Here is a 54,970-nt window from a genome sequence, read left to right on the forward strand (position 1 = left end):
GCATCGGATTCAGGTTGGCGCGCGCGGCGTAGACGGCGGCGCTATAGCCGGCGGGGCCGGAACCGAGGATCAGGACTTTGGCGTGTTTGCGAGTGGTCATTGCAGGAATTCGTCTTATTGGTGAGGAGGGAAACTGGGGCTGGAAAGCCGCTTTATCAAGTGCATGTGTGGCGGACATTATAGTCGATCATGTAACCAAGCATGAATCATGGGGCCTGTCAGCAATATATCGCTTAGAATGGTCGATCTTTGAGGAAACTACCTCGCAGCATCCGTTTCAATCAGCATGAGCAAGAATAGTCAATCGACAACTTCGACCTATACCCGCAAGCCTGCGCCGCCCCGGCAGCCGATGCCGAACCGGCTGGTGCGCCTGCTGTCGGAAGCGCGCTGGCTGGCCACGGCCGCGGCCCTGCTGTACTTCGTCCTGATCCTGCTCAGCTATAACAAGGCCGATCCGGGCTGGTCGCACGAGGCCGCCGTGCCCCACGTGGTCAACCTGGGCGGCCGCGCCGGCGCCTGGCTGGCCGACCTGCTGCTCTTCATCTTCGGCTTTTCCGCCTGGTGGCTGTGCGTCTGCTTCGCGCGCGCCGTGTGGAAGGGCTACCGGCGCCTGCACAACCGCTTCGTGATCGAGGCCGCCGAGCCCGAGCCGGAGCACCAGGGCGAGGCGGTGATCCGCTGGGTCGGCTTTGCCCTCATGTTCGCGGGCAGCGTCAGCCTTGAATACTTGCGCATTCGCTGGCTGAAGGTCGAGCTGCCGCGCGATCCCGGCGGCGTGCTGGGCCAGGTGATCGGTCACCCGGCGTACACCGCCTTTGGCATGACCGGTGCGACCCTGCTCCTGCTTCTGGTCTTCGGCCTCGGCTTTTCCTGGTATTTCCAGGTGTCGTGGCTGGCCGTCGCTGAGCGCATCGGCGAAGCGATCGAATCCTGTGTGGACTGGTTCCGCCTGCGCATCGAGGACCGCGAAGACCGCCGCCACGGCGAGGTTGCGGCCAGCCGCCGCGACGAAGTCGTGGTGAACGAGCGCGCCAAGTACGTCGAGAAGCACGCCGCGCCGGCCCTGGCCGCGAAGGCCGAGCCGCAGCTGGAGGAGGGCGACGAGGCCGCGGCGCCGGGCTTCCTGGCCAAGGTGATGTCCAGGGTTTCCTCGAAAGGCGAGAAGGCCGCGAAGGAGCCGAAGCCGGACGCCAAGATCGAGCCGCGCGCCGAGCCGATGCTGGACGATGATATCGACGAGGACGGCGTGGTGACCCCGCGCGCGCGCGCAGCGCGCGAACCTGCGTTCACGCCGCCGCCTGCTGCACCGGCCGCCGCCGTGGCATCCGCCGCCGCCGTGGCGCCGATCAAGATCGAACCCCAGGTGGTCAGCGTGCCGCGTTCCGAGCGCGCCGAGAAGGAAAGGCAGAACGTCCTGTTCCAGGGCATGCCGGGCGATTCGCCGCTGCCGCCGATCGGCCTGCTGGACGAAGCGCCGCCGGCCCAGGAAACCGTGGCCGTCGAGACCCTGGAATTCACCAGCCGCCTGATCGAGAAGAAGCTGTCCGACTTCGGCGTCGAAGCCAAGGTGGTCGCCGCTTATCCGGGCCCGGTCGTGACCCGCTACGAGATCGAACCGGCCACGGGCGTGAAGGGCAGCCAGATCGTCAACCTGGCGCGCGACCTGGCGCGTTCGCTGTCGCTGACCTCGATCCGCGTGGTCGAGACCATCCCCGGCAAGAACTACATGGCGCTCGAGCTGCCGAACCCGAAACGCCAGATCGTGCGCCTGTCGGAGATCGTCGGCTCCAAGGTCTATGGCGACAGTGCCTCGGCGCTGACGGTCGCGCTGGGCAAGGACATCGCCGGCAAGCCTGTCATCGCCGACCTGGCCAAGATGCCGCACCTGCTGGTGGCGGGTACCACGGGTTCCGGCAAGTCGGTCGGCATCAACGCCACCATCCTGTCGCTGCTGTACAAGTCCGATCCGGACGACGTGCGCCTGATCCTGATCGACCCGAAGATGCTGGAGATGTCGGTCTACGAAGGCATCCCGCACCTGCTGGCGCCGGTCGTCACCGACATGCGCCAGGCCGGCCACGCGCTGAACTGGGCGGTGAACGAGATGGAGCGCCGCTACAAGCTGATGTCCAAGCTGGGCGTGCGTAACCTGGCCGGCTACAACAGCAAGATCCTGGAAGCGGCCAAGCGCGAAGAGCACATCCCGAATCCGTTCTCGATCGTGCCGGACAATCCCGAGCCGCTCGAGAAGCTGCCGACCATCGTCATCATCATCGACGAGCTGGCCGACCTGATGATGGTGGTCGGCAAGAAGGTCGAGGAACTGATCGCCCGTATCGCGCAGAAGGCGCGCGCCGCCGGCATCCACTTGATTCTTGCGACCCAGCGGCCGTCGGTGGACGTGATCACGGGCCTGATCAAGGCGAACATCCCGACCCGTATCGCCTTCCAGGTCTCGTCCAAGATCGACTCGCGCACGATTCTCGACCAGATGGGCGCCGAGACCCTGCTGGGCATGGGCGACATGCTCTACATGCCGCCGGGGACCGGCCTGCCGGTCCGCGTGCACGGCGCCTTCGTCTCGGACGACGAAGTGCATCGAGTTGTAAAACATCTGCAATCGACTGGCGAACCGAATTACATTGAGGGCATCCTCGAAGGCGGCACGCTCGAAGAGGGCGGTGGCGGTGCCGACGGCGCGGCGGCGGGCGAGGGCGGCGGCGAATCCGACGCCCTGTACGACCAGGCCGTGCAGGTGGTGCTGAAGAACCGCAAGGCCTCGATCTCGCTGGTGCAGCGCCACCTGCGCATCGGCTACAACCGCGCGGCCCGTCTGATCGAACAGATGGAGCAGAGCGGGCTGGTATCGCCGATGCAGTCGAACGGCAACCGCGACATTCTGGTGCCGGCAACCAGCGCCGAATAACGCGGCGCGAATGTAACGCGTGGGCACCCCGTGCCCACGCGCTCAACCGCTGCCCGCATCGGCATGCCGCCTTCATGACCATATAAAAAGGAAAAGCGCATGAACATGAAGCTGAAACTCACCCTGAACACCCTGCTGGCCGCCGGCGCCCTGGCCTTGGCCGCCTCCGCCTCCGCCGGCGCCCTCGACCAGTTCAAATCCTTCGTCGCCGGCACCAAGGCCGCCCGCGGCGATTTCACCCAGATCCAGGTCCGCAGCAAGCCGGGCGCAAAGGCCCCGCCGCCGTCGACCGGGACTTTCGTGTTCGCCCGTCCAGGCAAGTTCATCTGGACCTACCAGAAGCCCTACGAGCAGGTGCTGCAGGCCGACGGCGACACCCTCTACGTCTACGACAAGGACCTGAACCAGGTCACCACCCGCAAGCTCGGCAACGCCTTGGGCAGTTCACCGGCCGCGATCCTGTTCGGCAGTAACGACCTGGAAAACAACTTCACCCTGGCCGAAGCAGGCTCGCGCGACGGCCTCGAATGGCTGACCGCCACGCCGAAGGCCAAGGACACCAGCTTCGAAAGCATCGGCATCGGCCTGAAGGACGGCGTGCCGCAGGCGATGGAGCTGAAGGATTCCTTCGGCCAGACCTCGGTCCTGAAGTTCACCAGCTTCCAGCGCAACCCGCCGCTCGGCGCCCAGCAGTTCAGGTTCGAGGTTCCGAAAGGGGCCGAAGTGGTCAGCCAGTGAAGCGTGGCGCTGCCGCGCTGACGCTGGCCGCGGCGGCCATATGCGCGGCCGCCGTGCAGGCGGCGTCCGCCGCGGTCCAGGCGCCGCCGGCGCCCACCACCGTCAGGCCGCCCAGGTCCTGTCCGGGCCCGCAATACCCGCGCGAAGCGATCCGCTACGAACTCGAAGGCATCACCACGCTCCGCTTCAAGCTGGCGCCCGGCGGCGGCGTGGGCGAGGTGCAAGTCGCCAAATCGAGCGGCTGGGCGCTGCTCGACGGTGCCGCGATCCGCACTCTCCAGGCCTGCAACTTCCCGCCCGGGCAGGCGGCGAGGGCCGGCGGTGCTTCGCTGCCAGTGCAGTACGTCTGGAGCCTCGACGGCGAACACAGCATCCGTCCGCACCTGGTGCCGGGCAGCTGTCCGGCCAGCGGCCGCTTTGCCGGCTTCCAGGCTTATGACAACAAGCCGAGCGGATCGGACGGCGTCAAGGTGCGCCTGCTGGTCGACGCGCTGGGCCAGCCGCGCGGTGTCAAGACCGAGGGCATCAATCTGCCGGCGCAGACCTTCGACGCGCTCATCAAGTATGTGGAAAGCTGCCGCTTCGGCTTCGACCCGGAAATCAAGGGACAGCGCACCGACACGGTCTACGGCCGCGTGCTGCTGCGCTAGACCCGCTCAGTAGATCTGCGTGCGCAGGTCGATGTGCTTGCGCGGGCTGAGCGCGAGCAGGGCTTTGTCCGTCGGACTGTCCAGCAACGCCACCCACACCGTGTGCTCTTCGAAGAAATAAGAGCGGTTCGAGCCGCCGATCGACGAGCGGAAGCGCCCGTTCCAGTCGATCCGCAGCGCGTCGCCGACGGCGCCGGTGAACAGGGGCGCGGGCAGGTGCCCGGGCCAGGCCGTCGTCAGCATGCTCTCGAAGGGGCGGCCGAGGCGGACCTCGAAACCGTCGCCGCGCCGGCGCACGGCCACGTTGTCGGGCCGGATCGGCAGGTCCTGGGCCCAGGCCGGGTCCATGATGGCGCGGACCCGCTGCAGCGGTTCGAAGCCGTTTTCCTCGAAGGCCGCCACCTCGTGCCGCAGCGTACCCTCGTTGGCCAGCTGGGGCAGCAGGTGCACGCGCGGCACCGCCAGCCGGGCCGGCGCGTCGGCGGCGGCCCGCGTGGCCTTGGTCCAGCGCAGCCATGTGTCCTGCATGATGAGTACGGGTTTTCGCTCTGCCATGGCGAACATTATATAAGTGACGCCCTTCGGCTACACTGGCGGCATGGACAACCGCGACCTTTTCAAAAACGAACCCGCAGCACCGCTGGCCGAAGCCCTGCGCCCCAAGACCATCGCCGAAGTCATCGGCCAGAGCCACCTGCTGGGGCCGGGCAAGCCGCTCAACCTGGTGTTCCAGTCGGGCCGCCCGCACTCGATGATCCTGTGGGGGCCGCCGGGCGTTGGCAAGACGACCCTGGCGCGCCTGACCGCGAACGCCTTCGACTGCGAATTCATTGCGCTGTCGGCGGTGCTGTCGGGTGTGAAGGACATCCGCGCCTCCATCGAACAGGCCGAGCACTTCCTGGCCGGCGGCAAGCACACCATCCTCTTCATCGACGAGATCCACCGCTTCAACAAGTCGCAGCAGGACGCCTTGCTGCCCTTCGTGGAATCCGGCCTGGTGACCCTGATCGGCGCCACCACGGAGAATCCTTCGTTCGAGGTGAATTCGGCGCTGCTGTCGCGCTCCCAGGTGTATGTGCTGAAGGCGCTCAACGACGAGGAGATGCGCCAGCTGCTCGAGCGCGCGCGGGAACGGGTGCTGCAGGACCTGCAGTTCGACGAGGTCGCGGTCGATACCCTGGTCGGCTACGCGGACGGCGACGCCCGCCGCTTTCTCAACCTGCTCGAGCAGACCAAGACCTCGGCCGACACCGCCGGCGTCACCCGGATCACGCGCGAGTTCGTCGAGAACGCGCTGACCCTGAACGCGCGCCGCTTCGACAAGGGCGGCGACAATTTCTACGACCAGATATCGGCCCTGCATAAATCGGTGCGCGGCTCGCATCCGGACGCGGCCCTGTACTGGCTGTGCCGCATGCTGGACGGCGGCGCCGACGCCAAGTACCTGTCGCGCCGCATCGTGCGCATGGCCTGGGAAGATATCGGCATTGCCGACCCGCGCGCGATCCAGCTTGCCAACGATGCCGCCGCGACCTACGAGCGCCTCGGCTCGCCCGAAGGCGAGCTGGCGCTGGGCCAGGCCGTAATCTATCTCGCCATCGCCGCCAAGAGCAATGCCGGCTACAACGCCTTCAATGCCGCCATGGCCTTCGTCAGGAAGGACAAGTCGCGCGAGGTGCCGGTCCACCTGCGCAATGCGCCGACCAAGCTGATGAAGGAACTCGGCTACGGTCACGCCTACCGCTATGCTCACGACGAGCCGAACGCCTATGCGGCCGGCGAGACCTATCTGCCGGACGGGATGCCCGAGCCCGGCTGGTACCAGCCGGTGCCGCGCGGGATCGAGGCCAAGATCGCGGACAAGCTGGCCTGGCTGCGCAGCCTGGACGACGAGGCGCGAGGGGAAGGCAAGGACGAATAAGAGCCTGGACCCGCTTTTTCGCAGTTCATGCCGTGTTTTGGGCAATCCATCGCAAGCAGGTGGAGGTCGGGGATTCGAATCGGTAAAGTTCAACCATACCGAAGCATCCAACGAATCAACCGAACCCAAAGGAGCACATCATGAAACTGCGTAAAAACCTCGAAGCCGTCTTCCTCGTCGCCGCCGTCGTCACCAACTTCGCCAGCTACGCGGTGGCCTCGGCACAGGCCCCGGAAGTCGTCCGCGCCGCCCCGGCCGCCGCCGTCATCGATACCAAGGTGCCGGTGGTCATGGTCAAGGCCCATCGCCTGAGCGCCGCCGAGAAAGCCGCACTGAACTAAGCGCTGGACCGGTCGAGGATTCGATCGAAGAAACTCGCGGACCTGGAGCCTGTCGGCTTGGTACAATTGCGCATTCGATAAAACCAATCGCAACGCAAACCCCGACATGATTGACATCCAACTTCTCCGCAAAGACATAGCCACCGTCGCCGCCCGACTGGCGACCCGCAAGTTCCAGCTCGACGTCGCCGGCTTCAACGCCCTCGAGGCAGAGCGCAAGGCGATCCAGACGCGCACCGAGGAACTGCAGGGCAAGCGCAACAGCCTGTCCAAGCAGATCGGCATGCTGAAGGGCAAAGGCGAAGACACCAGCGCCGTGATGGCGGAAGTGGCCGGCATCGGCGACGAGCTGAAGGCCAACGAAGTGTCGCTCGCCCAGGTGCAGGAGAAAGTGGCGCGCTTCATGGAAGCGATCCCGAACCTGCCGCACGAGTCCGTGCCCGTCGGCCAGGACGAAAGCGGCAATGTCGAAGTGCGCAAGGTCGGCACCCCGCGCCAGTTCGACTTCGAAGTGAAAGACCACGTCGACATCGGCGCCCCGCTGGGCCTGGACTTCGACACCGCGACCAAGCTGACCGGCTCGCGCTTCTCGGTCATGAAGGGCGGCATCGCGAGATTGCACCGCGCGCTGGCCCAGTTCATGCTGGACACCCATACCGGCCAGCACGGCTATACCGAGTGCTACACCCCCTACATGGTCAACGAAGCCTCGCTGCGCGGCACCGGCCAGCTGCCGAAGTTCGGCGAAGACCTGTTCGCCGTGAAGAAGGGCGGCGTCGAAGGCGAGGGCGAGAACTTCTACCTGATTCCGACCTCGGAAGTCTCGCTGACCAACATGGTGCGCGACGAGATCGTGCCGCTGGACCAGCTGCCGCTCAAGGTCACCGCCCACACCCCGTGCTTCCGCTCGGAAGCCGGCAGCTACGGCCGCGACACCCGCGGCATGATCCGCCAGCACCAGTTCGACAAGGTCGAGCTCGTGCAGATCGCGCATCCGGAAAAATCGTACGAAGCCCTCGAAGAGATGGTCGGCCAGGCCGAGTTCATCCTGAAGAGCCTGGGCCTGCCGTACCGCGTGATGTCCCTGTGCACCGGCGACATGGGCTTCGGCGCCGCCAAGACCTACGACCTCGAAGTCTGGCTGCCCGCGCAGAACACCTACCGCGAGATCTCCTCGCTGTCGAACACCGAAGCCTTCCAGGCCCGCCGCATGCAGGCCCGCTTCCGCAACGCCAACAACAAGCCGGAACTCGTGCACACCCTGAACGGCTCCGGCCTGGCGGTCGGCCGTACGCTGGTGGCAGTGCTGGAGAACTACCAGCAGGCGGATGGCAGCGTGGTCGTTCCGGAAGTGCTGCGTCCGTACATGGGCGGCCTGGAGCGTCTGGCGCCTGCTGCTTAAATAGCTCTTCCGTTTTCGCTTGAGGCTGCTATAATGTGGCCTCTCGCGAATACAGCGACCGGTTACCAGGAGAGGTGGCAGAGTGGTCGAATGTACCTGACTCGAAATCAGGCGTACGGGTGACCGTACCGTGGGTTCGAATCCCACCCTCTCCGCCAAAAAAAGAAAAGGGCTCCCGAATGGGGGCCCTTTTTGTTTTGGCGGTGAGGAGGGAAGCGCCTGCGCGCTTCCCGTGTGGGATTCGAAGGGCTTGGGCTTGCAAGCCCAACCCGCCCGAATCGCCAGATTGCTGCCCGCGAGGCGGGCAGCGCCGCGCGCCGAGGGCGTGCGCACGTACAATCTGACTTTCCAGTGCTAAAACAGCCGCCTCCGTTCAACCCTTGCGAGAAACCTAACCACCCCCTATAATGCGTGCTCTCGCGAATACAGCGACCGGTTACCAGGAGAGGTGGCAGAGTGGTCGAATGTACCTGACTCGAAATCAGGCGTACGGGTGACCGTACCGTGGGTTCGAATCCCACCCTCTCCGCCAGCATCAAGCAAAAAGGGCTCCTTCGGGAGCCCTTTTCGTTTTCCTGTGGTTCCAGAAGGCATCACCCCCGCTTCACCGCATGCAGCCAGACCGCCGCAATCCGCTCCACCTTTTCATACCCCTCGCACTCCAGCTGCCCGCCAAAAATATCCGGGTCCAGCTCTTCATAGCGCCATTCCCCGCAGGCTTCGTCCAGCAACGGCCGGATCGCCGTCAGGAAAGGGTCTTCGCCGGCGACGATCGCAACGCCGGTATACAGCAACAGGCTGCCGCCAGGATGCAGCCGGGAAAGCCCGGCCTTGACGATCTGGATCGACAGTTCGGCCCCATGCTCGCCGCCGCCGTGGCGGTAGGGGAGCTCGTCCGGGTCGAGGATGTAGGGCGGATTCGACATCACCAGGTCGAAGTGGCCGTCGACGCCGTCCAGCAGGTTGCTGCGGCAGGGGATAAGCCTGGTCGCGCCGTTCAGCTCGGCATTGATTTCAGTGAGCGTGAGCGCGTCCTCGTTGATGTCGGCGCCATAGACGGCGGCGTCTGGACAGCAAAGTGCCAGCTCGATGGCGGCCGGCCCGGCGCCGCAGCCGATGTCGCCCGCGCGGCGGACCGGGCGGCTCAGCAGGGGCGAGGCCAGCGCGCGCTTCAGGGCAGCGACGTAGCGATAGGTGTCGGGGCCGAAGAACACGGCGTCGTCGTCGTCGGTCGGGAATGCGGAGTGAAAATACAGCTGCCCGGCTATGGTCGAGGCGCGGATGCGGGGGCGGTGGCCGGCTTCGCTTTCCTGTCCGATGTCCTCGCGCAGCCCGCTTTCCACCAGCAGGGCGTCGATCTCGGCCGGCAGTACGCCGTCGCGGTAAGGTCGGCTCCAGCCGAACACGTCGCGCAGGCCGTGGGCCCAGGCGTTCTCCGCGCGCCGGTTGACGCGCCGGTGGGTGGCCGGGGTGACGGTCGTGAAACGGTAATCCTGGTCGCGCAGGCGGCGGCCGAGGGCGGCGAGGGCGGCTGGGGAGCGGAGATCGAGGGTCATTGCGCCAGCATGAAGTGCCGCGCGCGGGCGCTCCGTGCGCGAGCGAACATAGCGGCCCTTCCATTAAAATTGCCGATATGTGAAAGCTCGAACATACCCGGTGTGCCCGCTTGCGCATACTGGCGCCAGGGAGGAACACCATGAGCACGAGAATGCCTGACACGGCGCCGAAGACGCGCCTGGACCGTGAAGTCGAACGCGAACGCCACGAGCGCGAGCTGCATGACGAGCAGCGCGCGGGCCTGGCCGTGGACGAGGAGTTCCGCCTCAAGGATGCGCGGGAACAAAGAGGGGCCGTGAGCCTCAGGCGCCCGCTTGGGCGATAAGGAGAAGATGATGCGTTGGCAAGGCGACGAACAGAGCAACAATGTGGAGGACCGGCGCGGCGGTGGCGGTGGCGGCTTCGGTATCGGCGGCGGCACGGTGGGGATCGGGTCGATCGTCATCGCGCTGCTCGGTTCCTGGTTCTTCGGCGTCTCGCCGAGCACCATCCTGAGCCTGCTGTCCGGCGGCTCGCCGGCCCAGGTGCAGCAGGCGCCGTCGCATCCGCCCGCGAACGACCAGGAAACCCAGTTCGTGCGCACGGTGCTGCGCTATACCGAAACCACCTGGACCCAGATCTTCAAGGCCAACGGCGCGAGCTACCAGCCACCGGTGCTGGTGCTGTACGACGACCACACCAAAACCGAGGGCTGCGGCATGGGAGAAGCCGCCGTCGGACCCTTCTACTGCCCGGCCGACCGCAAGGTTTACATCGACCTGACCTTCTTCCGCATGATGCAGCAGCGCTTCAAGGTCGGCGGCGAGTTCACCCAGGCCTACGTGATTGCCCACGAGGTCGGCCACCACGTGCAGAACCTGCTGGGCATCTCCGGCAAGGTCGACGGCATGCGCAACCGCCTGTCCGAGACCGAAGCCAACGCGCTCTCGGTGCGGGTCGAACTGCAGGCCGACTGCTTCGCCGGCGTCTGGGCCTACCACACCAACGAGGCCAAGCAGATCATCGAACAGGGCGACGTCGAGTCGGCCCTGGCGGCGGCCAGCGCCATCGGCGACGATGCGCTGCAGCGCCAGTCGCGCGGCGAGGTCGTGCCGGATTCGTTTACGCACGGAACCTCGGCGCAGCGGGTTCGCTGGTTCACCAAGGGGCTGCAGACCGGCTCTGTCGAGCAGTGCAATACCTTCGAAGCACGTCAGCTCTGACGCTAGTCTTTCCCCACCGAACGGCCGCCGCGTGCGGCCGTTTTTCTTTCCAAATCTTAAGAAATTTCCCTTTAAAAACAATTACATAGTTAATTGTTCGAAAACCCGCGCACGTTTCCATGCGCATATCGCCTTTCTTGGCGTTTTGTCATAAGGTTCAGTCAAAGGCCTGATCTCGACAGGCGGGCCGCTAACCATCGAGGAGGACATATGCTGGCAATGAATTACCGGGGACCCTACCGCGTCCGCGCCGACCACAAGCCCGATCCGGTCATCGAACACCCGGGCGACGCCATCGTGCGCGTCACGCGGACCTGCATCTGCGGTTCCGACCTGCACCTGTATCACGGCATGGTGCCGGATACCCGTGTCGGCCATACCTTCGGCCACGAGTTCATCGGCGTGGTCGAGGACGTCGGCTCCGACGTGCAGACCCTGAAGGTGGGCGACCGGGTGATGGTGCCGTTCAACCTGTTCTGCGGCTCCTGCTTCTTCTGCCAGCACGAACTGTACGGCAATTGCCACAACACGAATCCGGAATCGACCGCCGTCGGCGCCATCTACGGCTATTCGCACACGGCCGGCGGCTACGACGGCGGCCAGGCCGAATACGTGCGCGTGCCGATGGCCGACGTCGGCCCGATGGTGATCCCCGACGACATCCACGACGACGACGCCGTGCTGCTGACCGACGTCACGCCGACCGGCTACCAGGCGGCCGAGATGGGGGACATCAGCGAAGGCGACACCGTCGTGATCTTCGGCGCCGGCCCGATCGGCATCATTGCCGCCAAGTCGGCCTGGCTGATGGGGGCGGGGCGCGTGATCGTGGTCGACGAGGTCGAATACCGCCTTGAATTCGTCAAGCGCTGGGCCCAGTGCGAGGTGGTCAACTTCCGCGAGGTCAACGACATGGCCGAGCACATCAAGAAGATGACGGACTGGATGGGCGCCGACGTTTGCATCGACTGCGTGGGCGGGGACGCCGCCGGCTCGATCGCCCAGACCCTGACCGGGCGCCTGATGAAGGCCCAGGCCGGTTCGTCCACCGTGCTGCACTGGTGCATCAACTCGGTGCGCAAGGGCGGCAATGTGTCGATCGTCGGCGTGTACGGCCCGACCTTCAACATGGTCCCGATGGGCAACGTGCTGAACAAGGGCCTGACGATCCGCGCCAACCAGGCCAGCGTCAAGCGCCACCTGCCGCGCCTGATCGAGCACATCCGCGAGGGCCGCCTGAACCCGAAGGAAATCATCACCCACCGCGTGCCGCTGGAAGAAATCTCCGATGCCTATCACATCTTCTCCAGCAAACTCGACGGCTGCATCAAGACCGTCCTCATCCCGCCGCGCGCCCACGAGGTCCGCGCCGTCCAGGCCAGCGCACTGCATTAAGGAGATTCCATGCAAACCCACGAACAAGTCGACGAACATTCGCACCAGCACCACCACACCGGCCACGCCGACGAGCACCAGCAGGATTACCCGATGGTGCCGCAGCGGCCCTCGCGCGAACAGCTGGCCCACATCAAGGGCTGGGGCGCGGACCTGGACCGCAAGAACCGTCCGGCCGTGCCGATGGAGCGCACCCCGCCGCGCTTCATCCACGCGCATGAAGGCAAGCTGCCGCAGCAGCCGGAAACCGTCGAGATCCTGACCTCGACCGAGCGCCCCGGCATCACGCCGATCTTCGGCACCGTGCAGCCGCCGAAGGGCCTGTCCGGCATGCTGCGCCGACTGGCCTTCCGCTGGTCCGAGAACGACATGCGCCACTGGCTGATCCTGCTGGCCGCCGACCGCGTCAACGTGGTCGAGGGCATCGGCGAAGACCTGGCCAAGGGCAAGGTGCCGAACGTGCTGGCCGAGATGGGCATCAAGTCCGAATGGGAGCACAACAAGGCCGGGCTGGTGAAGAAGGCGGCGATTGGCGCGGCGGTGGTTGGCACCGCCGTTTACCTGATGCGCCGCAGGGACCGCTGACCCAAGCACGTCGTCCCCGCGAAGGCGGGATGGTGCCCCCGGCACCATCCCCCCAAGTTCTGCGAGCGTAGTCGAAACGCCAACAAACTTGGGCCCCCGCCTGCGCGGGGGCGACGATACCAGGAGTACCGTCTCCTAATACGCCCCACACCGGCCCGCCGCCGCTGTGGGGCTTTTTGCGCTTGAGCAAATCTTTTAACGGAACCTCGTCCACACTCTGATGGTGCCCAAAGCAGAGCTTGCTTACGGCTGCCCAACCGATTGGAGACGAGAGATGAACCAGCGTTCCCTCACACTTCTTGCAATTTTCCTCAGCCCAGCCCTTGCCGCGGCGCCGCTGCCGAACACCATGATGAGCGCGCCGGTGGCCGTCTCGCCGCAGGCGAAGGCCGGCATCGTCGCCCAACTCGAAGCGCGCCGGGCCCAGCGCGGCCTGGATGCGCGCCACGGCTTCGCGGTCCTGGTCACGCATCCTGGCATGCAGGGCACCCAGGTGGCGCGCGTCGCGCATACCTGGAAGGGCGTGCCCATCTTCGGTTCCGAATCGGTGGTGGTGCTGGATGCGAACGGCCGCATCCAGTCCGAATCCTGCTCGGAACGCCGTATCGGGCTCGGCAAGAACGCGGGAACGGCCGCCGCTGCCAACGGTCCGGCCGCCGATTTCAGCGTGGTCCCGGCCCTCACGGCCAAACAGGCAATCGACAAGGCGCTGGCTTCGCTCGGCGCGACCGCGAGCCATGTGGCCCCGCCCACCGCCGAGCTGATCGTGTATCCGGTGATGCGCACCGAGCGCACCGCGGCCGCGCGCGACAAGCAGGAATACGAACTGAACGCGCTCGACGTCGAGGACGTGGTCGACCATTACGAGCTGGCTTACCTGGTCCACACCCGCATGCAGGTGGGCGACAAGCCGGTCTACCACGACACCGTGGTGAGCGCGCGCGACGGCAGCATCCTCGACCAGTGGAACATGCTGCAGACCGTGATCGGCGTCGGCAAGAGCCAGTACAACGGCGAGGTGCCGATCAACACCACCCTGGTCGACGGCAAGTACAAGATGATCGACGATACCCGCGGCACCGGCGGCAAGTTCGGCGCGATGGCGATCACCAACGCCAACCACGGCACCAGCGCCGGCAACGTCTACGTCAACGACACGAATACCTGGGGCGACGGCAAGAACTACATCCCGAAAGGCTCGACTACCGACGCCAACGGCCAGACCGCGGCGGTGAACGCGATGTGGGGGCTGATGAACACCTACGACGCGCTGAAGAACATCTTCGGCTGGCAGTCGCTGGACGGCCACAACACCGCCACCTACATCGCCGCCCACGTCAACACGGCCTACGACAACGCCTACTACAGCGACACTTGCCGCTGCATGTTCATCGGCGACGGCTCCAGCTTCTACAGCCTCGGCTCGATCGACGTGATCGGCCACGAAATGGGCCATGGCGTCACGGCGGCCACCTCGAACCTGACCTACTCAGGCGAATCGGGCGGACTGAACGAATCGGCTTCCGACATCAACGGTGAAGTCGTCGAAGCCTATGCGCGTGCCGGCGGCAAGGGCGAGACGATTCCGGCCGAGGGCAACGACTGGGTGCTGGGCAAGGAGATCAGCAAGAGCGGCACGCCGCTGCGCTGGATGTACAAGCCGAGCAAGGACGGCAGCAGCCCGGACGCCTGGAGCACGTCGATCAAGCGCATCGACGTGCACTACAGCAGCGGCCCGAACAACCGCATGTTCTACTTCCTCTCTCAGGGCTCGAACGCGGACAAGGCCAGCGACTACTACAGCAAGTACCTGGTCAAGGCGCCGGCCAGCATGAGCGGCATCGGCCTCGACAAGGCCTACCGGATCTGGTTCAAGGCCAACACGACCAAGTTCACCTCGAGCACCAACTACGCCGACGCGCGCGCCAAGATGATCGAGGCAGCGGAAGAGTTGTACGGCAAGGGTGGCAGGGAGGCGATCGCCGTGCAGCGGGCCTACGCGGCGATCAACGTCGGGGCGGACGTCGACGAGTAAACAGGCAAGCTGCGGCCACCTCTCCAAACTGCTAGGTGGCCGCTTAATTTGTTGCAATAAATACATGAACATCGGTAGCATGGCCTTCTTTAAACGCACCTGGAAGAGATCGCCATGCCACGCCTGTCCCTGCTTTCCGCTCTGCTTGCACTTTCCATCGCGCCGCTGGCCGCCCAGGCTGCGCCCTTGTACACCGTTGCTACCGTCGGCAATTTCGGCGGCCTGACCAGCCAGGCAAATGGCCTTAACAACGCCGGTACGGTGGTGGGCTACAACTACACCTCGGGCGGGCACATCAATGCCTATGTCAGCAGCAGTGGCGCGGCGACAAGCCTGCATCAGGGTGACCCGAATACCGGCAACAGCCAGGCCTGGGGCATCAACGAGAGCGGCGCGGTGGTCGGATCGAGCAGCGTCGGCAACTGGATGCAGGCCACGGTGTTCTCGAATGGTACGGTGCATGCGCTGGGCACACTGGGCGGGCACAACAGCTATGGGTACGGCATCAACGCAAGCGGCCAGGTCGTGGGCATCAGCGACACGTCCGACGGCGCCCAGATCGGCTTCGTCTCCACAGGAAACGGGGGACTGGTCGGCATCGGCCCGACGAATGGCGGCGGCAGCAGCGCCGCCAACGCGATCAACGATGCCGGCGCCGTTACCGGTTACGCCGAGATCAATGCCCTCGGCGATTACCGTGCCTATATCTATACGATCGATGGAAGCATGCAGTTTCTCGGCACGCTGGGCGGTGACTATGCGCAGGGCTATGCCATCAACAATGCGGGCATGGTGGCCGGATATTCCTACATTGCCGGCAACACCGAGTCCCATGCCTTCCTGTATTCAAACGCGGGCCTGGTCGACATCGGCGATCTCGGGGGAGACGACAGCTATGCCACCGGCATCAACGCGGCCGGCGACGTGGTCGGCGCTTCGAACTTCAGCGCGGGCGGCGTCGGCGGCTACCACGCCTTTCTTTACAGCGGCGGCGTACTGAAGGACCTGAACGACCTGATCGATCCGACCCTCGGCCTGAACCTGGTCTATGCCGGCGACATCAACGACAAGGGCCAGATCGCCGCCCGCGGCTGCATGGCGAATGGCCAGTGCTCCGACGTGCTGCTGAGCCTGATCGACAACGGCGGCGGCAATCCGGATCCGAACGACGTGCCGGAACCGGAAGCCTTCACGGCCGGCATCGCAGGCCTGGCGCTGATGGGCCTGCTGCGCCGCCGTCGCAAGGCTTGATCACTGCGCCAGCAGCGGATAGGGATTAACAGGCGTCCCTTTCCACCACTGCTTCTCGGGCGTCAGCTCGAACACGGCAAAGTGCAGGTGGGGCGCGTTCGGATCGGCGTTGCCGGTCGCGCCCACGTAGCCGATCAGGTCGCCGCGCTTGATGTCCATGCCTTCCTTGATGCCGTCGGCATAGTGGTCGAGGTGGGCGTAGTAATAGGCGTATTTCTCGGTCGGATCGAACTGGTAGATGGTCAGGCCGCCGGGCTTGCTGGTGAAGAGCTTGGCGACCTTGCCGTCCGCCACGGCCAGCACTCTGGTGCCTTTCGGCGCCATGATGTCCAGCGCCTCGTGGTGGCGCTCGGCGCCGCGCGGCTGGTCGAAATTGTCCTTGATATTCGCCAGCGCCATGCCGTCGACCGGCACCATCAGCTTGCCGGCGGGGAGGGCGGAGGCGCCGGCGCCGCTGTCCACGGGCAGGGCCGTGGTGGATGGGCGCAGCGGCAGGTCGAGTTCGGTCAGGTCGGGCGTGACCTTGGGGGCGGGCGGGAGCGTGCTTTCGATGTCGGGCCCGGCGGGCGCGGGCAGCGAGCCCGTGTTCGCGGCCACGGCGGGCGCCGCCGCGGGTTCATGGGGCATCTGGCGCAGCCAGGCGAACAGGCCGCCGGCGCCGACCACGACGCCGAGCAGGAAGGTCAACAGCCATCTCATCACGTTCTCCTTTTGTTAGTATTACCTGCCGTGATACTTCTTCAGTCTACTATTTACTCCTGTAATACGACTTCCGTCCCTTTTTGCACCAGTCCGGCGACCTCGGCCGCGCTCCAGTTGGTCAGGCGGATGCAGCCATGCGATTCCGTCTTGCCGATCAGCGAAGGAACCGGGCTGCCGTGGATGCCGTAGTGCGGAATCGACAGGTCGATCCAGGCCACGCCCACCGGGTTATTGGGACCGGCCGGGACCTTGGCTTTGGCGTCGCCCGGCTTGGCGTCCCAGAACAGCTTGGGGTTGTAGTTGTAGGTCGGGTTGCGGGCCACGCCGTCGATCTTCCAGTTGCCGATCGGGAGCGGATCGTGTTCGCTGCCGGTCGAGGCCGGGTACTGGGCCAGTGGCCGGCCGGCGGCGTCTTCGAGCGTCAGGATGCGGCCATCGCGCGAGACCACGACGCGTGCCGCCGGCGGCAGCGGCGCGGTGCCGACCACGTTCGGCACCATGATCTGCTCGCCGGCGCGGCTCAGGTCCTTGCCCTTGTTGAGCTTGTCGATCAGGCCGGGGCTGGCATGGAATTTTTCGCCCAGGCCTTCCTGCACGGTGGCGTAGCCGAGGGTCGGCAGCTTGGCCTTTTCCATCATGTCCTCGGGGACCGGGCGGAAGGGGCCGGCGACGTCGCTGTCGACCAGCGTGTAGGCGACGACGGTGGGGACGGCATCAAGGTTCAGGGCATTCCAGGTGGCTTCGTCGAGCTTGCCGGTGACCTGCAGGTTGCGCGCTTTCTGGAAGCCGGACAGCGCCTGCTTCATGTTGGAGCCGAAGGCGCCGTCGATCTCGCCCGGCGAGAAGTGGGCGCGGTCGAGCAGGACCTGGGCGCGCAGCAGACGGTCGAATTCGCTCGCTTCGACCGGTGCGTTGACGGGGGCGGTGGCGGCGGTTTGCGGCACCGGCGTCGGCGCTGCAGGTGCTTGCGCCTGCACAGGCGCCGCGGCAGGCGCAGCTTGCACGGCACTGTTCTGCGCGCGCGCCGTGGCGGCGGTCTGGGCATTGGCGTTCGAGGCTGCGGCGATGCGCGCCTGCACAGTCGGCTGGGCGGTTTGCCGGGGAGCCTGCTCTGTGGCGGCGGCCGGCTTGTTCTTGACCGGGTAGGCCTGCTGGGCGCCGGCCGCGGCGCAAACGCTGCCGAGAACCAGGGCGAGGGTGGGGGCGGTGATGTATTTCATTGGCTTCCTGCATTACTTACATATGGAAACCTCAGCGTAGTGCTGCGCCGGATGGGGGTCTGTGCGCGAACGAACCCATCTTCCGGCACACGTAAACACGGCCCCCGAGAGGTACAATCGCGATAATGAGCGAAGCCACGATCACCTTCCAGCCCTCCGGATGGAGCGTCCGCGCACCCGCGGACACCACCATCCTGCACGCCGCCGAACAGGCCGGCATCGACCTGCCCAGCTCCTGCCGCAACGGCACCTGCCGCACCTGCATCTGCCGCCTGGCGAGCGGCGGCGTGCGCTACCTGGTCGAGTGGCCGGGCTTATCCTTCGACGAGAAGCGCGAGGGCTATGTGCTGCCCTGCGTGGCCGTGCCCGTGGGCGATGTCGTGGTCGAGCAGCGCCTGGCCAAACGAATCACCTTTTAAGCGCCGACTCGATCGCCTTCGCTACCTGCGGCCACGAATGCGAGCTGGCCGCCACCTCGTCGTAATGGCTGGCGCCCGGCAGGATCACGACCTCGGCCGCATCGCCGGCGGCGCGGGCGCGGGCTGCGTAGTCGCGGGCCACGCGTGGCGGCGAGATATTGTCCAGTTCCCCCGTGACGAGGATGGTGCGGCTGCCGTTCGGCAGCAGGTCGCCGGCATTGGTGTCGGCGAAGACGTCCGGCCGCTTGTCGCTGGGCGCGCCGGTCAGCTGGCCGATCTCGCGGTCGCAGCTGGACTTGATCAGGGCCTGCTCGCGGCGCAGGTCGGCCAGGCCGCCCAGGCTCACCACGTTTTTCACGGGCAGAGGATCTGGCTGGTAAAGGGGACTACTGGCCGGGATGCGCGCCCGTCCCGCCATCCACTGCACCAGCTGGCCGCCCGCCGAGTGCCCGACCGCCACCAGGCGGCTCAGGTCGAGCGGATAGCGGCCCGCCTGCTGGGCCAGCATGCTGAGCGCCGCGTTGATGTCCTGGTAGGTGCCGGGATAGCCGCCGCCCGGCTCGTCGACGCGCCGGTACTCCACGTTCCAGGACGCGATGCCGCGCTCGGCCAGTGCGCCGGCCAGGTTGCGCAACTGGGTGATGCCGCCGAATTCCTTGGTCCAGCAGCCGCCGTGCACCAGTACCGCCACCGGGAACGGACCGGGGCCGCCGGGAATGAACAGCTCCGCGAATTGCGAAGGCGCGCTGCCGTAGGCGAAAGTGGCGTTGGGCACCGGACCCTTCAGCGCCAGGTAGTCGGCCAGCTTCATGGGCGCGGGCGCGGCGGCGTGGGCGCCGGCGCAGGCGGCGAAGGCGGAGGCAAAAGCGGCGAGTGAAATCAGGCGGCGCAGCATCGGGGCATCCAGTACGAAAACGGCAAGAGCGCCATCATACCAAGCTCGCGCACGATTGAAAGCCGGCCCCGGTCTTCCATGCTAGTCTGCGCCAAAACGTCATCCGTTTGTCAGCCCTTCACCAGAGGAGAATTGCTATGACCCAGTCGAAATCCAGCGGCAACCAGAACAAGCAGTCGGCCAACGATTCGGAAGAGGATCTGGCCAAGCGCCGGGCCGGCGTGAATCCGGACAAGAGCAGCCATAACGAAAAGACCACCATCAAGGCCGGCAAAGGGAAGGGAGCCGGCGGCGGGGCGAAGCAAAAGGAGGGACGATGACTGGAGCGATGCCGGGCGATGTAGCACTCCGCGCCCATACCACGCCCGATCCGACCGATCCGAACCAGCCGCCTCCGCAGCCGAGTCCGGATCCGGACGACGTGCCGGCGCCGGCCCGCGCGCCGATCGAAGAACCGCGGGCGCCCCAGCCTCCCATCAAGGCCGGCTAGGGCGCTTCAATCGACTCAGGGCTTGTCCGAACGGCCGCCCTGAGCGTTGCCGGCCTTCCCGGCATCCTGCTGACTGCCGCCACTGCGCGGCAGCGGCGGAATCTCCTTGATCATCTCATTCGTTTCGTGCTGGGCCGGCGTGATCTCGCCGCTGCCGATATCGCCTTCGTGCATCATCGGCGGGGCTTTGGCGCCGGGATCCGGCTTGGGCGTCGAAGTATTCATGTTGCGCTCCTCAAAGGTTGCAGGTGGTGGGATTCGGGTGTTGACCTGATCCTAACAGCCAGCCCGGGCCCCCGGCGCTCGATAGACAGGCGAGGAGCATGTTGCTTTATGGCTACAATCCTTGCTTTATGTATGACAGCGCACATAGCCCTCCGAGAAAGTTTTTATAATGGTCCATCGGCCAAGCACTCTCGGGGAGGACAGCATGGGCACCACACTGCACAACAAGATCTATCTCGGACGGCACTCGATGCTGGCCTCGCGGCGCCTGCAGGTGGCGCTGGCGGTGGGGGCGCTGGGCGCGCTGGCCGGCGCCGGCATCGTGTGGGCGGCGATGCGCGCACTGAAGTAAGTTGCGGGCAAGCCCGGGCCGCCTTACCATGGCGACCTTTGCTCTCAACGAAAGCTTGAATGAAGAATGAAAAACTGACGGGCGACGAATACGACGCCCTCGAATTCATCCGGCGCGGCGCCCGCACCGACAAGGTCAACGCCTGCGTAGGCCGGAACGCCAAGCGCCTGTCCGGGCTGAAGCTGGTGCAGTATGCGAAGAATGGCGCGCTGTCGCTGACGGACAAGGGGCAGGAAGTGCTGTTCCTGAAGCGCTGTATCGAAGCGCTGCGTGCGCTCGAGCGGGATCCCGCGAGCGCGCTGGATGAGGATGTGATGCAGTTCCTGTCGCGCAAGTCGCACATCGCCGCTTTGGCGAGCGGCGGCTACGGACTCACCGAACGCGGCCGCGAATCGCTGGCCGACATCAGTGCACAGGAACCGAAACGCTGATCAGTTCGAGCGGCGGCGGTGCGGATACACCAGTGTGCGCACCGCGATCTCGGCCGGCACGTTCATCGCCGCAAGGAATTCGGCCGCGCGCTGCAGGCCCAGGGTCGGGATCGACGCAACGGCCTGGTTGACCAGGTCACGGGTACGCATGTCGGTGCGCTGCTTGCGGTCTGCTGCGCTGTGGGCAGCGCTGAGGCTGGCCGTCTCGAAGTTCATATCATCCCTCATTATTATCTGAAAAGCATTGTTGCCATATTTTCAGTCTATTGTAGGGTAAGGTATTTTTTTCTGCCACAAAAAATTGCAGATAAAATAAAGAATACAAGGCCTTAGCGCCGTTTGTTCAACAAAATGCTATGCAACCGCCACTTGCGGCTCGTCTTCGAGGGCCGCCAGGCCCCGGCGCTGGCGCAACAGCTGTTCAAATTCCTGCGCCGGCAGCGGGCGCGAGAAGTAATACCCCTGCATTTCGTCGCAGCCCTGCTGGCGCAGGTAGTCGAGTTGCTCGGCCGTCTCCACGCCCTCGGCGATCACGGACAGGCGCAGGTTGTGCGCCAGCGTGATGATGGAGGCAACGATCGCGGCGTCATTGGCGTCGTGGGTGATGTCGTTGACGAAGGAGCGGTCGATCTTCAGCACGTCGATCGGGAAGCGCGACAGGTAGGAGAAGCTCGAGTAGCCGGTGCCGAAGTCGTCGATGGACAGCTTCACCCCGAGTGACTTCATGCGGTGCAGCAGGTCGACCGCCGGCGTGACGTCGCTCATGAACAGGCTCTCGGTCAGCTCCAGCTCCAGGCAGGACGGCTCGAGGCCGGTCTCCGCCAGCACCTGCTCGATCCCCGGCAGCAGCTCGGTGGCGCTGAACTGGCGCGCCGACAGGTTCACCGCCACCCGTAAATGGCCCAGCCCCGCATCCTGCCAGGCCTTGTTCTGGGCGCAGGCGGTGCGCATCACCCAGGCGCCGATCGGCACGATCAGGCCGGTGTCCTCGGCCACGCCGATGAAACGGGTCGGCGGCACCATGCCCAGCTCCGGATGCTTCCAGCGGATCAGTGCTTCCATGCCGACGATCTGGCCGGTCTTCAAATCGACCTGCGGCTGGTAGTGCAGCACGAATTCGTTGCGATCGAGGGCGTTGCGCAGCGCGCTTTCAATGCGCACGCGTTCCAGCGACTCCTCGTTCATGGCCGGCGTATAGAACTGGAAGTTGTTGCGGCCCAGCTTCTTGGCGCGGTACATGGCGATGTCCGCGTGCTCGATCAGGCTCTCGGCCGGGGTGCCGTCGCTCGGGTAGGCGGCCACGCCGATGGAGCAGGTGACGAAGAATTCCTTCGGCCCCAGCATCACCGGCTGGGCCACCGAGTCCATCACGCGCTGCACGATGTCGCCCGTCAGCGGCTGGTCTTCGTGCTGCGACAGGATCACCACGAATTCGTCGCCGGACAGGCGGGCCACGGTGTCGGTGTCGCGCAAGGAGCCGCGCAGGCGCGCCGCCACCGTCATCAGGAGCACGTCGCCGGCCTTGTGGCCCATGCTGTCGTTGACGAACTTGAAGCGGTCCAGGTCGATCAGCATCACCCACACCGGATGGCCGCTGCGGGTGGCGTAGGCGACGGCCTGGCCGAGGCGGTCCTGCAGCAGCGAGCGGTTGGGCAGGCCGGTCAGCACATCGTGCTGGGCCACGTGGTGCACGCGCTGCTCGGTGATCTTGCGCGCCGTGATGTCGCTGCCGGTGCCGCGGTAGCCGGTAAAGCGGCCGCTGTCGTCGAACATCGGCTGGCCGCTGACGCAGTACCAGCGCTCCTCGCCGAGATCGTCGAGCAGGCGGTATTCCAGGTTCTTGAAGGGCTCGCGCGCCTCGATGGCGGCGATGTGCTCGCGGCCGGCATCGCTGTCGGCCAGGCCGGCCACGATTTCCGCCCGCGTCTTGCCGAGGATGCGCCCGACGGCGATGCCGGATTTTTCCGTGAAGTGGCCGGTCACGGCGACGAAGCGCAGGCGCTCGTCCTGTTCCCAGTACCAGTCCGACGACATCGCCACCAGCTGGCGGAAGCGCTGCTCGCTTTCCTGCAGCGCCTTTTCGGTGCGCTTCCTGGCCAGCACGTCGTCGATCAGGCGCTGGTTGGTGAGCTTCAGGTCGGCGGTGCGCTCGCGCACCAGTTCCTGGACCTTGCGCGCGCGCTGGCCGGCGGCCTGCACGAAGGCGGCCAGCAGCAGGGTCGACAACAAACCCCCGGCCAGCAGCAGCGTCGAGGCCAGGTGGTCGGCCAGGTAGGGCTTGGGCGCCGAATGCGCTTCCACGGTCCAGGTCTGGCCGGCCGCCACGAAGCGGTCCAGCTCATGCGCACCGGCGCGCGCCAGCCAGCGCAGCGGCAGCAGCTCGGGCGCCGCCGTCTCCCCGGCGTCGTGGTTGGCGTAGACCATGGCGGCTTGCCCGGTCTGGGCGCCGATGTACAGCTTCAGCAGGACGCTGCGGTCGTCCAGCAGGCCGGCGCGCGCCAGCGTGGAGCGGGCCAGGGTCTGGACGTCGATGATGGCGGCGGTGTCGCCGAGCAGGCGGCCGGCCGGGCCGTAGACCGGCATCACCACCTCGAAGCTGGGCTTGCCGGAAGGGTCCTGGGCCAGGCGCAGCAGGCCGCTGGCGGAGGCGCGTCCGCTCGCATGGGCGCGCGCCAGCGCTCCCGCCACCTCGCCGTTCTCGCCGACGTTGAGGCCGAAGGCCGGCTCGTTGCCCTGCATCGGTTCGAGATAGTCGACCACGTTGTAGTGCGGACGGCGCGGCGCCGGCACCAGCTTGCCGTCGACGTTCTCGCGCAGGATGGTGCCGGGACGGACCCGCTGCAGCTCGGCCTCGAATGCCGCGCGCTCGCTGTCCTGGACCGCGCGGTGGAAATTGAAGGCCTTGATGTAGGGGTTACGCAGCAGCAGGGGCGTGGTGAAATCGTGGAACTGCGAGCGCGTGACCGGCTGCACGGTGGCGAACAGCTGGTTGGTGACGTTCAGTACCTCGACCGCATCGTCCATGCCCTGGCGCAGGGCGGCCACGCGCACGTTCGCGCCCTGTTCGAAGGCCAGCGACTGGTTGTCGATTTCGAGCCGGTTGACCGCCACCGTCAGCACGGCGGTCGTGGCCAGGCCGCCCCCAAGCGTGAGGGCCGCGGCAAGCGTGAGCGACAGCTGCAATCGGCGACGCGGCATCCAGTTTCCTATAAAGAATACTTGCCCGAGGGCATGAAGTGCGCGCCAGTTTGTCACACAAACCGATATTTCCGCAAACAAATTGTCACATCGCAGAGCCGGATGGACACGGATGTGGCGAGCGTCAAACAGTACGCCATGCAATCCGGTTAAGGATCAGGCGCACGCATAGACGGTTCAGCAAGCCGAAGGGGAGGCGGGGCAGCAGGCGCGCGGCCCGGCCCCGGGTGGCGGCGCCGGCGAACAGGATATGGTTGTTGCCGGCCGCCTTGTCGAGCCGGCAGGTCTCGCCGTCGAAGGCGGCGTCCAGCGCCGCGATGACGTCGCCGCGCCGCTTGTCGTAGCTGAACACATTCGCCACCAGGACCCCGCCGGGCAGGAGCAGGCGCCGGCACACGTCGTAGAAGAAGCGGCTGGACAGGGCGGGCGGCAGGCCCGCCTCGTCGAAGCCGTCGACCACGATCGCGTCGAAGCTGCCTGGCGCCGCGCCCAGCATCCACGCGGCGGCCTCGGTGTGGATGACCCGGAAGCGGGCGTCGTCGGGCGGCACCAGGAAGGCTTCGCGCAGGGCGATCACGTCGGCGCGCAATTCGAGCACGGTGATGCGCGCGTCCGGAAAATGGCGGTGGCAGAACTTGGCCATCGAGCCGCCGCCCAGGCCCACCAGCAGGATGTGCGCGGGACGGGGCACCAGCAGCCCGAAGCACATCATGGCGCGCGTATAGGCCAGCACCAGCTTGTGCGGGCGCGACAGCCGCATCGCGCTCTGGATGTCTCCGGGCGTGAACTCCAGCGTGCGGCGGTCGCCCTCGGTGCGCACCAGCGGCTTGGGAAGATTGTTCATGGCTGTAGTCTAGCTTGTTGCGAAGGATAAGTTTCTGATAAGCTGGCCGCCGCAGCCTCACGGAGACCCCATGTTCCTGGACCATCCCACCATCACCGCCACCAACAGCCAGACGGAGCCCGACCGCATCGAGCGGCTCGACCGCGTCTATGGCTATGCGATGGGACTGGCCGACGTGGACGGCGACCAGGCCTTCGTCGAGAAGCTGACCCAGCTCCACGACCACAAGGGCACCCTGATCGTGTTCTGGCACGAGCCGCCCAGCGAGGCGCAAATGCATTACATGGCGCGCGCCTGGGCCAGCAAGGTCGGCGACGGCACCACCTCCGTGGTCCACGAGTACTGAGGCGGCCATGGATTCCACCACCATCGTTCTCGCACTGGCGCTCGGCAACCTGGCGATTTGCGCCGCGCTCTTCTTTTTCGAACAACCACACGAAAACGGCGGCCGCCCGGCGGCCCTGACCGCCTGGGGCTGGTCGCGCCAGATGCAGGCGGCCGGCTGGCTGCTGCTGGCGATCGGCGGCGCGAATATCGTGCCCGAGCGCCTGGCGCTGCCGGTGGCCTATGGACTGGTGATCGCCGGCGTGGCCTGGGAAGCCGGGGCCTTGTGGGAACGCGCCGGCGGACGGCGCTGGCGCAGCATCGCCACGCCGGCGCTGGTGCTGGCCGTGGGCGCCTTCCTGCTGTGCTACTGGATCGACGAGATCGGCCTGCGCGCGCTGGCGGCGTCGCTGATCCTGGCCGCCTTTTATCTGTCGGCCGCCGCCGCCCTGGCGCGCGGCTGGGCCCAGGCCTCGATGCTGCGCCGCTTCCTGGCGCTGGCCACCGCGCTGCTGGCGCTGGTGGTGGGCGCGCGCGGCGCGCTGGTGCTGCTGGCGCCCTCGGGCTGGGGCTGGATGAGCAACGAGCTGCTGCGCCAGCTGTATTCCGCCGCACTGTATTTGCTGATGCTGCTGGGCGGCTTCGGCTGGCTGCTGCTGGGGAAGGAAGATGTACAGGACCAGCTGGCGCGCCTGGAAGTGGTGGACCCGCTGGTCGACTGCGCCAACCGGCGCGGCTTCTTCCAGGTGCTGGCGCCGTGGATGGCGCTGGCGCGCCGTCCGGGCCCGCCCACCGCGCTGGTGCTGTTCGACCTCGACCAGTTCAAGCGCGTCAACGACAGCTACGGCCACCCGGCCGGCGACGTCGTGCTGCGCACCCTGGTCGAGGTCTGCAAGCGCCAGCTGCGCGACAGCGACCAGCTGGGCCGCCTGGTCGGCGTCGAGTTTGCGATCCTGCTGCCGCGCACCAGCCAGGAAGACGCCGCGATGGTCGCCGAGCGCATGCGCGCCGCGATCGCCGCCACCAAGGTCAAGACCGAGCGCGCGATGATCTCCCTGACCGCCAGCTTCGGCGTGACCGCGATCCGCGCCGACGACAGCAGCGTGACCCTGCTGGCGCGCGCCGACGAAGCCCTGCGCGCCGCCAAGGAGGGCGGGCGCGACCGCGTTGCGCTGGCGTCGCCGGCGCAAGCCATTCCCGCCGAGGCATGAGGATGCTGGCCGGCGCTGTCATCGAAGCGTCATACCGGGCCGCTATCGTGGCGCCGTTCTCCATGGAGCTTCCATTGCAATGAGCGATCGCGATCACGCCGCCGACCCCACCTACGCCGCCCTGGTGCTGGGCTCGGACAGCTTCCGCCTGCTGGTGGCGAGCTACCGCGACGGCGTCCCGCTGGCGCTGGACGGCGAGCACGTGCCGCTGCGCCTGGCCGCCAGCCTGGATGCCAGCGGCTGCCTGAGCCAGGACGCGATGCGCGACGCCCTCGAGTGCGTGGCGCGCCTGCGCGAACGCTTGCGTGCGCGTCCCCTGGCGGCGGTGCGCGCGGTCGCCACGTCCACGCTGCGCATGGCGCGCAACGCCCACCTGTTCCTGCCTGCCGCCCAGCAGACCCTCGGCCACGAAGTGCAGGTGCTGTCGGGCGAGGAAGAAGCCCTGCTGACCTGGCTGGGCGTGTCCGGCGCCGCGCCGGAAGGCAGCCGGCCGCTGGTGATCGGCATCGGCGGCGGCTCGACCCAGTTCGCGCTGGGGCAGGGCATGCGCGTCACGCGCGCCGGCTCGGTGGCGCTGGGCACCGTGCGCCAGGCCCTGACCTTTTTCGGCAACGGCCGCATCGATGCCGTGTCCTTTGCCGCCGCGGTGTCCTCGGCGCGCGTGCGCCTGGCCGACCACGCGGCCGACTACGGCCCCGGCGCGCGCGACTGCGTGTACGGCGCCTCCGGCACGGTGCGTACCCTGGCGCGCCTGGCCCGTGAAAACGGCGGCGATGGCACGGGTGACCCGATGGCCGTCTGCCGCTCCGACCTCGAAGTCCTGGGCGCCCGGGTGCTGGAGCATGCCGGCGGCGGCCGCCCGCTGGCCGGACTCGGACGCCTGCTGCCGCGTAACGTCGCCGCCGCGCTGGCGATCCTGATCGCGCTGATGGAGGAACTCGAGATCGGCACCCTGCTGGAGACCGATGCCGGGCTGCGTCATGGCCTTCTGCACGACCTGCACCGTCAGCGGCAAACGGTCGCGGCCTGAGGCGTGGCAGGGCGGCGACGCCGATTTGTGCCTGCCAGTCACAAATTTCCTAAATTTCAACAGGGTCTGGCATACTTGGTGTTCTGTTTCCAACTAACATCAATGCCGGCCCCACCGACATGCAGCGCATCTTTACCACCGGAGCCCTCGCTTTCTGCCTGCTCGGCCTTGCCGCCAGCCCGGCCATGGCCGCCGGCAAGCCCACCCTCCAGCTTTGTTTCGAACGCGAAGAAGTGCTGCCCTGGCGCACCCTCGACGGCGGCGGCCTGAATTTCGAATTGCTGAACGAGGTGGCGCGCCGCGCCGGCATCCAGTTCGGCTACGAGAGCATGCCCTGGAAGCGCTGCCTGGCCCAGCTCAAGGCCAACCAGGTCGACGGCGCCTTCGCGGTCAGCTTCTCGACCGAGAGGCTGGAGCTGGGCGCCTATCCGGGCGGCCTGAAGCCGGACCCTGAGCGCCGCCTGCACGTCGACCGCTACCTGCTGGTGCGGCGCAAGGGCAGCCGCGTCAACTGGAACGGCAAGGCCTTCCAGAACCTCGATGGGCGCGTCGGCTTCCAGCTCGGCTACTCGGTGGGCGATTTCCTGCGCCGCCAGGGCGTGCTGGTGGACGAGGGCAGCCAGCGCTCCGACGAACTGCTGCAGAAGCTGCTGTCCGGACGCGTGGAAGCGGCGGCCCTGGGCGGCGGCGACGCCATGCGGCTGGTGCGCGGCAAAATGGCCGAGCAGCTCGAGCTGCTGCCGGCGCCCTTGCTCGAAAAGCCCTATTACCTGCTGTTGTCCAACGATCTCGTCAAACGCCAGCCGCAGCTCGCCGAACGGATCTGGAACACCGTACTGGAAGTGCGCAACAGCCCGGCCTACCGCAAACGCGAGCGCGAGCTGAGCGTGTTCCCGCAACCTGGAAGTGGAAGCGCGCATGCCGGATTCCAGCGTTGAACGCCTGAAAAAGGGCCGGGGACTGGCCGCGCTGGCGCGGCGCGTGCTCGAGAGCTGGCGCCAGAACGTCGTGTTCCGCCTCGGCGCCGGCATCGTGCTGGCGGTCGCGCTGTCGACCGGGGTCTACACCACCTACGTGATGCAGACCCTGCGCGAGGAAGCCAGCACGCGCCTGCAGGAGCGCGTCGAGCGCCAGGCCTCGGTGCTCTCGCACGCGCTGGCGCGGCCGCTGTTCGACATCAACAGCGCGGCCGTGTCCTCGGTGGTCGATTCGCTCGGCGCCACGCCGGAAGTGCTGATGCTGCACGTGCTGGCGCCGAACGGCGCGGTGCTGGCCGCGCTCGGCGCCGACAACGACGAGCCGAACGCGATCCGGGTCCAGCGCAAGATCAGCTTCCACGACGGCAACCGCAACTTCCACGTCGGCACCATCGAGCTGGCCTTCTCGCGCCGCCAGATCGACGAAGACCTGCGCCGCCAGATGGTGCAGACGGTGATGGCGAACCTGATCCTGACCCTGGCCATCGTCGGCTGCGTGCTGCTGGTCGGCCGCCGCATGACCCAGCCCTTCGCCGACATCCAGGAAGCGCTGGAAAAGCTGGCGCGCGGCGAGACCGACATCTACCTGTCCGGCATCGGCCGGCGCGACCAGATCGGGCGCCTGTCCTCGGCGGTGCGCAGCTTCCGCGACACCCTGAACCGGCTGCGCAAGGCCGAGCAGGTGACCAATGGCCTGCTGCGCGAGAAGAGCGGCATCGAGCAGCAGCTGCGCGAACTGAACGAAGACCTCGAACAGAAGATCGCGGCGCGCACGCGCGAGCTGCTGGACTCGATCCGGGTGGCGCGCGACAGCCAGGAAAAGCTGCAGGCGATCGTCGACACCGCCCTCGACGCCGTGGTGCGGATGGACCGCCAGGGCCGCATCGTCGGCTGGAACACCCAGGCCGAAAGGATCTTCGGCTGGTCGCGCGACGAGGTGCTGGGCCTGGACCTCGACCAGTGCATCGTGCCGGAACGCCACCGCGCCGCCCACCGCAACGGCCTGGCGCGCTTCGAGCGCAGCGGCGTCGGCGGGGTGCTGGACACCCGCATCGAAACCTATGCGCTGCGCCGCGACGGCACCGAATTCCCGATCGAGCTGGCGATCACGCGGGTGCAGCTGGCCGACAGCGAGGACTACGAATTCTGCTCCTTCCTGCGCGACATCTCGGAACGCCGCGAACGCGAGCAGTCGCTGGTGGCGGCCAACGTGCGGGCCGAGGCGGCCAACGTCGCCAAGTCCGAATTCCTGGCCAACATGAGCCACGAGATCCGCACCCCGATGAGCGCCATCATCGGCATGGCCTACCTGGCGCTGCGCACCGAGCTCTCGCCCAAGCAGCAGGACTACGTCGGCAAGATCCACCGCGCCGCGCTGTCGCTGCTGGGGATCATCAACGACATCCTGGACTTCTCGAAGATCGAGGCGGGCAAGCTGGACGTCGAGCAGATCCCGTTCTGCCTCGACGACGTGCTGGCCAACGTCGCCAGCGTGACCAGCCAGAAGGCCGCCGACAAGCAGCTCGAATACCTGTTCCACGTGCCGCACTCGATTCCGCGCATGCTGGTCGGCGACCCGCTGCGCCTGGGCCAGGTGCTGATCAACCTGGTCAACAACGCGGTCAAGTTCACCCCGGCCGGCGAGCTGGAACTGTCCTGCATGCGCATCGACGCCGGCGCGAGCGCGCTCCAGGCCGATCGCGTGAGCCTGCGCTTCGCGGTGCGCGACACCGGCATCGGCATGAACGAGCAGCAGCAGGGCAAGCTGTTCCGCGCCTTCCACCAGGCCAACGGCTCGACCACCCGCGAATACGGCGGCACCGGCCTCGGGCTGTCGATCTCGCAGCAGCTGGTCGGCCTGATGGGCGGCCAGATCGTGGTCAAGAGCAGCCCCGGCAAAGGCTCGACCTTCCACTTCGACCTCGAATTCCCGCTGTCCGGCGAACCCGAACGGGTGGCGGTGGCGCCGCCGGAACTGGACGGCGCGCGCCTGCTGCTGGTGGACGACAGCGAAGTCGCGCGCGAGATCATGTGCGAAGCCCTGCAGGCGTTGCCGCTGCGCGTCGACACCGCCGCCAGCGGGCTCGAAGCCGAAGCAGCGCTGCTGGCGGCCGACGCCGGCGGCGATCCCTACCGCGTGGTGCTGACCGACTGGCAGATGCCGGGCATGGACGGCATCGCGCTGGCGCGCCGCATCGGCGGCAACCCGGCGCTGCGCCATCCGCCCTCGGTGGTGCTGGTGACCGCCTTCGGCCGCGAGGAGGTGCAGCAGGAGGCGGAAGCCGCCGGCATCCGCGGCTTCCTGACCAAGCCGCTCGGGCAGTCGGCGCTGGTCGATACCCTGGTCACCCTGTTCGCGCCGCCCAGCAGCAGCAATGCGCGCGGCCGCTGCGAGGAACTAGGGGATTGCGTGGCGCGCGTGCTGCTGGTCGAAGACAACCAGGTCAACCAGCAGATCGCGCTGGAACTGCTGCAGGCCCAGAACATCGCGGTGGACGTCGCCGCCACCGGCCGCGAAGCGCTCGACCTGCTGACAGAGGGCGGCCCGGAGGCCTACGACGTGGTGCTGATGGACCTCGAGATGCCGCAGCTGGACGGCCACGCGGCCACCGTCGAACTGCGCAAGGATGCGCGCTTCGACAAGCTGCCCATCATCGCCATGACCGCGCACGCGCTGGCCGAGATCCGCGAGCGCTGCCTGCGCGAAGGCATGCAGGATTACGTCAGCAAGCCGGTCGAACCGGAAAAGCTGTACGCGACCCTGGCGCGCTGGATCGGCTCGCAGCTGCCGCCGCCGCTGCCGCGCACGCTCGCGCCGGAAGTGCCGGAAGGGCCTTCGCTGCCGGGTCTTTCCAGCCTGTCCGGCATCGATTCGGCCTTCGGCCTGCGCCACGTGGCCGGCAATGTCGCCCTGTACGTGCAGCTGCTGGACCGCTTCCGCGCCACCCAGCGCGACGCCGGCAGCCAGATCCGCGAAGACTACCAGGCGCGCCGCCTGGCCCAGGCGGCGGCGCGCGCCCATACGCTGCGCGGGGTGGCCGGGAATATCGGCGCCCGCGAGCTGCAGACCCTGGCGCAGGCGGTGGAAGAGGGCCTGGCGCTGGCCGAGCCGGACCGCGGCCGGCTGGCGGCCGGCGTGCGCGCGCTGGATGCGGCGGTCGACGCCACCATGCACTCGCTCGACCAGTACTTTGCCAGCCGCGCCGCGCAGGCGGCCATCCAGCCGGCGCCGCCCGCGCAGGAGGCCGTCACGCATGCGCCGGCCGATACGCTGCAGGCCATCGCCCAGCTCGAACAGCTGCTGGCCGAGTTCTCCGGCGACGCCACCGATTACTTCGAGACGGTGCGCGGCCAGCTCGCCGGCGTGCTCGAGACCCCGGTGCTTGCGCGCCTGGAGCAGCACCTGTCGCGTTACGAATTCGAAGAGGCACGCCAACTGCTGCCGCAGGCAGCGGATGCGCGTCCCGACATAGCGGAAACCCCATGAACCTCATGCACAATCCCACCCGGCAGGAGCTGCGGCCGACCATCCTGATCGTCGACGACACGCCCGACAACATCATGCTCCTGTCGCGCCTGTTGAAGGATAGGTACAACACCAAGGTCGCCAACAACGGCAACACCGCGCTGCAGATCGCCGCCGCCACGCCCAGCCTGGACCTGATCCTGCTGGACGTGATGATGCCCGGCCTGGACGGTTACGAGACCTGCCGCCAGCTGAAGGCCAACCCTGTCACGGCCGAGATCCCGGTGATCTTCCTGACCGCCAAGAACCAGGTCGAGGACGAGGCCATGGGCCTGTCGCTGGGCGCGGTCGACTACATCGCCAAGCCGATCAGCCCGCCGATCCTGTTCGCCCGCGTGGCCACCCAGCTGAACCTGCGCGCCGCGCGCCGCGAGCTGCAGGACCACAACCAGAACCTGGAAAAGCTGGTGCAGGAGCGCACCGCCCAGCTCTACCTGATGCAGGAAGCGATCATCGTGGCGATGGCGTCGATGGCCGAGACCCGCGACCAGGAGACCGGCAACCATATCCGCCGCACCCAGAACTACGTGCGCGCGCTGGCCCGCCACCTGCAAAGCCATCCGCGCTTCGCGGCCGAACTCACCGACGAGGCCATCGACGCGCTGTACCGCTCGGCGCCGCTGCACGACATCGGCAAGGTCGGCATCCCCGACCGCATCCTCCTCAAGCCGGGCAACCTGGACCGCGAAGAATTCGAGATCATGAAGATGCATGCGGTGTACGGGCGCGACACCATCATGCTGGTCGAGCGCCACATCGGCGGCAGCAACAGCTTCCTGATGTTCGCGCGCGAGATCGCCCATTCGCACCAGGAGAAGTGGGACGGCTCCGGCTACCCACAGAACCTGGCGGGCGAGCAGATTCCGCTGTCGGCGCGCCTGATGGCGGTGGCCGACGTCTACGACGCCCTGATCAGCAAGCGCGTCTACAAGCCGGCCTTCACCCACGAGCAGGCGCTGGACGTGATGCGCAAGGGCCGCGGCAGCCATTTCGATCCGGAGGTGCTGGACGCCTTCTTCGAAATCGAGCCGGAATTCGCGCGCATCGCCATCGCCTTTGCCGACGAAGGCGATTGAGCCAGGTCGAGCCAGGCCAGCTCCAGGCGTGCCGTCCTTCCGGCCAGGCGTCAAATCATATATATTGTTTGGTTTGTTTGACGATGGAGTAAGGGATGGCGAGGACAGCAGCCAAAGCAGCAGGGGCTTCAATGCCGCCAGCCAGGGTGGCCGTGAAGACGGCTGCAAAGAGCACCGCCAAGAAGAGCAAGGCCGCAGCGGCGCCGGCGCGCAAGCCGGCCGCGGCGAAGGCCGTTGCAGCGAAACCGGCCGCGGTGAAACCGGCCGCGGCCAGATCGGCCGCCGCGAAGCGCGCCGCCACGCCGGCCGCGAAGGCTGCCAAAGCCGCGGTAAAGGCGGCAACCAGGCCCGCAGCCAAACCCGCAGGCAAGCCCGCAGGCAAGCCCGCAGCAAAACCGCGCGCAAGCCGGAGCGCCGAACCGGTGCGTCCCGACACCGCAGCCCAGGCGCGGCCCACGCTGGTGCGCGACAGCTTCACCATGCCCGAGCAGGAGTATGCGGTGCTGGGCGCGGTCAAGCAGGCCTGCCTGAAGGCCGGCTTCGAGGTCAAGAAGAGCGAATTGCTGCGCATTGGCGTGGCCCTGCTGGGCCAGCTCGACGCCGCCAGCCTGCGCGCGGTACTCGGCAATCTGCCTCAGCTCAAAACGGGGCGTCCGCCCACGGAGTGATCCGGCCCCGCAGCGTCAAGCTGCATGAGCCGGCGGCTCCGTGCCGGCGTGGCGTCCCGCTCAGTGCGTCGTGCGCCCGGCCGGCTGCGCCCGTGCCTCGGCCGTGAGTTCCTTCAGCTCGCGGATCGGGATATTCGACTTCTCGTGCATCCTCAGCAGGATGGTGGCGCCGACGTTCAGCTTGCGGTGCCGTATCTTGCTGATGATGGGCGGCTGCACTTCGAGGACGCGGCATAGTTCCGCGTCGTTCTTCAGCTGCATGCGGGTGATCAGGGTGTCGAGCAAGGGATTTGGGACGAAACTCGACGGCTCGGCCGCGCGGGCGCGGTGCATCGCCTCGAGCAGCTCCTGTTTTTTCTGTCGTACGCTCATGAACTTCCTCCGTTAGGGAACATTCAAGACAGACCGACTTGTTTTGGAGAGTTTGCCCGACCGTATTTTTGCTGATTTCTATACCGCGTATGCTGGGTGGGTTTGTTGGAATGCTACTACGACTTTGACAAGTTTGACGCACTGTTCATGAATAAAAGCCCATAACATGCGTCTTTCTGCTTGGAACTTACGTTAATTTCAGTCCGGAACGTGTCAATACGAGGGTGCGGTCGGCCATCGCGGCGGCGGCGTGCGAGTGAGTGACCATGATGGCGCCGGCGCCGCTCTGGCGGATCTCGTCGCGCAGCAGGTGCAGGATGCCGTCCGCCGTCTCCGGATCGAGGTTCCCGGTCGGTTCGTCGGCCAGCAGCAGGGCGGGGCGGTGCACCAGGGCGCGCGCGATCGCCACCCGCTGCAGCTCGCCGCCGGACAGCTGGCGCGGGAAATCGGCGCCACGTCCTTTCAAGCCCACCGCATCGAGCATGGCGCGTGCGCGCGCCGGGTCCGCGCCGCCGTTCAGCAGCAGCGGCAAGGCCACGTTCTGTTCGAGCGTCAGGTGCGGCAGCACGTGGAAGGCCTGGAAGATGAAGCCCATGCGGCTGCGGCGCAGCTGCGTCGCCGCATCGTCGTCGAGGCTGGACATCGGTACGCCGTCGACCACGACCTGGCCGCTGTCGGGCGTGTCCAGGCCGGCGATCAGGTTCAGCAGGGTCGATTTGCCGACGCCGGATTCCCCCATCACGGCGACGAATTCGCCGGGTGCGAAACGGTGCGAGAGGCTGGCCAGCACTTTGCTGCCGCCATAAGACTTGGAGAGGTCGACGAGTTCAAGCATAGTCCGCTACTGTAGCATGGCGACGGCATTCTCCCGATTCGCGTATGATGGCAAGAACGTCAACATTCCGGGACCCACCGATGCTGAACCGTTCGACCGAAGCGCCCGCTCTCGATGTTCCCTTCGACACCTCGGCCGAGGGCCTGCGCCTGCGCGCCGAACTCGAAGCCGGCCTGCGTGCGCAGCACGCCTGCATCTCGCCCAAGTTCCTGTACGACGCGCTCGGCTCGAAGCTGTTCGAAGCCATCTGCGAAGTCCCGGAGTACTACCCGACCCGCACCGAAGCGGCCATTTTCGAGCGCCACGGCGCCGAGATCGCGCGCGCGGTCGGCACCGGCTCGACCCTGATCGACCTCGGCGCCGGCAACTGCGCCAAGGCGGCGCGCCTGTTCCCGCTGCTGCATCCGGCGCAGTACGTCCCGGTCGATATCTCGGCCGACTTCCTGCAGGACGCCGTCGAGCGCCTGCAGCAGCGCTTCCGCCATATCGAGATGAACCCGCTCGGCATGGACTTCTCAGGCGGCGAGTGGCGCCTGCCCGACGTGGTGCGCAGCGAGCGCCGCCTGTTCTTCTATCCCGGTTCCTCGATCGGCAACTTCAGCCCGGACGATGCGCTGGCCTTCCTGCGCCGCGTGCGCGCCCAGTGCGGCGCCGATGGCGGCATCCTGATCGGCATCGACCTGGCCAAGGAGCACGCGGTGCTGGACGCGGCCTACGACGATGCCCTCGGCGTCACCGCCGCTTTCAACCTGAACGTGCTGCGCCATGCCAACCTGCTGCTGGGCGCCGACTTCGACATCCGCGCCTGGCGCCATCACGGCTTCTACAACGAACGCGAAGGCCGCGTCGAGATGCACCTGGAAGCCAGGAGCAGCCAGCAGGTCACGTGGCGGGGCGGCAGCCGGCGCTTCGAAGCCGGCGAGCGCATCCACACCGAGAACAGCTACAAATACCGCCCCGCAGCCGCGGTCGGACTGCTGGAGCAGGCCGGCTTTGCCGCCGCCGGCGTCTGGACCGACGAACGCGGATGGTTCGCCGTGATCCACGCGCGCGCCATCCCGCCGGGCGCCATGCACTGACAGCCGAGCCGAGGACGCCATGGGAGCGAACGAACACCGCCAGGCCCGCGAATTCGAACAGGTGCGCCAGCGCTCGCTGCACCTGGCCGAGCCCTTGTCCAGCGAGGACTGCTGCGCGCAGTCGATGCCGGAGGCCAGCCCGATCAAATGGCACCTGGCCCACACCACCTGGTTCTTCGAGACCTTCATCCTCGAGCGGCGCGAGCCGGGCTACCAGGCCTACCACCCGGCCTTCAAGGTACTGTTCAACTCCTATTACAACGGCGTCGGCGCCAGGCATCCGCGGGCCCAGCGCGGCCTGCTGACGCGGCCCGCCTTCGACGAGGTGCTGGCCTGGCGCCGCGACATCGACGCACGCATGGTGCGCCTTTTGCAGAATGCGCCCGACGACAGGGAACTGGCGATGCTGGTGGAGCTGGGCCTGCAGCACGAGCAGCAGCACCAGGAGCTGATGCTGACGGACCTGAAGCACCTGCTGGCGCAGAATCCGCTGTCTCCCGCCTACCTCGATTCCGCGCTGCCGGAATCCTGTCCGGTGGGGCCGCTGAGCTGGCTGGATTTCGAAGGCGGCCTGGCCGAGATCGGCCACCGCGGCGCCGGCTTCAGCTTCGACAACGAGCTGCCGCGCCACCGCCAGTACGTCGCGCCCTTCCAGCTGGCCTCGCGCCTGGCCACCAATGGCGACTACCTCGAGTTCGTCGAAGCCGGCGGCTACCGCGACCCTGCCTTGTGGCTGTCCGAGGGCTGGGACCGGGTCTGCAGCGGCGAGATCGAACAGCCGCTGTACTGGCGCAAGGAGGAGGGCGGCTGGATGGAATTCACGCTGCATGGACTGCAGCCGCTCGACCTGGCGCGCCCCGTGACCCACGTCTCGCTGTACGAGGCCGACGCCTACGCGCGCTGGCGCGGCGCGCGCCTGCCGACGGAAGCGGAGTGGGAATTCGCGGCGCGCGACATCGCGATCTCCTGCGGCGACCTGCACCCGCGCGCGGCCGGCAGCGATGGCCTGGCCCAGATGTTCGGCGAATGCTGGCAGTGGACCAGCAGCAGCTACGCGCCTTACCCGGGCTATGCGCCGGCCGCCGGCGCACTGGGCGAATACAACGGCAAGTTCATGGTCAACCAGTACGTGCTGCGCGGCTCCTCCTGCGCCACTCCGCACGGCCATGCGCGCGCCAGCTACCGCAACTTCTTCCCGGCAGGCAGCCGCTGGCAGTTCACCGGCATCAGGCTGGCCAGATGAAGGGGGCGCGCGGCCTGCGCCTGGCGGTCCTGAACCGGCGCGCGAATGCCTACATCGTCGGCCACCCGCTCGCCTTCACTTTCGGCGTACTGAAAAGCTTCCGCGCCAACCAGGGCCTGCTGCTGGCCGGCGCCGTCGCCTACTACGCGCTGCTGTCCATCGTGCCCTTCCTGATGCTGGTGGTGGTGGTGCTCTCGCACTTCCTGAACGAGGCCGAACTGCTGCTGACCCTGCGGCGCTACCTCGAGCTGCTGCTGCCCGGCCAGTCCGCCGCGATCGTCGCCGAGGTCGCGCACTTCCTCGACGAGCGCGACCTGATCACCTGGGTGCTGGTCGCCACCATGGTCTTCTTCAGCTCCTTCGCCTTCACGGTGCTGGAGAACGCGATGAGCGTGATCTTCGTGCACCGCGTGGCGGTGCGGCGTCGCCACTTCATGGTCTCGGCGCTGCTCCCTTACTGCTACATCCTGGCGCTGGGCTTCGGCATCATGATCGTGACCCTGGTGGCCGGCACCCTGCAGGTGATCGGCACCGAGACCGTCGAGCTGTTCGGCTACAGCTGGTCGCTGCACGGCGTGTCCGGCGCCTTGCTCTACCTGCTAGGCCTGGCGGGCGAGATCCTGGTGCTCACCTCGATCTACATGGTGATGCCGGTCGGCCGGCTGTCGCTGTCGCACGCGCTGGTCGGCGGCGTGACCGCGGCGCTGCTGTGGGAAATCGCGCGCCATGTGCTGGTCTGGTATTTTTCCACGCTGTCGAAGGTGAACGTGGTGTACGGCTCGATGAGCACCGCCATCGTGGTCATGTTCTCGCTCGAGATCGGGGCGGCGCTGCTGCTGTTCGGGGCCCAGGTGATTGCGGAGTACGAGCGGGTCGGGCAGGGCGGGGCGCCGGGACAGGCGAAGAAGATGGAGACGCGGCCGGTGGAGTGAAATGCGGCGTCAGCGGAGGAGCTCCGCCAGGGTTTCTCCCTTCCTGCGCACCGGCAGGGAGCCGGCTGGCCCGTTCATGTTCCAGTTTGCCGGTTGGCCAGTGAGCTCGATCCGGTAGCGGTGGCCGCCAAGCGTGCAGCCGCGTGCGACGGTCAGCACCTTGTCGACGGCATCGCCGCCTGGCTTGTTCTTTTTCAGGTCCCAGGTGTCCCACAAGTCCATGCGTTTATCGGGGATGTTATCTGAATCGAATAGACCGATCTCGAGATGCTGCTCGCGTGTATTGCACTCGATCCCGACAATGAATTGATCGTAGGACTTCGGCGACTGGCGATCGTATTGCCGCGGCTCCGCAGCCCTGCCCGGATGGCAGGCCAGTGCAAGCGCCGCAAGCGCAAATACATGACGCATCGAATACACCTCCTTCAGACCTGCCGGCTCCCGACCCGCTACACTAGCACGGTTTGCTTTTAGAATTGCTCACTACACTGACCCGATGCTAGACCTGCTCAACGCCATCCCGCGCGAACTGATCCTGCCGCCCGCAAACCTGTTCCTGCTGATCCTCATCGGCCTGCTGGTCTGGCGCCGCTGGCCGCGCGCCGGGCGCATCGTCGCCGGCATCGGGCTGGCGCTGCTGGCCTTCCTGTCCACCACGGCCGGCGCGTCCCTGTTCGTCAGGCCGCTGGAGCGCATGACGGCGCCGCTGCGGTCGCCCGAGCGCGCCGGCGCGCAGGCAATCGTCGTGCTGGCGGCCGGACGCTTGCAGGACGCGCCGGAATACGGCGGCCGCGACATCCCCGATTACCTGGCGCTGGCGCGCCTGCGCTATGCGGCCCACCTGCAGCGGGCGACCTCTCTGCCGGTGCTGGTCAGCGGCGGCGTCGGCGCGAATGCGGCCGGCAGGGAGGCCGATGCCCTGGCGGACGCCATGGCCACCGCCCTGCGCGAAGACTTCGGCGTGCCGGTCAAGTGGATCGAAGCGCGCTCGCGCGACACGGCGCAGAACGCGGCCAACAGCGCCGCCATGCTGCGCAAGGACGGCGTCAAGCGCATCCTGCTCGTGACCGATGCGATGCACATGCCGCGCGCGCGGATGGCCTTCGAACACGAAGGGCTGGAGGTGGTGAGTGCGCCGACCATGTTCTTCGGCGACCAGGCGCGGTCGGCGTCGTCGCTCGTGCCCAGTGCCGAGGGCATGCGGCGGTCGTGGTATGCGCTGTACGAGCTGCTGGGTTTTGCCTGGTATCGCCTGCGCCTCGGCTAAACTCCATCCATGGCAAACATCCTCCTGTCCTGGGAGCTCGGCCGCGCCCTCGGCCACGCCGGCCGCCTGAAATCCCTCGCGCTGCCGCTGCGCGCGCGCGGGCATGAAGTCTCGTTCGCGCTGCGCGACCTGGTCCACACCCAGCGCCTGCTGCACGACATCGACGCCCCCAAGTTCCAGGCGCCGTTCTGGCAGCATCGCGTCGAAGGCCTGCCGCCGGGCGAGGCCAGCCTGGCCGACATCCTGCTGGCCTGCGGTTGGATCGACGCCGGCGCCGTCCACGGCCTGGTGGAGGGCTGGCGCGCGCTGCTGCAGGCGACGCAGGCGGACCTGGTCGTCTGCGACTACGCGCCGACCGCAAGGCTGGCCGCGCGCAGCCTCGGCATTCCCAGCGCCGCCGTCGGCGCCGGCTTCACCATGCCGCCGGCCTTGAAAGCCCTGCCGCCGCTGCGCGACTGGGAACCGGCGCAGCGCGAGCGCATGGCCGCCGGCGAGGCGCGCGTGCTCGACAGCGCGAACAAGGTGCTGGCCCGCTACGGTGCGCCGCCGCTGGCGCAGGCATCCGGCCTGCTGCTGGGCGATGCGCCGCTGCTGTGCACCTTTCCGGAACTCGATCCCTGGCGCCGCCCGGCCGATAGCGTGTACTGGTATGGACCGAACATAGCGTTATCCGCCGGCGCCGCCGCGCCGCAGTGGCCGGCGGGCGAGGGCGCCAGGGTGTTCGCCTACCTGAGCGGCCCGCACCCCGAGCATGGCGCGCTGCTGGCGGCCCTGCAGGCGGCTGGTTGCCGCACGCTGTGCTATTCGCCGGAAGTGGCGGCCGGCGCCAGGCCGCCTGCGAACGGGGAGAGCATCGCATGGGCGCGGGCGCCGGTGGATCTGGCCCGGGCCCTGCCCGAATCCGAGTTCGTGGTCTGCCATGCCGGCGAATCGACGGTGTCGCAGGCGCTGCTGGCCGGCAGGCCGCTGCTGTTGATGCCGCAATCGGCCGAATCTTTCCTGACGGCGCGCCGGGTGCGCGAGATGGGCGCGGGGATCAATATCGGCGAGCTGGCGCGGCCGCCCGATTGGCCGGCCATCGTGCGCGTGTTGCTGGAGCAGGCAAGCTACCGCCAGGCGGCGCAGGTTTTCGCGCAGCGCCATGCGGACTTCGATGCGCAGCGCCAGGCGGAATCGCTGGCGGAGACGCTCGGGACGCTGTGCCGATAGCGTCCGTTCGAACTCAGGCCCGGCTCCAGTAGTCGGCATGGCGGGCACGGATTTGCGCAAGGTCGGGCGGGAAGTGCAGGGCCTGTTCCGCCCGGGCCAGCGCGAGGCCGGCCTGGCGACGCGCGCAGGCCTTCATGCGCGCGTCATACTTTCCCAGGTCGCCGAGATGGCGCTGCAGGCGCATCATCACCTCGACCGTGCCGGCGCCGTCGCGCGCGATCGCATAAAAGGCATCGTCGAACAGATCGTCGAGCGGCAGCGCGGGAACGGCGACGCGCTCGTACGCGGGCTGCGCAGCGGGCTCGCCGCCGGCCATTTCAGCCAGCAGGCGATGCAGCGAGCCGAGCACGCCAATTGCGGTGCCTGGATCGTTGATGCCCGGTGACAGGGCGCGGCAGGCGATCTCGGACAGCGCCAGCAGGCCGAAGCGCGGATCGTCGTCGAACTGGCGTTGCGGGCCGATCGTGAAGGCCTCGGCGAAGCCATTGTTGTCCGGCTGGCCATCGCGGTCCGGCCCTGCTTCCAGGTGGCAGAGCGGCCCGGCAGGACTCACGAAAGCGCCAGGCAGGACATCGACCCGCACCCGCACATCGAACTTCTCCGCCTGCTTTTGCAGGTGCGCGACGTCGATGTGCTGCACGTAGCCGACCTTGTCCGGATACACGGGCGAGCCGCAGGGCGGGCCGCGCGATTCGGTGCCGCCCAGCCAGGGCGCCTGGCGGCGGCGTGCCAGCGCGGCGGCGGCGGCATGCTCGACCTTGGCGACGATGGCGCCCACGCGGCCGAGGCGCGCGATGCGGTCGACCCAGCGCACGAAGGTCAGGACCACGATCACCAGGACCAGCACCATCAGCACGAACAATGTGAAACGTCCAGCGCGTCCATAGTAGTCGTTCATGGCGGCGCTGATGCCGATCACGCTGAAAATGAAGGCGCCGATGAAGGTCGAGAGGGCGTTCTGCGACACGTCGTCGGCGACGATCAGGGGAAAGGCCCGCGCGGTCGCCATCTGGCCGGCCGACGCATAGGCGGACACCATCGATGCAACGGCGAAAGTGGCGATGCCGAGCATGCTTGCGGCGGTGATCTTCAGGAGCTGGACGACGGAGTCCTGCGACACGTCCGGCACCGGGCCGTCGACGAAGGAGCGGTCGGCAAGGTGGGCGAGCAGCACGCCGGTCACCGACAGCAGGCAGGCTGCCAGAGGCTTGATCCAGAGCCGTTCGCGCAGGCGGCTGAGCAGGAAGCGTAGACGGTCTCGCATGGCGCTGCAGCCCGCGGCTTATCGCTCGCCGGACGCCGCAGCGGCGCGGTCGGCCTCGCGCGCCGGCCCTGGCACCTCGCCGCTCCCGGCCGGCCAGCCTTCGCGCTGCTTGCGCCGGTCGCCGTCGGCGGTCTCGGTCTGGTCGTGGAACAGGATCTGCTGGGTCGGATAGGGCAGGTCGACACCGTGCGCCGTCAGCGCCGCCTTCACGGCTTCCAGTACCTGGTCCTGCAGGGCCAGGGCGTCGGCCTTGCGTGGCGGCGTGATCCACCAGCGGATGCGCAGCTTCACGCCGTTGTCGGCGTAGTCCAGCAGCAGCACATCGGGCGCCGGCTCCTTTTCCACGCCGGGCAGCTCCTTCAGCGCGTCCAGCATCAGGCGCTTGGCGGCCTGGATATCGTCGCCGTTGCCGATGACCACATCGTATTGCAGGCGCCGGGTCGGGAAGGCGGTGTTGACGATGAAGGAGCCCTTGTACAGGTCGGCGTTGGGGATGATGACCATGCGGCCGTCATAGGTGCGCATCTTGGTGGCGCGCGCTTCGATCTCTTCGATGGCGCCTTCGAAGCCGCCGAAGACGATCTGGTCGCCGATCTCGAAGGGCTCGGTGATCAGGATGAGGATGCCGGCCAGGAAGTTCTCGAAAATGTCCTTGAAGGCGAAGCCGATGGCGATGCCGGTAATGCCCAGTGCGCTGACCAGGTTGCCGATGGTGAAGGTGGGAAAGGCGATCGTGACCGACAACAGGAGCCCCAGCAGGATCAGGCCCCACTGGCTCATGCGGCCCAGGACGATCACGAGGTTCTTGTGATATTTGCCGGTATTGAAATGGTGCACCAGGCGCCGTGTCAGGCTCGCCGCCAGCAGGAACAGCAGGAACACGGCCACCGCGATGCCGACATTCGGCAACACGTGGAGCGCGCTGTTGCCGAGTGCATGCAGACGTGCATAGATAATCGATATCTCCGAAGGCATTTTTCCTCACGTCATGTTGAACGCTCTGGCGTTCATGATGAAGGATTTGCGCCGCCGGGGGCGCAAGCCTGCGGGAACCGGGTCGTTGGCGGACTAGACGCCGCCCGGCAAGGCCAGCGGCACGGCGCGCGCCCAGCGGTTGGAGGACAGCGAGAAGCTCAGCGCCCTTACCTGGTGATACCAGCCGGCCGGCACGTAGAGCATGTCGCCGGGCTGCACCACCACATCGACCACGGCCGCCTGGCGCGCCAGCGGAAAGGCATCGAAGTCCGGGGCTTCGGGGTCGAAGGGCGATCCGAACAGGACCGGGTTGGCTTCCCGCGTGTACAGGTATTCGTCGTGGTGCGGCGGCGCCAGGAAGATGCGCTTGCTGCCCCAGATCTGGGCGAAGATATTGTCGTCGTAGTCGCAATGCAGCGGCGTGACCGTGCGCGCGGGGCCCAGCCAGAAGCGCGGCGGTCCCATCTTGTCGAAGTAGCCCGGCCAGTGGCACATGCCGTTCAATTCGCGCAGTTCGAGGTTGCCGACATAGGGCGGCAGGTCGTCCGCCGGGGATTCGCTGATGTCGAGGTACTCGCGGAGCAGCATGTCCCGCATCGCGCGGTCCGGCGCAAAGGCCGTCGCCACGTAATCGCCGACGCGTGCGCGCACCGGCACCTGGCCGTAGCGCTCGCGCAGCTGGGACGGCGTCAGCGCGCACAGGGGCCAGCGCCTGACCACGCCGGAAATCAAAAAGGGCAGACCCTCGGCGGCGCGGGCACGGAAGGCCGTGGCATCGAGCCTGCCGAGTCTGGGCACCGCGGTGATGACCGGCAGCGCGCGCGAAGCGGCACGGATTGCCTCGCGCATCGCCTGGATCGAGGATACGCCGCGCACCTGCGCGGCCTTCTGCTCGCGCACCGCCGCCGGCTGCAGATCGAGCCGCGGCGGCAAGCGCTTGGCAGTCGCTTCAGAACCCATCAAGCCGCGCGGGCCACCGGCTGCGGATCCACCTGCGCGGCCATGGCGATCTGCCGGTTCACGGCCGACAGCACGGCCTTGAAGGACGCGGTCAGGATGTTGCTGTCGATGGCGGCGCCGAACAGGGTCGGGCCGTTCCCGAGGCGCAGCTCGACGTAGCAGGCCGCCCTGGCGTCGGCGCCCGAGCCGATCGCGTGCTCGTGGTAGTCCATCAGGCGGATATCGAGGCCGAGCGCCGCCACGAAGGCGTCGATCGGGCCGTTGCCCTGGCCGTGGAAGCTGCTGGTCACGCGCTCGTGCTCGACCGAGACGTCGATGTCGACGCGGTGTTCGCCTTCGCTGTCCTCGGCCATGCGGTGCGAGACGTAGCGGTAGGACGGGCTGTCCTGCTCGAAGTACTCGCGGGCGAACAGGGCGTGGATGTCGCTGGCGGCGACTTCGCGGCCGCTGGCGTCGGCGTGGCGCTGGACCACGCGCGAAAACTCGATTTGCAGACGCCGCGGCAGTTCGAGGCCGTATTCCTGCTCGAGCAGGTAGGCCATGCCGCCCTTGCCGGACTGGCTGTTGACGCGGATGACGGCGTCGTAGCTGCGGCCCAGGTCCGCCGGATCGATCGGCAAGTAGGGCACTTCCCACAGCGCGTCGCTCTTCTGCACCGCGAAGCCCTTCTTGATCGCATCCTGGTGCGAGCCGGAGAAGGCGGTGAACACGAGGTCGCCCACGTAGGGATGGCGTGGATGGACCGGAATCTGGTTGCACTCCTCGACCAGCTGGCGTACCGAGTCGATGTCCGAGAAGTCCAGGCCCGGATGCACGCCCTGGGTGTAGAGGTTCAATGCGAGGGTCACCAGGTCGACGTTGCCGGTGCGTTCGCCATTGCCGAACAGGCAGCCTTCGACGCGGTCGGCGCCGGCCATCACGGCCAGCTCGGCGGCGGCGACGGCGGTGCCGCGGTCATTGTGCGGGTGGACGCTGATGACCAGGCTGTCGCGGCGCTCGAGGTGGCGCGACATCCATTCGATCTGGTCGGCGTAGACGTTCGGCGTGCTGGCCTCGACGGTGGAGGGCAGGTTGACGATCAGCTTGTTCTGCGGGGTCGGCTGCCAGGTTTCGCTGACGGCGTCGACGATGCGCTTGCTGAAATCCAGTTCGGTGGTCGAGAAGGATTCCGGCGAATACTCGAGGCCCCACTTGGTTTCGGGGTGCTGGGCCACCAGCTCCTTGATCAGGCGGGTGCCGTTCACGGCGATCTGCATGATCTCGTCCTGGCCCATGCCGAACACCACGCGGCGGAACACCGGCGCCACCGAATTGTAGACGTGGACGATGGCTTGCTTCGCGCCGATGCAGGACTCGACGGTGCGGCGGATCAGCTCATCGCGCGCCTGGGTCAGCACGATGATGGTGACGTCGTCCGGGATGCGATTTTCTTCGACCAGCATGCGCACGAAGTCGAAATCGGTCTGCGAGGCGGACGGGAAGCCGACTTCGATTTCCTTCACGCCGATCTGCACCAGCTTTTCGAAAAAGCGCAGCTTCTTCTCGGGGCTCATCGGCTCGATCAGGGCCTGGTTGCCGTCGCGCAGGTCGGTGCTCATCCAGATCGGCGGCTGGGTGATGCTGCGGCTCGGCCACTGGCGATCAAGCAGCGGGACGGCGGGGAAGGGACGGTACTTGGCGGCGGGATTGGTCAACATGGCGGAACTCCTGATGGTAAATTCGGTAAGCACGGTGTGGCGTGGGCTGCCGGACGGGCCACGAAACGCTAGGCCCGGCAACCGATCGGTAGCGATAGCAGCAGCGCGCGCTCGCCGGCGGCCGACAGGAGGATTCCGGCGATGGTGATGAAACTGAGGCTGGTGAAGGCGGTGGCAAACATCTGTTCAACTTTCCTGGGGCTGCGGGTTCCGGCAGGGTGCCGGGCGGGTACGGCGCGTGGATTACGCGCGTAGTAGCAGGCCTGCCGGCGCTAGGGCGCCGGTCAGCAGTAGGAGGGTCGACAGAGGCAGTTGAGAGAACATTTCTTCACTCTAAGTGAATTTTGTTTGGTGTGTCAAGCGTTTGTTGCGCTCGCGTTTGGTGCCTGCGACAGGTTTTCTCAAAAGATTGTTGTGGTTGATCAAGTCTGTGCGCCTCGGCGATGGCAGAGTACACGCTTGCGCCGCGGCAAACGGGCGCGACAAAAACCTGAGCGGGAGATGTGATGAGCCAGGATTCGATCTTCGAGCTGCCGATGCCCCTAGCGCTGGTTGCGACGGTGCTGGTTGTGCTCGCACTTGCGCGCATCCTGCTGTCCCTGAGCGTGCCGGTGCGGGTGCGCGAGCCCAAGCAGGAGGAAAGGGCATGAGCGCGCTGAGAGGGCTGGACACGACCGTCGAGCTGACGCGCCACGCCGAGGCCTTGAGGTCCCAGGGCTATGACTTCGCGATGCGCTACTACAGCAACAACGCGGCCAAGAACCTGTCGCTGGGCGAGGCCAGAGCCCTGTCGCAGGCCGGCCTGAAGATGGGCGTGGTGTGGGAGACCACCGGCACCCACGCCGCCTACTTCACGCGGGCCCAGGGCCTGGCGGACGGCGCCCAGGCCTTCCGCATGGCGCGCGAAAGCATAGGCCAGCCCTTCGGCTCGGCCATCTATTTTGCGGTCGACTACGATCCGACCCAGGCCGACATCGACGGCGGCATCAGCAATTACTTCACCGGCGTGCATGCGGCGCTCTACGTGGCCAACGAAGGCGCGCCGTCCTACCGGGTCGGGGTCTACGGGTCGGGATTGTGCTGCGGCGCCTTGCTCGAGCGCGAGATGGCGGCGCTGAGCTGGCTGTCGCAATCGTCGGGCTTTGCCGGCTCGCGGCGCTACGCCGAGCAGAAGCTGTACGACATCATCCAGATGCTGCCGGCGCGGATCGTGGGCGCGGACGGGATCGTGCTGAGCATCGATCCCGACGCCACGCATCCGGAAAAGGACGCGGGGCTCTTCAGCGTTTAGCGGTGCTTATTCGACTTTGACGCGCGCATCGCCTGCCGCCATGCGGCCGATCACGGCGGCGTGGCCGAAGCCTTCGCGCGCGAACAGCGCCAGCACCTCGGCTACGCTGCCAGGGTCGCAGGACACCAGCAGGCCGCCGGAGGTCTGCGGGTCGGTCAGCAGCACGCGCTGGGTGTCGCTCACATTCGCGCCGAGGTCCACGTCCATGCCGTAGGCGTCCCAGTTGCGGCTTGATGCGCCGGTAAAGTAGCCGTCGTGGGCCAGCTGTTCGACGCCCGGCAGCAGCGGAATGGTCGCCATGTCCAGCTGCGCGCTCAAGCTGGCGCCGCGCGCCAGTTCCAGCAGGTGGCCCAGCAGGCCGAAGCCGGTGACGTCGGTCATCGCGTGCACGCCGGCCAGCTCGGCCAGCGCCTTGCCCGGCTTGTTCAACTTGGTCGTGTTGGCGATCATGGCCGCATAGCCTTCGGCATCCAGCTTGTCCTTCTTCAGCGCCGCCGACAGCACGCCCACGCCCAGCGGCTTGCCGAGCACCAGGACGTCGCCCGCGCGCGCGTCCGCATTGCGCTTGACCTTCGAGGGATGCACCAGGCCCATCACCACCAGGCCGTAGATCGGTTCGACCGAGTCGATCGTGTGGCCGCCGGCGATCGGGATGCCGGCGTCAAAGCAGATCGATTCGCCGCCCTGGATGATCTTGCCGATCGTCTCCAGCGGCAGCTTATTCACCGGCATGCCGACCAGGGCCAGCGCCATGATCGGCGTGCCGCCCATCGCGTAGACGTCGGAGATGGCATTGGTGGCGGCGATGCGGCCGAAGTCGAAGGGATCGTCGACGATGGGCATGAAGAAGTCGGTGGTGGCGATCAGCGCCTGCTCGTCGTTCAGCTTGTAGACGGCGGCGTCGTCGGCGGTCTCGATCCCGACCATCAGTTCTTTCGGCACCGGGAAGCCGGTCGACTTCTTGAGGATCTCGGACAGCACGCCGGGGGCGATCTTGCAGCCGCAGCCGCCGCCGTGCGAGAAGGAGGTCAGTTTGATGGCTGGTTCTGGAGTGGTCATGGAAGTCTCTTCAGGGATTGCTTAAAAGTAGATTATCTATCAGGTCGAGCAGCATTGCTCGCTCCCGGCCCGGTGCGAACAGCCGGCGCCGCGCGGCGCACTGGCGCAGCAGGGTTTTGCGGAAGCGCTCATCGGCGGCGATGCGGTCGATCAGCCGCGCCAGGGCAGCGGCGTCGCCGGGCGGGAAGAAGCCTGCGTAGTCCTCGCCCAGCATGCCGCAGTTGCCGCCGATATCGGATGCCAGCACCGGCACGCCGCTCATTACCGCCTCGATGATCACGTTGGCGCCGCCTTCCATGCGCGAGCAGATCGCCATCGCACGGCAGCGCCGCAACAGGCGCCGGGCCGGCATATGGGACAGGGCGCCGAGCCAGCGATAGCGCGGCGTGCTTTCCTGCGTCTTGCGTGCGGCCTCGCCGAGGGCCGGGTCGAGGGCGCCGCCCACGTGCAGCAGGCGCACTTCGGGACGCGTTACCAGCGCGGCCGCGCGCATGAAGGTGAGCGGGTCTTTTTCCTCGCGCAGGTGGCCGATCATGGCGATGTCGCAGCTGGCCGCTCGCGGGCGCGCGGGCCGTAGCGGAGGGGCCGACTGGTAGATCACGTGGGCCTTCGCGCGCACTGAAGGTGCGAGTTCGTCCAGGCCCTGCGGCTGCAGCAGGACGATGGCCGTGGCGTGGGCCAGCGAGGCGCGCGCGGTGTTATCCGTGCGGATGTCGCGGTACAGGTCGGTGCCGGTCAGGACCAGCAGGCTGGGTCGTTCGGGATGCGCTGCGGCGAAGGCGGCCAGCGCCGGCGCGGAGCGGCGCGCGTGCAGGGCGATCAGCAGGTCCGGCGCCCGTTCTCCTGCCTGCCATCCCTGTGCGACCCTCACCTGCGCATGCGCGGACAGGTGGCGCATCCAGCGGCTGGCGGTTTGCCAGTTGCCGTTGTTCTCGCGCGCGGAGGCGGGGCTGACGATGAGAATATGGGGTCGGGCCATCGACTGATTATCAAACGATCGTAGAATGTCCGCATGGACCAACAAGACCCATCGTTCCGGCACGCCGGACCCGACCGCCTGGCAGGCATGCTGCGGGATGCGCGGCATTATACGCTGGCGCTGTTCGACACCCTGGCGAGTGCCGGCTATGCCGATGCCGCGCGCGTGCCGCGTCTGCCCATCATCAATCCGCCCTTGTGGGAGCTCGGGCACACGGCCTGGTTTGCCGAATGGTTCGTGCTGCGCGCCGCCACTAGCAGCCGGCCGGGCGATGCCAACGGCCACAGCCTGCTGGCGCGCGGCGACGACTGGTTCGACTCCAGCCTGGTGCCGCACCGCACGCGCTGGGCGCTCGACCTGCCGGCGCCGGGCGCGATCCAGACCTATTGCGAGGAGGTGCTCGCGCGCACGCTTGAAAAGCTGGCGCGCGAGCCGATTGAGGATGCCGCGCTCTATCCCTACCGCCTGGCGCTGGCCCACGAAGACATGCACGGCGAGGCGCTGCTGTACACGATGCAGACCCTGGGCCTGCCGCTGCAGCCGGCGATGGCCGGCACCCAGCCGGCGCCGCAGCCGGCAGGCGAGATCGCCTTTGCCGGCGGCGCTTTCCTGCGCGGCGGCGAGCAGTCCTACGGCTTCGTGTTCGACAACGAGAAGCAGGCTGCCGCGTGCCGCGTGGCGCCGTTCGCGATCGATGCCTCGCTGGTCCCGAACGCGCGCTACCTGGATTTTGTCGAGGATGGCGGCTACCAGGATGCGCGCTGGTGGAGCGGGGCGGGACAGGCGTGGCTGGCGGCCTCCGGCCAGGCGGCGCCGCGCTACTGGCGGCGCGGCGATGAGGGCAGGGACGGCTGGCAGCAGTTGCGCTTCGGCCGCCGCGAGCCGCTCGTCCTGGGTGCGCCGGTGCGCCACCTGACCCTGCACGAGGCCCAGGCCTGGTGCCGCTGGGCAGGGCGGCGCCTGCCGACGGAACTCGAGTGGGAATTCGCGGCCGCGTCCAGCCACCCAGGCTTCGAATGGGGCCGGCTGTGGGAATGGACGGCGACGCCTTTCCTGCCCTACGCCGGCTTCGCGCCCGACCGCTATCTCGAGTATTCGGCGCCCTGGTTCGGCAGCCGCCAGGTCCTGCGCGGCGCCTCGTTCGCGACCCCGGCGCGCTTCCGCAGCCCGGCGTTCAGGAATTTCTTCACGCCCGAACGCGACGATGTCTTCGTGGGTTTCCGTAGCTGCGCGCCATAAAAAAAGGCTGCCGAAGCAGCCTTTCTCATTCATGCGACCGGAGGATTAACGGTCGCCGAAGGTGCGGCGGGCGTTGTCCGCCGAACGCGGGTGCGAACCGCGGTAGCCGCCTTCGCGCGGGGTGCTGTCACGTGGTCCGCCATCGCGGCGCGGGCCGCCTTCGCGATTGTAGCCACCTGCTGCTGCAGGACGGCCGCCTTCGCGGTTGTAGCCGCCTTCGCGCGGTGCGCTGTCGCGATTGAAGCCGCCTTCGCTGCGGAAGCCGCCTTCACGCGGGCCAGAGCCCGGCTTGTGGAAGCTGCGCTGGCCCGGCTTGGCGCCTGCGTTGCGGCCATCGCCCGGCTTCCAGCCCGGACGGGCGCCGCTGCGTGCCGGCGCCGAACGCTTCGGCTCGAAGCCTTCCACCACATCGACCGGAATGATCTGCTTGGTGAAGCGCTCGATGCGCTTGACGTTCATGCCTTCCGCGTGGTTCACCAGCGAGACGGCGATGCCGTTGCGGCCGGCGCGGCCGGTACGGCCGATGCGGTGCACGTAATCTTCCGGGAACTTCGGCAGATCGTAGTTCACCACGTGGGTGATGGTCGGCACGTCGATGCCGCGCGCGGCGACGTCGGTGGCAACCAGCACTTTCACCTGGCCGCGGCGCATGCTGTCCAGGGTGCGGTTGCGCGCGCCCTGGTGCATGTCGCCGTGCAGGGCGGCGGCCGCGAAACCGGCGATGTTCAGGCGGTCGGCGATCATGTCGGCGTCACGCTTGGTGGCGGTGAAGACCACGGCCTGGTCCAGCGTTTCGTCGCGCAGCAGGTGGTCCAGCAGGCGGTTCTTGTGCGACAGGTCGTCGACGAAGTGCACCTTCTGGGTGATGTTTTCGTGGCGCTTGGTGCCCGAGGCGATCTGGATCGTCAGCGGGTCCTTGGTGATGCGGCGCGCCATGTTGCCGACCACGCCGTCCAGGGTGGCCGAGAACAGCATGGTCTGGCGCGAATCCGGGGTCGCGGCGACGATCTTCTCGATGTCTTCGATGAAACCCATGTCCAGCATGCGGTCGGCTTCGTCCAGCACCAGGATCTCGAGCTGGGAGAAGTCGATCTTGCCCGACTCCATGTGGTCGATCAGGCGGCCCGGGGTCGCGACCAGGATTTCAGGATTCTTGGCCAGCAGTTGCATCTGCTTCGGGTAAGGCATGCCGCCCAGGATCGACACGGCGCGGATGCGGCGCATGAAGGCGGTGTACTGCTCGGTGGCGCTGGTGACCTGCAGGGCCAGCTCGCGGGTCGGGGTCAGCACCAGCATTTTCGGCTGGGCCGGGGTGAAACGGACGCGCTCGCCGCGGGCGCGCGCCGACTGCGCGTTCTGCGCCGGGGTGCGCGGAGCCGGGGCAGCTTCCTGGTTGGCGAATTTGTTCAGGGCCGGCAGCATGAATGCCGCGGTCTTGCCCGAACCGGTTTGCGACGATACCAGCAGATCGCGGCCTGCGATACCTGCGGGTACAGCCTGCTCCTGCACCGGGGTCGGCTTTTCGTAGCCGGCAACCGACACTGCTTTGACGATGGACGTGTGTAAGCCTAGTGCTTCAAAACTCATTGTTTGGTGTACTTTCGATAGATCTGTGGGCGTTTACGCATAATTGCGGAAACGCAAAATAGCAACGCGAACCAACAAAACGAAATGACTCGGAAACGAAAGAAATTTCGGCACAAAAGCTTTGCGCCGGGACGGTGCCAATGAAGACGGCACGCAGGGCGGGAGGGCTTTATGAAAGGGTATCCTCGGAGATACCAGGGCTTGCGAAGCTGCTAGTTGTACTGCTGATTTACATCAAATGGGCTGCCGCGGCGACTGGATCGCTAACGCGTTTTGCAGCGCACAAACGACACTATACAGTAGTTTCGGAAAGCGTGCACGGCCTGCTCGTAAAGTGCAGGCCGGCTGGCGGAGGTGCAATTACCGCACCGCAGCAGCGTTGCGGCTGCGGTGGAGGCTTAGCGATGCTTGCGGCCGTTGACGCGTGCCGACGGCTTGCTGCCGCCCGTGACGCGGTTCTTGAGCTCGGCCACGGTGGCCTTGATGCGCTGGGCGCCGGTCAGCTTGCGGCCCTTGCTGCTGCCGCGGTCGGCTTCCAGCGCGATCGAGGCGTTCTCGATGATGCTCTCGGCGATGTCCGAGGCGGTCGAGGTGCTGGTCTTCGGCACCAGGATGGTCGAACCGGCTTTCAGGCGCATCTGCGGCGGGATGTTGTTGGCCTGGCGGATCACGTCCGGCGTGGTGCCGAACTTCGATGCCAGCGAGGCGATCGTTTCCTTGGCGCCGGTGATCTTGTGCGTGGTCCAGGACGACAGTGCGTGGCCCCATTGTGCCAGGTTCAGGTGGAACTTCTCGGCGTTCTCTTTCGGCAGCAGGATCTTGGTCGATTCGCCGGTAATGACCGGCTTCTTGAACTGCGGATTCAGCGCCTTGAATTCGTCGATCGACATCTCGGCGAGCTGGGCGGCCACGGCCAGGTCGATGTCCGAGGTCTTGTCGACGGTGGTGAAGTAGGGCTGGTTGTCGATGACCGGCAGGATGACGCCGTACTGGCCCGGATTCGCGATGATGTTCTTGACCGCCTGCAGCTTCGGCACGTAGTTGCGGGTCTCGGCCGGCATCAGCTCGGCCAGGCTTTCGAAGTCGGTCGGCTTGCCGGCGGCGCGGTTCTTCTGGATCGCCTTCTGGACGTTGCCTTCGCCCCAGTTATACGCGGCCAGGGCCAGCTGCCAGTCGCCGAACATGGTGTACAGGCGCTGCAGATAGGTCAGGGCGGCGTCGGTCGAGGCCAGCACGCCGCGCCGCTCGTCCTTGAACATGTTCTGCTTGAGGTTGAAATCCTTGCCCGTGCCCGGCACGAACTGCCACAGGCCGGACGCATCGGCGGTCGACAGGGCTTGCGGATTGAAAGCGGATTCGATCACCGGCAGCAGCGCCAGTTCGGTCGGCATGCCGCGCTTTTCCAGTTCCTGCACCACGTGGTAGAGGTAGAGCGAGGCGCGGCCCGAGGTGCGCGCCAGGTATTCCGGACGGCTGGAATACCACTGCACATGCTTGGCAACCAGGTTGTTGTCGACATCGGGAATGGCGTAACCGCTGCGGATGCGGCCCCACAGGTCGGGGTCCTTGTAATCGTCGCCCTTGACGGCGCCCAGGGATGCCGTTTTGGCAAGCGCTGCGGCGCTGACGCTGGTGTTGCTTTGCGAGATCGTGCTCGAAGAACTTTCGGCGGCGAGGCTGATCGCGGGAGCCAGCAGGATCGCGAGGGCCAGGGCTTTGGTGGTGCGAGTCGTTTCGTACATAGCTTTCCAGTGTTGCGTCCAGGAACGGTTAGGACTGACGAGTAAGGGGGGAGTGTACGGACCAGTTATCGCGTCAGTCAAGAAATATGTCGGCACGGTTACAAATTTTCTTGGCTACTCATTTTGATAACGCATGCTTGTGCTTTGACAATTTTTTGATGGGTATCCGAAGCTGTCATACGCGTTTTCATAGCTGATTAAGCGCTTGTAAAACCTGATACCCCTGGGGGGTATGTTAGGAAAGAAAGTGAACAGGCAAGGCGTTTCGTGATCGTTTCGACAAGTCAAAACCCATATCGAAAAACTAATACCAGAGCCGACGGCTATGCTTGCCAAGTTACACCGGCTTGCCAGTCGATCTATGAGGGCACGCAAAGTGCGCGTACAATGCCAGCTCTGCGTACCGCGTTTTTTGCAATATTGGAAAGATCATGAGCACTGCCAACCTCAATGCCGACGATGACGAAATCATCGCCGCCACCCGCCGCTGGCTGGAACGCGCCGTCATCGGCCTGAACCTTTGTCCGTTCGCCAAGGCGGTGTATGTGAAGGAGCAGGTACGCTATGTGGTCTCGCCGGCGCGCACCCCGGAAGAGCTGCTGGAAACCCTGATGAACGAGCTGCAGGACCTGGCCGACACCGATCCGGAAACGACCGACACGACCCTGCTGATCCATCCGTTCGTGTTAAATGACTTTTTGGACTTCAACGAATTCCTGGACGTGGCGGACGCCGCCGTCGAGGACATGAGCCTGGACGGCGAGTTGCAGGTGGCGAGTTTCCACCCGGATTACCAGTTCGCGGATACCGACCAGAACGATATCTCGAACTACACCAACCGCGCGCCTTACCCGATCCTGCAGCTGCTGCGCGAAGAGAGCATCGACCGGGCCGTGGAAGCCTTTCCGGAAGCCGAGGCCATCTTCGAGAAGAATATCGAGACGATGGAAGGGCTCGGCCACGAAGGCTGGGACAAGCTCGATGTCGGACCGGCCCGCTGATCCCATGGGCGCACCCTTCCCGGAACGCCCGGACACGCCCTGCGTGGCGGTCTGCTCGACCACCTTCGACGAAATCTGCCGCGGCTGCGGCCGCACCGTGGTCGAAGTGGCGCATTGGGTATCGATGACGGCCGAGCAGAAGGAAGTCGTCTGGCAGCGCATCCTGTCCCAGGGTTACCCGCGCCGCAATACCTGATAAATCTCAAATCGGGGTCAGACCCCAAAATTTGGAAATATCTAAGCGGATCTTTCCAAAAATCGGGGTCTGACCCCGGTTTGATTTATCAGAAGCTGCCTACGAAATCGCGCTTGCCAATTTCGACGCCGTTATTGCGCAGGATGTCGTAGGCCGTGGTCGCGTGGAAGTAGAAGTTCGGCAGCGAGTAGTGGAACAAATACGTCTGGCCGTTGCTGAACTGGCGCTGCTTGTCCCCGCTGCCGACCGTGATCTCGCGCTTCTCGCCATCCTCGATGGCTTCGCGCGGCACGCTGTCGATGAAGGCCAGGGTCTTTGCGATGCGCTCGCGCAGGCCGGCAAAGTCGGTTTCGCTGTCCTCGTAGCGCGGCACCTCGACGCCGCCCAGGCGCGCCACCGTGCCCTTGGCGAAATCGGCCGCCACCTGCACCTGGCGCAGCAGCGGGAAC

The 54,970-nt window shown here is 66.7% G+C and carries 56 protein-coding genes and 2 tRNA genes (2 of these 58 running past the window's edge); 36 read left to right on the plus strand and 22 right to left on the minus strand.

Annotation, left to right across the window (positions count from 1 at the left end; all coding sequences use genetic code 11):
* Positions 1-100: the 5' portion of a thioredoxin-disulfide reductase gene (trxB, locus tag LQV39_RS16240; protein WP_230027173.1), read on the minus strand. 854 nt of this gene lie to the left of the window's left edge; 100 of the gene's 954 nt are visible here — the first part of the coding sequence; the start codon lies at positions 98-100; the stop codon falls past the left edge of the window.
* Positions 101-286: 186 nt separating this feature from the next.
* On the opposite strand from trxB, the gene LQV39_RS16245 reads away from it, so the two are divergent.
* The 3 genes from LQV39_RS16245 to LQV39_RS16255 all read left to right on the plus strand — a co-directional run bounded on the left by LQV39_RS16245 (position 287) and on the right by LQV39_RS16255 (position 4,317).
* On the plus strand, positions 287-2,929 hold the full coding sequence (locus LQV39_RS16245; RefSeq protein WP_230027174.1) for a DNA translocase FtsK: 2,643 nt from the start codon (positions 287-289) through the stop codon (positions 2,927-2,929).
* Positions 2,930-3,028: 99 nt separating this feature from the next.
* Positions 3,029-3,667 (plus strand): outer membrane lipoprotein chaperone LolA, encoded by a 639-nt coding sequence (gene lolA / locus LQV39_RS16250; protein WP_230027175.1) that lies wholly within the window; start codon positions 3,029-3,031, stop codon positions 3,665-3,667.
* The gene (locus LQV39_RS16255) at positions 3,664-4,317 is read left to right on the plus strand and encodes an energy transducer TonB (RefSeq protein WP_230027176.1); all 654 of its coding nucleotides are present in this window, start codon (positions 3,664-3,666) and stop codon (positions 4,315-4,317) included. Before lolA ends, LQV39_RS16255 begins: the two co-directional genes overlap by 4 nt.
* Before the next feature lie 6 nt (positions 4,318-4,323).
* On the opposite strand, the gene LQV39_RS16260 is transcribed toward LQV39_RS16255, so the two are convergent.
* The gene (locus tag LQV39_RS16260; RefSeq protein WP_230027177.1) at positions 4,324-4,845 is read right to left on the minus strand and encodes a hypothetical protein; all 522 of its coding nucleotides are present in this window, start codon (positions 4,843-4,845) and stop codon (positions 4,324-4,326) included.
* 70 nt (positions 4,846-4,915) lie between these two features.
* On the opposite strand from LQV39_RS16260, the gene LQV39_RS16265 reads away from it, so the two are divergent.
* From LQV39_RS16265 to LQV39_RS16285, 5 genes are all read left to right on the plus strand, one after another.
* On the plus strand, positions 4,916-6,238 hold the full coding sequence (locus tag LQV39_RS16265; protein WP_230027283.1) for a replication-associated recombination protein A: 1,323 nt from the start codon (positions 4,916-4,918) through the stop codon (positions 6,236-6,238).
* Positions 6,239-6,378: 140 nt separating this feature from the next.
* A complete protein-coding gene (locus tag LQV39_RS16270) occupies positions 6,379-6,579 on the plus strand; it encodes a hypothetical protein (RefSeq protein WP_230027178.1) in 201 nt (66 codons plus the stop codon).
* Positions 6,580-6,685: 106 nt separating this feature from the next.
* Positions 6,686-7,981 carry a serine--tRNA ligase gene (gene serS / locus LQV39_RS16275; RefSeq protein WP_230027179.1) on the plus strand — a complete coding sequence of 432 codons (1,296 nt, stop codon included), beginning with the start codon at positions 6,686-6,688 and terminating at the stop codon, positions 7,979-7,981.
* Positions 7,982-8,049: 68 nt separating this feature from the next.
* Positions 8,050-8,139, plus strand: a tRNA-Ser gene (locus LQV39_RS16280).
* 284 nt (positions 8,140-8,423) lie between these two features.
* Positions 8,424-8,513 (plus strand) — tRNA-Ser (locus LQV39_RS16285).
* A 61-nt stretch (positions 8,514-8,574) separates the two neighbouring features.
* Here LQV39_RS16285 and LQV39_RS16290 read toward each other — a convergent pair.
* Positions 8,575-9,537 carry a class I SAM-dependent methyltransferase gene (locus LQV39_RS16290; protein ID WP_230027180.1) on the minus strand — a complete coding sequence of 321 codons (963 nt, stop codon included), beginning with the start codon at positions 9,535-9,537 and terminating at the stop codon, positions 8,575-8,577.
* Between the two features lie 140 nt (positions 9,538-9,677).
* On the opposite strand from LQV39_RS16290, the gene LQV39_RS16295 reads away from it, so the two are divergent.
* The 6 genes from LQV39_RS16295 (at position 9,678) to LQV39_RS16320 (ending at position 16,006) form a co-directional block, all read left to right on the plus strand.
* On the plus strand, positions 9,678-9,863 hold the full coding sequence (locus LQV39_RS16295) for a hypothetical protein (protein ID WP_230027181.1): 186 nt from the start codon (positions 9,678-9,680) through the stop codon (positions 9,861-9,863).
* Positions 9,864-9,873: 10 nt separating this feature from the next.
* Positions 9,874-10,740, plus strand: coding sequence for a neutral zinc metallopeptidase (locus tag LQV39_RS16300; protein WP_230027284.1), 867 nt, complete (start codon positions 9,874-9,876; stop codon positions 10,738-10,740).
* A 210-nt stretch (positions 10,741-10,950) separates the two neighbouring features.
* Positions 10,951-12,135 carry a zinc-dependent alcohol dehydrogenase gene (locus LQV39_RS16305; RefSeq protein WP_230027182.1) on the plus strand — a complete coding sequence of 395 codons (1,185 nt, stop codon included), beginning with the start codon at positions 10,951-10,953 and terminating at the stop codon, positions 12,133-12,135.
* Between the two features lie 9 nt (positions 12,136-12,144).
* The gene (locus tag LQV39_RS16310) at positions 12,145-12,720 is read left to right on the plus strand and encodes a hypothetical protein (protein ID WP_230027183.1); all 576 of its coding nucleotides are present in this window, start codon (positions 12,145-12,147) and stop codon (positions 12,718-12,720) included.
* A 274-nt stretch (positions 12,721-12,994) separates the two neighbouring features.
* Positions 12,995-14,755 (plus strand): M4 family metallopeptidase, encoded by a 1,761-nt coding sequence (locus tag LQV39_RS16315; RefSeq protein ID WP_374199439.1) that lies wholly within the window; start codon positions 12,995-12,997, stop codon positions 14,753-14,755.
* A gap of 114 nt (positions 14,756-14,869) precedes the next feature.
* On the plus strand, positions 14,870-16,006 hold the full coding sequence (locus tag LQV39_RS16320) for a PEP-CTERM sorting domain-containing protein (protein ID WP_230027184.1): 1,137 nt from the start codon (positions 14,870-14,872) through the stop codon (positions 16,004-16,006).
* On the opposite strand, the gene LQV39_RS16325 is transcribed toward LQV39_RS16320, so the two are convergent.
* Together LQV39_RS16325 and LQV39_RS16330 are read right to left on the minus strand one after the other, a co-directional pair.
* Positions 16,007-16,705: a M23 family metallopeptidase gene (locus tag LQV39_RS16325; RefSeq protein ID WP_230027185.1), complete on the minus strand. Its 699-nt coding sequence runs from the start codon at positions 16,703-16,705 to the stop codon at positions 16,007-16,009.
* 53 nt (positions 16,706-16,758) lie between these two features.
* On the minus strand, positions 16,759-17,928 hold the full coding sequence (locus LQV39_RS16330) for a L,D-transpeptidase (protein ID WP_230027186.1): 1,170 nt from the start codon (positions 17,926-17,928) through the stop codon (positions 16,759-16,761).
* A 125-nt stretch (positions 17,929-18,053) separates the two neighbouring features.
* Here LQV39_RS16330 and LQV39_RS16335 point away from each other — a divergent pair, with 125 nt between their 5' ends.
* Positions 18,054-18,347 carry a 2Fe-2S iron-sulfur cluster binding domain-containing protein gene (locus LQV39_RS16335; RefSeq protein WP_230027187.1) on the plus strand — a complete coding sequence of 98 codons (294 nt, stop codon included), beginning with the start codon at positions 18,054-18,056 and terminating at the stop codon, positions 18,345-18,347.
* On the opposite strand, the gene LQV39_RS16340 is transcribed toward LQV39_RS16335, so the two are convergent.
* Positions 18,337-19,242 (minus strand): alpha/beta hydrolase, encoded by a 906-nt coding sequence (locus LQV39_RS16340; RefSeq protein ID WP_230027188.1) that lies wholly within the window; start codon positions 19,240-19,242, stop codon positions 18,337-18,339. The two genes, LQV39_RS16335 and LQV39_RS16340, sit on opposite strands and share 11 nt — an antisense overlap.
* Before the next feature lie 137 nt (positions 19,243-19,379).
* Between LQV39_RS16340 and LQV39_RS16345 the strand changes: the two genes are divergently transcribed.
* Together LQV39_RS16345 and LQV39_RS16350 are read left to right on the plus strand one after the other, a co-directional pair.
* Positions 19,380-19,562: a hypothetical protein gene (locus LQV39_RS16345; RefSeq protein ID WP_230027189.1), complete on the plus strand. Its 183-nt coding sequence runs from the start codon at positions 19,380-19,382 to the stop codon at positions 19,560-19,562.
* The gene (locus LQV39_RS16350) at positions 19,559-19,732 is read left to right on the plus strand and encodes a hypothetical protein (RefSeq protein WP_230027190.1); all 174 of its coding nucleotides are present in this window, start codon (positions 19,559-19,561) and stop codon (positions 19,730-19,732) included. Before LQV39_RS16345 ends, LQV39_RS16350 begins: the two co-directional genes overlap by 4 nt.
* 15 nt (positions 19,733-19,747) lie before the next feature.
* Here LQV39_RS16350 and LQV39_RS16355 read toward each other — a convergent pair whose 3' ends face one another.
* Complete coding sequence (locus LQV39_RS16355) at positions 19,748-19,957, minus strand: hypothetical protein (protein ID WP_230027191.1); 210 nt, start codon at positions 19,955-19,957, stop codon at positions 19,748-19,750.
* A gap of 205 nt (positions 19,958-20,162) precedes the next feature.
* Between LQV39_RS16355 and LQV39_RS16360 the strand changes: the two genes are divergently transcribed.
* Positions 20,163-20,309: a hypothetical protein gene (locus tag LQV39_RS16360; RefSeq protein ID WP_230027192.1), complete on the plus strand. Its 147-nt coding sequence runs from the start codon at positions 20,163-20,165 to the stop codon at positions 20,307-20,309.
* A 59-nt stretch (positions 20,310-20,368) separates the two neighbouring features.
* A complete protein-coding gene (locus LQV39_RS16365) occupies positions 20,369-20,740 on the plus strand; it encodes a hypothetical protein (protein ID WP_230027193.1) in 372 nt (123 codons plus the stop codon).
* Here LQV39_RS16365 and LQV39_RS16370 read toward each other — a convergent pair whose 3' ends face one another.
* From LQV39_RS16370 to LQV39_RS16380, 3 genes are all read right to left on the minus strand, one after another.
* Entirely contained in the window at positions 20,741-20,956 is a 216-nt protein-coding gene (locus LQV39_RS16370) for a hypothetical protein (protein ID WP_230027194.1), read from the minus strand.
* Between the two features lie 138 nt (positions 20,957-21,094).
* Entirely contained in the window at positions 21,095-23,938 is a 2,844-nt protein-coding gene (locus LQV39_RS16375; RefSeq protein ID WP_230027195.1) for an EAL domain-containing protein, read from the minus strand.
* Between the two features lie 124 nt (positions 23,939-24,062).
* Positions 24,063-24,782, minus strand: a complete 720-nt coding sequence (locus LQV39_RS16380) for a transferase spermidine synthase (RefSeq protein ID WP_230027196.1) — start codon at positions 24,780-24,782, stop codon at positions 24,063-24,065.
* A gap of 70 nt (positions 24,783-24,852) precedes the next feature.
* Between LQV39_RS16380 and LQV39_RS16385 the strand changes: the two genes are divergently transcribed.
* The 7 genes from LQV39_RS16385 (at position 24,853) to LQV39_RS16415 (ending at position 33,594) form a co-directional block, all read left to right on the plus strand.
* Positions 24,853-25,128 (plus strand): hypothetical protein, encoded by a 276-nt coding sequence (locus LQV39_RS16385; RefSeq protein ID WP_230027197.1) that lies wholly within the window; start codon positions 24,853-24,855, stop codon positions 25,126-25,128.
* A 7-nt stretch (positions 25,129-25,135) separates the two neighbouring features.
* Positions 25,136-26,317 carry a diguanylate cyclase gene (locus tag LQV39_RS16390; RefSeq protein ID WP_230027198.1) on the plus strand — a complete coding sequence of 394 codons (1,182 nt, stop codon included), beginning with the start codon at positions 25,136-25,138 and terminating at the stop codon, positions 26,315-26,317.
* A gap of 79 nt (positions 26,318-26,396) precedes the next feature.
* On the plus strand, positions 26,397-27,347 hold the full coding sequence (locus LQV39_RS16395) for a hypothetical protein (RefSeq protein WP_230027199.1): 951 nt from the start codon (positions 26,397-26,399) through the stop codon (positions 27,345-27,347).
* A 119-nt stretch (positions 27,348-27,466) separates the two neighbouring features.
* Positions 27,467-28,285 (plus strand): ABC transporter substrate-binding protein, encoded by an 819-nt coding sequence (locus LQV39_RS16400; protein ID WP_230027200.1) that lies wholly within the window; start codon positions 27,467-27,469, stop codon positions 28,283-28,285.
* The gene (locus LQV39_RS16405; RefSeq protein WP_230027201.1) at positions 28,266-31,811 is read left to right on the plus strand and encodes a response regulator; all 3,546 of its coding nucleotides are present in this window, start codon (positions 28,266-28,268) and stop codon (positions 31,809-31,811) included. The genes LQV39_RS16400 and LQV39_RS16405 overlap by 20 nt, the downstream gene beginning before the upstream one ends.
* A gap of 5 nt (positions 31,812-31,816) precedes the next feature.
* Positions 31,817-32,926 carry a two-component system response regulator gene (locus LQV39_RS16410; protein ID WP_230027286.1) on the plus strand — a complete coding sequence of 370 codons (1,110 nt, stop codon included), beginning with the start codon at positions 31,817-31,819 and terminating at the stop codon, positions 32,924-32,926.
* Between the two features lie 131 nt (positions 32,927-33,057).
* Positions 33,058-33,594, plus strand: a complete 537-nt coding sequence (locus LQV39_RS16415; RefSeq protein WP_230027202.1) for a hypothetical protein — start codon at positions 33,058-33,060, stop codon at positions 33,592-33,594.
* A gap of 60 nt (positions 33,595-33,654) precedes the next feature.
* Here the strand turns inward: LQV39_RS16415 and LQV39_RS16420 are convergent, their stop codons facing one another.
* Positions 33,655-33,966: a hypothetical protein gene (locus LQV39_RS16420; protein WP_230027203.1), complete on the minus strand. Its 312-nt coding sequence runs from the start codon at positions 33,964-33,966 to the stop codon at positions 33,655-33,657.
* Positions 33,967-34,153: 187 nt separating this feature from the next.
* Entirely contained in the window at positions 34,154-34,801 is a 648-nt protein-coding gene (locus LQV39_RS16425) for an ABC transporter ATP-binding protein (protein ID WP_230027204.1), read from the minus strand.
* Between the two features lie 80 nt (positions 34,802-34,881).
* On the opposite strand from LQV39_RS16425, the gene egtD reads away from it, so the two are divergent.
* Genes egtD through LQV39_RS16440 form a run of 3 tightly spaced genes read left to right on the plus strand, consistent with a single transcriptional unit; the run spans position 34,882 to position 38,055 of the window.
* The gene (gene egtD / locus LQV39_RS16430; protein ID WP_230027205.1) at positions 34,882-35,880 is read left to right on the plus strand and encodes an L-histidine N(alpha)-methyltransferase; all 999 of its coding nucleotides are present in this window, start codon (positions 34,882-34,884) and stop codon (positions 35,878-35,880) included.
* A gap of 19 nt (positions 35,881-35,899) precedes the next feature.
* On the plus strand, positions 35,900-37,123 hold the full coding sequence (gene egtB, locus LQV39_RS16435) for an ergothioneine biosynthesis protein EgtB (protein ID WP_230027206.1): 1,224 nt from the start codon (positions 35,900-35,902) through the stop codon (positions 37,121-37,123).
* Positions 37,120-38,055 carry a YihY/virulence factor BrkB family protein gene (locus LQV39_RS16440; RefSeq protein ID WP_230027207.1) on the plus strand — a complete coding sequence of 312 codons (936 nt, stop codon included), beginning with the start codon at positions 37,120-37,122 and terminating at the stop codon, positions 38,053-38,055. Before egtB ends, LQV39_RS16440 begins: the two co-directional genes overlap by 4 nt.
* Positions 38,056-38,064: 9 nt before the next feature.
* On the opposite strand, the gene LQV39_RS16445 is transcribed toward LQV39_RS16440, so the two are convergent.
* On the minus strand, positions 38,065-38,466 hold the full coding sequence (locus LQV39_RS16445) for a hypothetical protein (protein ID WP_230027208.1): 402 nt from the start codon (positions 38,464-38,466) through the stop codon (positions 38,065-38,067).
* An 85-nt stretch (positions 38,467-38,551) separates the two neighbouring features.
* On the opposite strand from LQV39_RS16445, the gene LQV39_RS16450 reads away from it, so the two are divergent.
* Both LQV39_RS16450 and LQV39_RS16455 read left to right on the plus strand, forming a co-directional pair.
* On the plus strand, positions 38,552-39,322 hold the full coding sequence (locus tag LQV39_RS16450; RefSeq protein ID WP_230027209.1) for a YdcF family protein: 771 nt from the start codon (positions 38,552-38,554) through the stop codon (positions 39,320-39,322).
* A 9-nt stretch (positions 39,323-39,331) separates the two neighbouring features.
* Positions 39,332-40,531 carry a glycosyltransferase gene (locus tag LQV39_RS16455; protein WP_230027210.1) on the plus strand — a complete coding sequence of 400 codons (1,200 nt, stop codon included), beginning with the start codon at positions 39,332-39,334 and terminating at the stop codon, positions 40,529-40,531.
* Positions 40,532-40,544: 13 nt separating this feature from the next.
* Here LQV39_RS16455 and LQV39_RS16460 read toward each other — a convergent pair whose 3' ends face one another.
* The 4 genes from LQV39_RS16460 to leuA all read right to left on the minus strand — a co-directional run bounded on the left by LQV39_RS16460 (position 40,545) and on the right by leuA (position 45,427).
* Complete coding sequence (locus tag LQV39_RS16460) at positions 40,545-41,795, minus strand: DUF2254 domain-containing protein (protein WP_230027211.1); 1,251 nt, start codon at positions 41,793-41,795, stop codon at positions 40,545-40,547.
* Between the two features lie 18 nt (positions 41,796-41,813).
* A complete protein-coding gene (locus LQV39_RS16465; protein WP_230027212.1) occupies positions 41,814-42,707 on the minus strand; it encodes a mechanosensitive ion channel family protein in 894 nt (297 codons plus the stop codon).
* 156 nt (positions 42,708-42,863) lie between these two features.
* Positions 42,864-43,730, minus strand: coding sequence for a cupin-like domain-containing protein (locus LQV39_RS16470; RefSeq protein ID WP_230027213.1), 867 nt, complete (start codon positions 43,728-43,730; stop codon positions 42,864-42,866).
* A complete protein-coding gene (leuA, locus tag LQV39_RS16475) occupies positions 43,730-45,427 on the minus strand; it encodes a 2-isopropylmalate synthase (RefSeq protein WP_230027214.1) in 1,698 nt (565 codons plus the stop codon). The genes LQV39_RS16470 and leuA overlap by 1 nt, the downstream gene beginning before the upstream one ends.
* Before the next feature lie 506 nt (positions 45,428-45,933).
* Here leuA and LQV39_RS16480 point away from each other — a divergent pair.
* On the plus strand, positions 45,934-46,077 hold the full coding sequence (locus LQV39_RS16480) for a hypothetical protein (RefSeq protein ID WP_230027215.1): 144 nt from the start codon (positions 45,934-45,936) through the stop codon (positions 46,075-46,077).
* Positions 46,074-46,718 carry a DUF1906 domain-containing protein gene (locus LQV39_RS16485; RefSeq protein WP_230027216.1) on the plus strand — a complete coding sequence of 215 codons (645 nt, stop codon included), beginning with the start codon at positions 46,074-46,076 and terminating at the stop codon, positions 46,716-46,718. The genes LQV39_RS16480 and LQV39_RS16485 overlap by 4 nt, the downstream gene beginning before the upstream one ends.
* Positions 46,719-46,724: 6 nt before the next feature.
* Here the strand turns inward: LQV39_RS16485 and selD are convergent, their stop codons facing one another.
* Both selD and senB read right to left on the minus strand, forming a co-directional pair.
* On the minus strand, positions 46,725-47,777 hold the full coding sequence (selD, locus tag LQV39_RS16490) for a selenide, water dikinase SelD (protein WP_230027217.1): 1,053 nt from the start codon (positions 47,775-47,777) through the stop codon (positions 46,725-46,727).
* A gap of 10 nt (positions 47,778-47,787) precedes the next feature.
* On the minus strand, positions 47,788-48,756 hold the full coding sequence (gene senB, locus LQV39_RS16495; protein ID WP_230027218.1) for a selenoneine biosynthesis selenosugar synthase SenB: 969 nt from the start codon (positions 48,754-48,756) through the stop codon (positions 47,788-47,790).
* A 33-nt stretch (positions 48,757-48,789) separates the two neighbouring features.
* Between senB and senA the strand changes: the two genes are divergently transcribed.
* The gene (senA, locus tag LQV39_RS16500; RefSeq protein WP_230027219.1) at positions 48,790-49,995 is read left to right on the plus strand and encodes a selenoneine synthase SenA; all 1,206 of its coding nucleotides are present in this window, start codon (positions 48,790-48,792) and stop codon (positions 49,993-49,995) included.
* 45 nt (positions 49,996-50,040) lie between these two features.
* On the opposite strand, the gene LQV39_RS16505 is transcribed toward senA, so the two are convergent.
* Entirely contained in the window at positions 50,041-51,582 is a 1,542-nt protein-coding gene (locus LQV39_RS16505; protein ID WP_230027220.1) for a DEAD/DEAH box helicase, read from the minus strand.
* 398 nt (positions 51,583-51,980) lie between these two features.
* A complete protein-coding gene (locus LQV39_RS16510; RefSeq protein ID WP_230027221.1) occupies positions 51,981-53,324 on the minus strand; it encodes a transglycosylase SLT domain-containing protein in 1,344 nt (447 codons plus the stop codon).
* Positions 53,325-53,755: 431 nt separating this feature from the next.
* Between LQV39_RS16510 and LQV39_RS16515 the strand changes: the two genes are divergently transcribed.
* A complete protein-coding gene (locus tag LQV39_RS16515) occupies positions 53,756-54,325 on the plus strand; it encodes a DUF1415 domain-containing protein (RefSeq protein WP_230027222.1) in 570 nt (189 codons plus the stop codon).
* 4 nt (positions 54,326-54,329) lie between these two features.
* Positions 54,330-54,521, plus strand: a complete 192-nt coding sequence (locus LQV39_RS16520; protein WP_230027223.1) for a DUF1289 domain-containing protein — start codon at positions 54,330-54,332, stop codon at positions 54,519-54,521.
* A gap of 88 nt (positions 54,522-54,609) precedes the next feature.
* On the opposite strand, the gene LQV39_RS16525 is transcribed toward LQV39_RS16520, so the two are convergent.
* Positions 54,610-54,970 carry the 3' portion of a DUF1993 family protein gene (locus LQV39_RS16525; RefSeq protein WP_230027224.1) on the minus strand. 149 nt of this gene lie beyond the right edge of the window, so 361 of the gene's 510 nt are visible here — the last part of the coding sequence; its start codon lies off the right edge, out of view — the gene reads right to left on this strand; the stop codon is at positions 54,610-54,612.

This window comes from Massilia sp. Bi118 (genome assembly GCF_918697865.1).
In the GTDB taxonomy this organism is placed as follows: Bacteria; Pseudomonadota; Gammaproteobacteria; order Burkholderiales; family Burkholderiaceae_D; genus Telluria.

Coding starts and splice junctions, on each gene's coding strand:
- LQV39_RS16245 (WP_230027174.1), top strand. CDS start 287: ATGAGCAAGAATAGTCAATCGACAACTTCGACCTATACCCGCAAGCCT.
- lolA (WP_230027175.1), top strand. CDS start 3,029: ATGAACATGAAGCTGAAACTCACCCTGAACACCCTGCTGGCCGCCGGC.
- LQV39_RS16260 (WP_230027177.1), bottom strand. CDS start 4,845: ATGCAGGACACATGGCTGCGCTGGACCAAGGCCACGCGGGCCGCCGCC.
- LQV39_RS16265 (WP_230027283.1), top strand. CDS start 4,916: ATGGACAACCGCGACCTTTTCAAAAACGAACCCGCAGCACCGCTGGCC.
- LQV39_RS16270 (WP_230027178.1), top strand. CDS start 6,379: ATGAAACTGCGTAAAAACCTCGAAGCCGTCTTCCTCGTCGCCGCCGTC.
- serS (WP_230027179.1), top strand. CDS start 6,686: ATGATTGACATCCAACTTCTCCGCAAAGACATAGCCACCGTCGCCGCC.
- LQV39_RS16290 (WP_230027180.1), bottom strand. CDS start 9,537: ATGACCCTCGATCTCCGCTCCCCAGCCGCCCTCGCCGCCCTCGGCCGC.
- LQV39_RS16295 (WP_230027181.1), top strand. CDS start 9,678: ATGAGCACGAGAATGCCTGACACGGCGCCGAAGACGCGCCTGGACCGT.
- LQV39_RS16300 (WP_230027284.1), top strand. CDS start 9,874: ATGCGTTGGCAAGGCGACGAACAGAGCAACAATGTGGAGGACCGGCGC.
- LQV39_RS16305 (WP_230027182.1), top strand. CDS start 10,951: ATGCTGGCAATGAATTACCGGGGACCCTACCGCGTCCGCGCCGACCAC.
- LQV39_RS16310 (WP_230027183.1), top strand. CDS start 12,145: ATGCAAACCCACGAACAAGTCGACGAACATTCGCACCAGCACCACCAC.
- LQV39_RS16315 (WP_374199439.1), top strand. CDS start 12,995: ATGAACCAGCGTTCCCTCACACTTCTTGCAATTTTCCTCAGCCCAGCC.
- LQV39_RS16320 (WP_230027184.1), top strand. CDS start 14,870: ATGCCACGCCTGTCCCTGCTTTCCGCTCTGCTTGCACTTTCCATCGCG.
- LQV39_RS16325 (WP_230027185.1), bottom strand. CDS start 16,705: ATGAGATGGCTGTTGACCTTCCTGCTCGGCGTCGTGGTCGGCGCCGGC.
- LQV39_RS16330 (WP_230027186.1), bottom strand. CDS start 17,928: ATGAAATACATCACCGCCCCCACCCTCGCCCTGGTTCTCGGCAGCGTT.
- LQV39_RS16335 (WP_230027187.1), top strand. CDS start 18,054: ATGAGCGAAGCCACGATCACCTTCCAGCCCTCCGGATGGAGCGTCCGC.
- LQV39_RS16340 (WP_230027188.1), bottom strand. CDS start 19,242: ATGCTGCGCCGCCTGATTTCACTCGCCGCTTTTGCCTCCGCCTTCGCC.
- LQV39_RS16345 (WP_230027189.1), top strand. CDS start 19,380: ATGACCCAGTCGAAATCCAGCGGCAACCAGAACAAGCAGTCGGCCAAC.
- LQV39_RS16350 (WP_230027190.1), top strand. CDS start 19,559: ATGACTGGAGCGATGCCGGGCGATGTAGCACTCCGCGCCCATACCACG.
- LQV39_RS16355 (WP_230027191.1), bottom strand. CDS start 19,957: ATGAATACTTCGACGCCCAAGCCGGATCCCGGCGCCAAAGCCCCGCCG.
- LQV39_RS16360 (WP_230027192.1), top strand. CDS start 20,163: ATGGGCACCACACTGCACAACAAGATCTATCTCGGACGGCACTCGATG.
- LQV39_RS16365 (WP_230027193.1), top strand. CDS start 20,369: ATGAAGAATGAAAAACTGACGGGCGACGAATACGACGCCCTCGAATTC.
- LQV39_RS16370 (WP_230027194.1), bottom strand. CDS start 20,956: ATGAACTTCGAGACGGCCAGCCTCAGCGCTGCCCACAGCGCAGCAGAC.
- LQV39_RS16375 (WP_230027195.1), bottom strand. CDS start 23,938: ATGCCGCGTCGCCGATTGCAGCTGTCGCTCACGCTTGCCGCGGCCCTC.
- LQV39_RS16380 (WP_230027196.1), bottom strand. CDS start 24,782: ATGAACAATCTTCCCAAGCCGCTGGTGCGCACCGAGGGCGACCGCCGC.
- LQV39_RS16385 (WP_230027197.1), top strand. CDS start 24,853: ATGTTCCTGGACCATCCCACCATCACCGCCACCAACAGCCAGACGGAG.
- LQV39_RS16390 (WP_230027198.1), top strand. CDS start 25,136: ATGGATTCCACCACCATCGTTCTCGCACTGGCGCTCGGCAACCTGGCG.
- LQV39_RS16395 (WP_230027199.1), top strand. CDS start 26,397: ATGAGCGATCGCGATCACGCCGCCGACCCCACCTACGCCGCCCTGGTG.
- LQV39_RS16400 (WP_230027200.1), top strand. CDS start 27,467: ATGCAGCGCATCTTTACCACCGGAGCCCTCGCTTTCTGCCTGCTCGGC.
- LQV39_RS16405 (WP_230027201.1), top strand. CDS start 28,266: ATGCCGGATTCCAGCGTTGAACGCCTGAAAAAGGGCCGGGGACTGGCC.
- LQV39_RS16410 (WP_230027286.1), top strand. CDS start 31,817: ATGCACAATCCCACCCGGCAGGAGCTGCGGCCGACCATCCTGATCGTC.
- LQV39_RS16415 (WP_230027202.1), top strand. CDS start 33,058: ATGCCGCCAGCCAGGGTGGCCGTGAAGACGGCTGCAAAGAGCACCGCC.
- LQV39_RS16420 (WP_230027203.1), bottom strand. CDS start 33,966: ATGAGCGTACGACAGAAAAAACAGGAGCTGCTCGAGGCGATGCACCGC.
- LQV39_RS16425 (WP_230027204.1), bottom strand. CDS start 34,801: ATGCTTGAACTCGTCGACCTCTCCAAGTCTTATGGCGGCAGCAAAGTG.
- egtD (WP_230027205.1), top strand. CDS start 34,882: ATGCTGAACCGTTCGACCGAAGCGCCCGCTCTCGATGTTCCCTTCGAC.
- egtB (WP_230027206.1), top strand. CDS start 35,900: ATGGGAGCGAACGAACACCGCCAGGCCCGCGAATTCGAACAGGTGCGC.
- LQV39_RS16440 (WP_230027207.1), top strand. CDS start 37,120: ATGAAGGGGGCGCGCGGCCTGCGCCTGGCGGTCCTGAACCGGCGCGCG.
- LQV39_RS16445 (WP_230027208.1), bottom strand. CDS start 38,466: ATGCGTCATGTATTTGCGCTTGCGGCGCTTGCACTGGCCTGCCATCCG.
- LQV39_RS16450 (WP_230027209.1), top strand. CDS start 38,552: ATGCTAGACCTGCTCAACGCCATCCCGCGCGAACTGATCCTGCCGCCC.
- LQV39_RS16455 (WP_230027210.1), top strand. CDS start 39,332: ATGGCAAACATCCTCCTGTCCTGGGAGCTCGGCCGCGCCCTCGGCCAC.
- LQV39_RS16460 (WP_230027211.1), bottom strand. CDS start 41,795: ATGCGAGACCGTCTACGCTTCCTGCTCAGCCGCCTGCGCGAACGGCTC.
- LQV39_RS16470 (WP_230027213.1), bottom strand. CDS start 43,730: ATGGGTTCTGAAGCGACTGCCAAGCGCTTGCCGCCGCGGCTCGATCTG.
- leuA (WP_230027214.1), bottom strand. CDS start 45,427: ATGTTGACCAATCCCGCCGCCAAGTACCGTCCCTTCCCCGCCGTCCCG.
- LQV39_RS16480 (WP_230027215.1), top strand. CDS start 45,934: ATGAGCCAGGATTCGATCTTCGAGCTGCCGATGCCCCTAGCGCTGGTT.
- LQV39_RS16485 (WP_230027216.1), top strand. CDS start 46,074: ATGAGCGCGCTGAGAGGGCTGGACACGACCGTCGAGCTGACGCGCCAC.
- selD (WP_230027217.1), bottom strand. CDS start 47,777: ATGACCACTCCAGAACCAGCCATCAAACTGACCTCCTTCTCGCACGGC.
- senB (WP_230027218.1), bottom strand. CDS start 48,756: ATGGCCCGACCCCATATTCTCATCGTCAGCCCCGCCTCCGCGCGCGAG.
- senA (WP_230027219.1), top strand. CDS start 48,790: ATGGACCAACAAGACCCATCGTTCCGGCACGCCGGACCCGACCGCCTG.
- LQV39_RS16505 (WP_230027220.1), bottom strand. CDS start 51,582: ATGAGTTTTGAAGCACTAGGCTTACACACGTCCATCGTCAAAGCAGTG.
- LQV39_RS16510 (WP_230027221.1), bottom strand. CDS start 53,324: ATGTACGAAACGACTCGCACCACCAAAGCCCTGGCCCTCGCGATCCTG.
- LQV39_RS16515 (WP_230027222.1), top strand. CDS start 53,756: ATGAGCACTGCCAACCTCAATGCCGACGATGACGAAATCATCGCCGCC.
- LQV39_RS16520 (WP_230027223.1), top strand. CDS start 54,330: ATGGGCGCACCCTTCCCGGAACGCCCGGACACGCCCTGCGTGGCGGTC.